73 protein-coding genes, 1 pseudogene and 2 other annotated features (1 of these 76 only partly in view) are annotated in these 55674 nt (G+C 44.7%); of the genes and pseudogenes, 73 read left to right on the forward strand and 1 reads right to left on the reverse strand.

The annotated features are described in order from the left end of the window. The 71 genes and pseudogenes from ACNFN4_RS20045 to ACNFN4_RS20395 form a co-directional block, all read left to right on the forward strand. Window positions 1-183: hypothetical protein (locus ACNFN4_RS20045; protein WP_448200439.1), on the forward strand; the 183-nt coding region annotated here is incomplete at its 5' end. After that, complete coding sequence (gene ctsR, locus ACNFN4_RS20050; protein ID WP_003156396.1) at window positions 184-648, forward strand: transcriptional regulator CtsR; 465 nt, start codon at window positions 184-186, stop codon at window positions 646-648. It begins immediately after the preceding gene. A gap of 13 nt (window positions 649-661) precedes the next feature. Further along, window positions 662-1219, forward strand: a complete 558-nt coding sequence (locus tag ACNFN4_RS20055) for a UvrB/UvrC motif-containing protein (protein WP_017419465.1) — start codon at window positions 662-664, stop codon at window positions 1217-1219. Next, window positions 1219-2310, forward strand: coding sequence for a protein arginine kinase (locus ACNFN4_RS20060; protein WP_003156398.1), 1092 nt, complete (start codon window positions 1219-1221; stop codon window positions 2308-2310). Before ACNFN4_RS20055 ends, ACNFN4_RS20060 begins: the two co-directional genes overlap by 1 nt. Next, the gene (clpC, locus tag ACNFN4_RS20065) at window positions 2307-4739 is read left to right on the forward strand and encodes an ATP-dependent protease ATP-binding subunit ClpC (protein WP_007410388.1); all 2433 of its coding nucleotides are present in this window, start codon (window positions 2307-2309) and stop codon (window positions 4737-4739) included. The genes ACNFN4_RS20060 and clpC overlap by 4 nt, the downstream gene beginning before the upstream one ends. 93 nt (window positions 4740-4832) lie before the next feature. Beyond that, complete coding sequence (gene radA / locus ACNFN4_RS20070; RefSeq protein WP_014416742.1) at window positions 4833-6212, forward strand: DNA repair protein RadA; 1380 nt, start codon at window positions 4833-4835, stop codon at window positions 6210-6212. A gap of 3 nt (window positions 6213-6215) precedes the next feature. Next, window positions 6216-7298: a DNA integrity scanning diadenylate cyclase DisA gene (disA, locus tag ACNFN4_RS20075; protein WP_003156401.1), complete on the forward strand. Its 1083-nt coding sequence runs from the start codon at window positions 6216-6218 to the stop codon at window positions 7296-7298. A gap of 114 nt (window positions 7299-7412) precedes the next feature. Then, window positions 7413-8513, forward strand: a complete 1101-nt coding sequence (locus ACNFN4_RS20080; RefSeq protein WP_003156403.1) for a PIN/TRAM domain-containing protein — start codon at window positions 7413-7415, stop codon at window positions 8511-8513. A gap of 12 nt (window positions 8514-8525) precedes the next feature. Beyond that, on the forward strand, window positions 8526-9224 hold the full coding sequence (ispD, locus tag ACNFN4_RS20085) for a 2-C-methyl-D-erythritol 4-phosphate cytidylyltransferase (protein WP_017419469.1): 699 nt from the start codon (window positions 8526-8528) through the stop codon (window positions 9222-9224). Next, complete coding sequence (ispF, locus tag ACNFN4_RS20090) at window positions 9217-9693, forward strand: 2-C-methyl-D-erythritol 2,4-cyclodiphosphate synthase (RefSeq protein WP_022552481.1); 477 nt, start codon at window positions 9217-9219, stop codon at window positions 9691-9693. The genes ispD and ispF overlap by 8 nt, the downstream gene beginning before the upstream one ends. 91 nt (window positions 9694-9784) lie before the next feature. Beyond that, window positions 9785-11236, forward strand: a complete 1452-nt coding sequence (gltX, locus tag ACNFN4_RS20095) for a glutamate--tRNA ligase (RefSeq protein WP_326233065.1) — start codon at window positions 9785-9787, stop codon at window positions 11234-11236. A 2-nt stretch (window positions 11237-11238) separates the two neighbouring features. Continuing rightward, window positions 11239-11472: a binding site (T-box leader), on the forward strand. 74 nt (window positions 11473-11546) lie between these two features. Next, window positions 11547-12200 carry a serine O-acetyltransferase gene (gene cysE, locus ACNFN4_RS20100; protein WP_014416745.1) on the forward strand — a complete coding sequence of 218 codons (654 nt, stop codon included), beginning with the start codon at window positions 11547-11549 and terminating at the stop codon, window positions 12198-12200. Next, on the forward strand, window positions 12197-13597 hold the full coding sequence (gene cysS / locus ACNFN4_RS20105) for a cysteine--tRNA ligase (protein WP_072176944.1): 1401 nt from the start codon (window positions 12197-12199) through the stop codon (window positions 13595-13597). The genes cysE and cysS overlap by 4 nt, the downstream gene beginning before the upstream one ends. A gap of 4 nt (window positions 13598-13601) precedes the next feature. Continuing rightward, entirely contained in the window at window positions 13602-14033 is a 432-nt protein-coding gene (locus tag ACNFN4_RS20110; RefSeq protein ID WP_003156412.1) for a Mini-ribonuclease 3, read from the forward strand. Further along, window positions 14017-14766 carry a 23S rRNA (guanosine(2251)-2'-O)-methyltransferase RlmB gene (gene rlmB / locus ACNFN4_RS20115; RefSeq protein ID WP_003156413.1) on the forward strand — a complete coding sequence of 250 codons (750 nt, stop codon included), beginning with the start codon at window positions 14017-14019 and terminating at the stop codon, window positions 14764-14766. The genes ACNFN4_RS20110 and rlmB overlap by 17 nt, the downstream gene beginning before the upstream one ends. Before the next feature lie 6 nt (window positions 14767-14772). Next, window positions 14773-15285 carry a ribosome-dependent mRNA decay endonuclease Rae1/YacP gene (gene rae1, locus ACNFN4_RS20120; protein WP_003156414.1) on the forward strand — a complete coding sequence of 171 codons (513 nt, stop codon included), beginning with the start codon at window positions 14773-14775 and terminating at the stop codon, window positions 15283-15285. Between the two features lie 62 nt (window positions 15286-15347). Continuing rightward, a complete protein-coding gene (sigH, locus tag ACNFN4_RS20125) occupies window positions 15348-16004 on the forward strand; it encodes an RNA polymerase sporulation sigma factor SigH (protein WP_003156415.1) in 657 nt (218 codons plus the stop codon). A gap of 85 nt (window positions 16005-16089) precedes the next feature. Further along, entirely contained in the window at window positions 16090-16239 is a 150-nt protein-coding gene (gene rpmG, locus ACNFN4_RS20130) for a 50S ribosomal protein L33 (RefSeq protein WP_003156421.1), read from the forward strand. A gap of 32 nt (window positions 16240-16271) precedes the next feature. Then, the gene (secE, locus tag ACNFN4_RS20135; RefSeq protein ID WP_003156422.1) at window positions 16272-16451 is read left to right on the forward strand and encodes a preprotein translocase subunit SecE; all 180 of its coding nucleotides are present in this window, start codon (window positions 16272-16274) and stop codon (window positions 16449-16451) included. 167 nt (window positions 16452-16618) lie between these two features. Continuing rightward, window positions 16619-17152 (forward strand): transcription termination/antitermination protein NusG, encoded by a 534-nt coding sequence (gene nusG, locus ACNFN4_RS20140; RefSeq protein WP_003156423.1) that lies wholly within the window; start codon window positions 16619-16621, stop codon window positions 17150-17152. 167 nt (window positions 17153-17319) lie between these two features. Beyond that, window positions 17320-17745 carry a 50S ribosomal protein L11 gene (rplK, locus tag ACNFN4_RS20145; protein WP_003156430.1) on the forward strand — a complete coding sequence of 142 codons (426 nt, stop codon included), beginning with the start codon at window positions 17320-17322 and terminating at the stop codon, window positions 17743-17745. 94 nt (window positions 17746-17839) lie between these two features. Continuing rightward, the gene (rplA, locus tag ACNFN4_RS20150; RefSeq protein ID WP_003156431.1) at window positions 17840-18538 is read left to right on the forward strand and encodes a 50S ribosomal protein L1; all 699 of its coding nucleotides are present in this window, start codon (window positions 17840-17842) and stop codon (window positions 18536-18538) included. A gap of 48 nt (window positions 18539-18586) precedes the next feature. Then, window positions 18587-18729 (forward strand) — a sequence feature (ribosomal protein L10 leader region). Window positions 18730-18792: 63 nt separating this feature from the next. Beyond that, window positions 18793-19293, forward strand: a complete 501-nt coding sequence (gene rplJ, locus ACNFN4_RS20155) for a 50S ribosomal protein L10 (RefSeq protein ID WP_014416746.1) — start codon at window positions 18793-18795, stop codon at window positions 19291-19293. A 41-nt stretch (window positions 19294-19334) separates the two neighbouring features. After that, window positions 19335-19706: a 50S ribosomal protein L7/L12 gene (gene rplL / locus ACNFN4_RS20160; protein ID WP_003156436.1), complete on the forward strand. Its 372-nt coding sequence runs from the start codon at window positions 19335-19337 to the stop codon at window positions 19704-19706. A 91-nt stretch (window positions 19707-19797) separates the two neighbouring features. Further along, on the forward strand, window positions 19798-20403 hold the full coding sequence (locus tag ACNFN4_RS20165; protein ID WP_015388780.1) for a class I SAM-dependent methyltransferase: 606 nt from the start codon (window positions 19798-19800) through the stop codon (window positions 20401-20403). A 244-nt stretch (window positions 20404-20647) separates the two neighbouring features. Further along, the gene (rpoB, locus tag ACNFN4_RS20170; RefSeq protein ID WP_003156440.1) at window positions 20648-24229 is read left to right on the forward strand and encodes a DNA-directed RNA polymerase subunit beta; all 3582 of its coding nucleotides are present in this window, start codon (window positions 20648-20650) and stop codon (window positions 24227-24229) included. 62 nt (window positions 24230-24291) lie between these two features. Next, a complete protein-coding gene (rpoC, locus tag ACNFN4_RS20175; protein ID WP_022552485.1) occupies window positions 24292-27891 on the forward strand; it encodes a DNA-directed RNA polymerase subunit beta' in 3600 nt (1199 codons plus the stop codon). A 168-nt stretch (window positions 27892-28059) separates the two neighbouring features. Continuing rightward, window positions 28060-28308 (forward strand): 50S ribosomal protein L7ae-like protein, encoded by a 249-nt coding sequence (locus ACNFN4_RS20180; protein ID WP_003156443.1) that lies wholly within the window; start codon window positions 28060-28062, stop codon window positions 28306-28308. Between the two features lie 115 nt (window positions 28309-28423). Then, window positions 28424-28840, forward strand: a complete 417-nt coding sequence (rpsL, locus tag ACNFN4_RS20185) for a 30S ribosomal protein S12 (protein ID WP_003156445.1) — start codon at window positions 28424-28426, stop codon at window positions 28838-28840. Between the two features lie 39 nt (window positions 28841-28879). Continuing rightward, window positions 28880-29350 carry a 30S ribosomal protein S7 gene (gene rpsG, locus ACNFN4_RS20190; protein WP_003156447.1) on the forward strand — a complete coding sequence of 157 codons (471 nt, stop codon included), beginning with the start codon at window positions 28880-28882 and terminating at the stop codon, window positions 29348-29350. Window positions 29351-29402: 52 nt separating this feature from the next. Then, entirely contained in the window at window positions 29403-31481 is a 2079-nt protein-coding gene (fusA, locus tag ACNFN4_RS20195; RefSeq protein WP_007410399.1) for an elongation factor G, read from the forward strand. A 119-nt stretch (window positions 31482-31600) separates the two neighbouring features. Next, window positions 31601-32791, forward strand: coding sequence for an elongation factor Tu (tuf, locus tag ACNFN4_RS20200; protein ID WP_007410400.1), 1191 nt, complete (start codon window positions 31601-31603; stop codon window positions 32789-32791). A gap of 103 nt (window positions 32792-32894) precedes the next feature. Next, window positions 32895-33860, forward strand: coding sequence for an alpha/beta fold hydrolase (locus ACNFN4_RS20205; RefSeq protein WP_104679159.1), 966 nt, complete (start codon window positions 32895-32897; stop codon window positions 33858-33860). Between the two features lie 248 nt (window positions 33861-34108). Continuing rightward, complete coding sequence (gene rpsJ / locus ACNFN4_RS20210; protein WP_003156464.1) at window positions 34109-34417, forward strand: 30S ribosomal protein S10; 309 nt, start codon at window positions 34109-34111, stop codon at window positions 34415-34417. Window positions 34418-34456: 39 nt separating this feature from the next. Beyond that, window positions 34457-35086 carry a 50S ribosomal protein L3 gene (gene rplC / locus ACNFN4_RS20215; RefSeq protein WP_007410402.1) on the forward strand — a complete coding sequence of 210 codons (630 nt, stop codon included), beginning with the start codon at window positions 34457-34459 and terminating at the stop codon, window positions 35084-35086. 27 nt (window positions 35087-35113) lie between these two features. Then, window positions 35114-35737 (forward strand): 50S ribosomal protein L4, encoded by a 624-nt coding sequence (rplD, locus tag ACNFN4_RS20220; protein WP_007615239.1) that lies wholly within the window; start codon window positions 35114-35116, stop codon window positions 35735-35737. Next, the gene (gene rplW, locus ACNFN4_RS20225) at window positions 35737-36024 is read left to right on the forward strand and encodes a 50S ribosomal protein L23 (RefSeq protein WP_003156467.1); all 288 of its coding nucleotides are present in this window, start codon (window positions 35737-35739) and stop codon (window positions 36022-36024) included. Before rplD ends, rplW begins: the two co-directional genes overlap by 1 nt. Before the next feature lie 31 nt (window positions 36025-36055). Then, window positions 36056-36889, forward strand: a complete 834-nt coding sequence (gene rplB, locus ACNFN4_RS20230; protein ID WP_003156470.1) for a 50S ribosomal protein L2 — start codon at window positions 36056-36058, stop codon at window positions 36887-36889. Between the two features lie 57 nt (window positions 36890-36946). Further along, window positions 36947-37225, forward strand: coding sequence for a 30S ribosomal protein S19 (gene rpsS / locus ACNFN4_RS20235; protein ID WP_003156472.1), 279 nt, complete (start codon window positions 36947-36949; stop codon window positions 37223-37225). Window positions 37226-37241: 16 nt separating this feature from the next. Continuing rightward, window positions 37242-37583, forward strand: a complete 342-nt coding sequence (rplV, locus tag ACNFN4_RS20240) for a 50S ribosomal protein L22 (RefSeq protein WP_003156475.1) — start codon at window positions 37242-37244, stop codon at window positions 37581-37583. Between the two features lie 3 nt (window positions 37584-37586). Further along, the gene (gene rpsC, locus ACNFN4_RS20245) at window positions 37587-38243 is read left to right on the forward strand and encodes a 30S ribosomal protein S3 (RefSeq protein ID WP_003156476.1); all 657 of its coding nucleotides are present in this window, start codon (window positions 37587-37589) and stop codon (window positions 38241-38243) included. Window position 38244: 1 nt separating this feature from the next. Continuing rightward, window positions 38245-38679 (forward strand): 50S ribosomal protein L16, encoded by a 435-nt coding sequence (gene rplP / locus ACNFN4_RS20250; RefSeq protein WP_003156478.1) that lies wholly within the window; start codon window positions 38245-38247, stop codon window positions 38677-38679. Next, a complete protein-coding gene (gene rpmC, locus ACNFN4_RS20255; protein WP_003156482.1) occupies window positions 38669-38869 on the forward strand; it encodes a 50S ribosomal protein L29 in 201 nt (66 codons plus the stop codon). Before rplP ends, rpmC begins: the two co-directional genes overlap by 11 nt. Before the next feature lie 22 nt (window positions 38870-38891). Beyond that, window positions 38892-39155 (forward strand): 30S ribosomal protein S17, encoded by a 264-nt coding sequence (rpsQ, locus tag ACNFN4_RS20260; RefSeq protein ID WP_003156484.1) that lies wholly within the window; start codon window positions 38892-38894, stop codon window positions 39153-39155. A gap of 40 nt (window positions 39156-39195) precedes the next feature. Next, on the forward strand, window positions 39196-39564 hold the full coding sequence (gene rplN, locus ACNFN4_RS20265) for a 50S ribosomal protein L14 (RefSeq protein WP_007410404.1): 369 nt from the start codon (window positions 39196-39198) through the stop codon (window positions 39562-39564). A 36-nt stretch (window positions 39565-39600) separates the two neighbouring features. After that, the gene (gene rplX / locus ACNFN4_RS20270; RefSeq protein ID WP_003156486.1) at window positions 39601-39912 is read left to right on the forward strand and encodes a 50S ribosomal protein L24; all 312 of its coding nucleotides are present in this window, start codon (window positions 39601-39603) and stop codon (window positions 39910-39912) included. 26 nt (window positions 39913-39938) lie between these two features. Then, window positions 39939-40478: a 50S ribosomal protein L5 gene (rplE, locus tag ACNFN4_RS20275; protein ID WP_003156487.1), complete on the forward strand. Its 540-nt coding sequence runs from the start codon at window positions 39939-39941 to the stop codon at window positions 40476-40478. Window positions 40479-40500: 22 nt separating this feature from the next. Next, window positions 40501-40686, forward strand: coding sequence for a 30S ribosomal protein S14 (gene rpsN / locus ACNFN4_RS20280; RefSeq protein ID WP_003156488.1), 186 nt, complete (start codon window positions 40501-40503; stop codon window positions 40684-40686). A 31-nt stretch (window positions 40687-40717) separates the two neighbouring features. Further along, complete coding sequence (gene rpsH, locus ACNFN4_RS20285) at window positions 40718-41116, forward strand: 30S ribosomal protein S8 (protein WP_003156489.1); 399 nt, start codon at window positions 40718-40720, stop codon at window positions 41114-41116. A gap of 30 nt (window positions 41117-41146) precedes the next feature. Next, on the forward strand, window positions 41147-41686 hold the full coding sequence (gene rplF / locus ACNFN4_RS20290) for a 50S ribosomal protein L6 (RefSeq protein WP_003156490.1): 540 nt from the start codon (window positions 41147-41149) through the stop codon (window positions 41684-41686). Between the two features lie 34 nt (window positions 41687-41720). Next, the gene (rplR, locus tag ACNFN4_RS20295; protein ID WP_003156492.1) at window positions 41721-42083 is read left to right on the forward strand and encodes a 50S ribosomal protein L18; all 363 of its coding nucleotides are present in this window, start codon (window positions 41721-41723) and stop codon (window positions 42081-42083) included. A gap of 24 nt (window positions 42084-42107) precedes the next feature. Beyond that, window positions 42108-42608, forward strand: coding sequence for a 30S ribosomal protein S5 (gene rpsE, locus ACNFN4_RS20300; RefSeq protein ID WP_003156493.1), 501 nt, complete (start codon window positions 42108-42110; stop codon window positions 42606-42608). Between the two features lie 13 nt (window positions 42609-42621). Then, on the forward strand, window positions 42622-42801 hold the full coding sequence (gene rpmD, locus ACNFN4_RS20305) for a 50S ribosomal protein L30 (protein WP_003156497.1): 180 nt from the start codon (window positions 42622-42624) through the stop codon (window positions 42799-42801). Window positions 42802-42831: 30 nt separating this feature from the next. After that, on the forward strand, window positions 42832-43272 hold the full coding sequence (rplO, locus tag ACNFN4_RS20310; protein ID WP_007410405.1) for a 50S ribosomal protein L15: 441 nt from the start codon (window positions 42832-42834) through the stop codon (window positions 43270-43272). 1 nt (window position 43273) lies between these two features. Then, window positions 43274-44569: a preprotein translocase subunit SecY gene (secY, locus tag ACNFN4_RS20315; protein ID WP_007615246.1), complete on the forward strand. Its 1296-nt coding sequence runs from the start codon at window positions 43274-43276 to the stop codon at window positions 44567-44569. A 51-nt stretch (window positions 44570-44620) separates the two neighbouring features. Next, the gene (locus ACNFN4_RS20320) at window positions 44621-45274 is read left to right on the forward strand and encodes an adenylate kinase (protein ID WP_007410407.1); all 654 of its coding nucleotides are present in this window, start codon (window positions 44621-44623) and stop codon (window positions 45272-45274) included. Next, window positions 45271-46017 (forward strand): type I methionyl aminopeptidase, encoded by a 747-nt coding sequence (gene map / locus ACNFN4_RS20325; protein WP_007410408.1) that lies wholly within the window; start codon window positions 45271-45273, stop codon window positions 46015-46017. Before ACNFN4_RS20320 ends, map begins: the two co-directional genes overlap by 4 nt. Window positions 46018-46129: 112 nt before the next feature. Further along, window positions 46130-46364 (forward strand): annotated as a pseudogene (locus tag ACNFN4_RS20330) (KOW domain-containing RNA-binding protein); the annotation flags it as partial. Continuing rightward, on the forward strand, window positions 46342-46560 hold the full coding sequence (gene infA, locus ACNFN4_RS20335) for a translation initiation factor IF-1 (RefSeq protein ID WP_003156508.1): 219 nt from the start codon (window positions 46342-46344) through the stop codon (window positions 46558-46560). The pseudogene ACNFN4_RS20330 and the gene infA, both read left to right, overlap by 23 nt. Before the next feature lie 33 nt (window positions 46561-46593). Beyond that, window positions 46594-46707 (forward strand): 50S ribosomal protein L36, encoded by a 114-nt coding sequence (gene rpmJ, locus ACNFN4_RS20340; RefSeq protein WP_003156543.1) that lies wholly within the window; start codon window positions 46594-46596, stop codon window positions 46705-46707. Between the two features lie 22 nt (window positions 46708-46729). Further along, window positions 46730-47095 carry a 30S ribosomal protein S13 gene (gene rpsM / locus ACNFN4_RS20345; protein ID WP_003156545.1) on the forward strand — a complete coding sequence of 122 codons (366 nt, stop codon included), beginning with the start codon at window positions 46730-46732 and terminating at the stop codon, window positions 47093-47095. 20 nt (window positions 47096-47115) lie between these two features. After that, window positions 47116-47511 carry a 30S ribosomal protein S11 gene (rpsK, locus tag ACNFN4_RS20350; protein ID WP_007410409.1) on the forward strand — a complete coding sequence of 132 codons (396 nt, stop codon included), beginning with the start codon at window positions 47116-47118 and terminating at the stop codon, window positions 47509-47511. Between the two features lie 176 nt (window positions 47512-47687). Then, a complete protein-coding gene (locus ACNFN4_RS20355; RefSeq protein WP_003156549.1) occupies window positions 47688-48632 on the forward strand; it encodes a DNA-directed RNA polymerase subunit alpha in 945 nt (314 codons plus the stop codon). Window positions 48633-48709: 77 nt separating this feature from the next. Beyond that, a complete protein-coding gene (gene rplQ / locus ACNFN4_RS20360) occupies window positions 48710-49072 on the forward strand; it encodes a 50S ribosomal protein L17 (protein ID WP_003156550.1) in 363 nt (120 codons plus the stop codon). Window positions 49073-49203: 131 nt separating this feature from the next. After that, entirely contained in the window at window positions 49204-50049 is an 846-nt protein-coding gene (locus ACNFN4_RS20365; RefSeq protein WP_129091885.1) for an energy-coupling factor ABC transporter ATP-binding protein, read from the forward strand. Further along, window positions 50025-50894 carry an energy-coupling factor ABC transporter ATP-binding protein gene (locus tag ACNFN4_RS20370; RefSeq protein ID WP_014416754.1) on the forward strand — a complete coding sequence of 290 codons (870 nt, stop codon included), beginning with the start codon at window positions 50025-50027 and terminating at the stop codon, window positions 50892-50894. Before ACNFN4_RS20365 ends, ACNFN4_RS20370 begins: the two co-directional genes overlap by 25 nt. After that, window positions 50891-51688, forward strand: a complete 798-nt coding sequence (locus tag ACNFN4_RS20375; RefSeq protein WP_072176949.1) for an energy-coupling factor transporter transmembrane component T family protein — start codon at window positions 50891-50893, stop codon at window positions 51686-51688. Before ACNFN4_RS20370 ends, ACNFN4_RS20375 begins: the two co-directional genes overlap by 4 nt. 12 nt (window positions 51689-51700) lie before the next feature. Continuing rightward, window positions 51701-52444, forward strand: coding sequence for a tRNA pseudouridine(38-40) synthase TruA (gene truA / locus ACNFN4_RS20380; RefSeq protein WP_448200440.1), 744 nt, complete (start codon window positions 51701-51703; stop codon window positions 52442-52444). Between the two features lie 159 nt (window positions 52445-52603). Further along, a complete protein-coding gene (gene rplM / locus ACNFN4_RS20385; RefSeq protein WP_003225844.1) occupies window positions 52604-53041 on the forward strand; it encodes a 50S ribosomal protein L13 in 438 nt (145 codons plus the stop codon). Between the two features lie 20 nt (window positions 53042-53061). After that, window positions 53062-53454 (forward strand): 30S ribosomal protein S9, encoded by a 393-nt coding sequence (rpsI, locus tag ACNFN4_RS20390; RefSeq protein WP_003225846.1) that lies wholly within the window; start codon window positions 53062-53064, stop codon window positions 53452-53454. 137 nt (window positions 53455-53591) lie between these two features. Then, window positions 53592-54359: a class I SAM-dependent methyltransferase gene (locus ACNFN4_RS20395; RefSeq protein ID WP_072176951.1), complete on the forward strand. Its 768-nt coding sequence runs from the start codon at window positions 53592-53594 to the stop codon at window positions 54357-54359. Between the two features lie 13 nt (window positions 54360-54372). Here ACNFN4_RS20395 and ACNFN4_RS20400 read toward each other — a convergent pair whose 3' ends face one another. Next, on the reverse strand, window positions 54373-54846 hold the full coding sequence (locus ACNFN4_RS20400) for a DinB family protein (RefSeq protein ID WP_448200441.1): 474 nt from the start codon (window positions 54844-54846) through the stop codon (window positions 54373-54375). A gap of 130 nt (window positions 54847-54976) precedes the next feature. Between ACNFN4_RS20400 and ACNFN4_RS20405 the strand changes: the two genes are divergently transcribed. After that, window positions 54977-55420, forward strand: coding sequence for a DUF2521 family protein (locus ACNFN4_RS20405; protein ID WP_007410416.1), 444 nt, complete (start codon window positions 54977-54979; stop codon window positions 55418-55420). 60 nt (window positions 55421-55480) lie between these two features. Continuing rightward, window positions 55481-55674: the start of an N-acetylmuramoyl-L-alanine amidase CwlD gene (gene cwlD / locus ACNFN4_RS20410; protein WP_128496404.1), read on the forward strand. It continues 520 nt past the right edge of the window; 194 of the gene's 714 nt are visible here — the first part of the coding sequence; its start codon is at window positions 55481-55483; its stop codon lies off the right edge, out of view.

Consider the following 55674-nt stretch of genomic DNA (forward strand, 5'->3'; position numbering starts at 1 on the left):
GTTTTTTTGCATACGTTATATAATATGAGAAACGTAACGATATGCCTTTTTGCAAAAGCAGGTTTTATGCTTGTGCAAAGTGGAAATAATAGAGATAGAGCGATACAGTTGAAAAATTTTGAGAAACACCTTATAGTAAGATTAAAGTCAAATATAGTCAAAGTCAATAAAGGAGGGGGTTGAGTGGGACATAATATTTCTGACATCATTGAACAGTACTTGAAACAAGTATTAGATCAAAATGGCAAAGAAATTTTAGAGATCAAACGCAGTGAAATCGCTGATAAATTTCAATGTGTTCCTTCCCAAATAAATTATGTCATCAACACCAGATTTACAAGTGAAAGAGGATATATTGTTGAAAGTAAACGGGGAGGCGGCGGTTATATTCGTATTATCAAAATTAAAATGAATAACGAAGTCGTCCTCATCAATAATATTATTTCGCAGATTCATACCCACTTGTCCCAGGCAGCCTCTGATGACATTATTCTCAGACTGTTAGAGGACGGAGTTATTTCGGAAAGAGAAGCTAAAATGATGGTGAGTGTAATGGATCGTTCAGTTCTATATATTGATTTGCCCGAACGGGATGAACTAAGAGCCAGAATGATGAAAGCAATGCTCACATCTTTAAAACTAAAGTAAGCGGGTGAAAAGATTGATTTGTCAAGAATGCAATGAGAGACCGGCCACTTTTCACTTTACGAAAGTTGTTAATGGAGAAAAACAAGAAGTTCATATTTGTGAACAATGTGCAAAAGAAAATAGCGATTCATACAGTATAAGTGGAAACCAAGGGTTCTCGATTCATAATTTATTATCAGGGCTGCTGAATATGGAGTCTTCATTTCAAAACACCGGTTCTCAAATGTTCGGCTATTCAGAGCAAGGGACAGCTTGTAAGAAATGCGGTATGACGTTTCAGCAGCTGAGAAAAACAGGGCGTTTCGGCTGTGCGGAATGTTACGATACGTTCTACAGCCAAATTACGCCGATCTTGCGAAAAGTTCACAGTGGGAATACGGTGCATGCCGGGAAAATTCCAAAACGAATAGGCGGAAACCTGCATGTAAGACGGCAAATGGAAATGTTAAAAAAAGAACTTGAATCTTTAATACACCACGAAGAGTTTGAAAGGGCAGCGGAGGTCAGGGATCAGATCCGATCGTTAGAGCAGGAATTAAAAAGTAAAGACAGTGAGGGGGAACAAGGGTAATGTCGCTCAAGCATTTTATTCAGGACGCACTAAGCAATTGGATGAAGCAAAAGGGACCTGAAAGTGACATTGTACTCAGCAGCCGTATACGGTTGGCCCGAAACTTTGAAAATATAAAGTTTCCTGCCAGGTATACGAATGAAGAAGCCTCATCCATCATTCAGCAATTCGAAGATCATTTTTCAGGAAAAGAACTGCCTGATATCGGTCAATTTCATTTAATCAGAATGAGTGAAGCTCAGCCTTTGGAAAAACGGGTGCTGATGGAGAAACATCTGATCAGTCCTAATTTAACGGAATCTCCTTTTGGCGGCTGTCTGCTTTCTGAAAATGAAGAAGTCAGCATTATGTTAAATGAAGAAGATCATATCAGAATTCAATGCCTCTTCCCCGGCTTCCAGCTTCTCAACGCTATAAAAGCGGCAAACCAGGTTGATGACTGGATTGAGGAGAAAGTGGATTACGCCTTTGGAGAGAAGAGAGGATACTTAACAAGCTGTCCTACAAATGTAGGGACGGGACTAAGGGCTTCAGTCATGATGCATTTGCCGGGCCTTGTATTAACTAGGCAAATGAATCGAATTATACCGGCAATTAACCAATTAGGCTTAGTTGTTAGAGGAATTTACGGTGAAGGCAGCGAAGCATTAGGAAATATCTTTCAAATTTCAAATCAAATCACACTCGGAAAATCAGAACAGGACATTGTAGATGATTTAAACAGTGTGGCTGCCCAGCTGATTGAGCAGGAACGTTCAGCCCGAGAAGCGCTTTACCAAACCTCGAAAATTGAATTGGAGGACCGGGTATTCAGATCTTACGGTGTTTTATCCAACTGCCGTATGATTGAATCAAAGGAAACGGCGAAATGCCTTTCTGACGTTCGGCTGGGGATAGACCTGGGGATCATCAAAGGGCTATCAAGCAATATACTTAATGAACTGATGATTTTGACACAGCCGGGTTTTCTCCAGCAATATTCGGGCGGTGCATTACGGCCGAACGAAAGAGACGCGAGAAGAGCGGCTCTTATCAGGGAAAGGCTGCATTTAGAAATGAGTGCAAATAGACAGGAGGATGATTCGATATGATGTTTGGAAGGTTTACAGAGCGAGCTCAAAAGGTATTGGCACTGGCACAGGAAGAAGCACTGCGCTTAGGCCATAACAATATTGGAACTGAACATATCTTATTAGGTCTGGTTCGTGAAGGAGAAGGGATTGCGGCTAAAGCACTCCAAGCACTCGGACTCGGTTCGGATAAAATTCAGAAAGAAGTGGAGAGCTTAATCGGACGGGGACAGGAAATGTCTCAAACGATTCATTATACGCCAAGAGCAAAAAAAGTCATTGAGCTCAGCATGGATGAAGCCAGAAAGCTAGGACATTCTTATGTGGGAACAGAACACATACTTCTCGGACTGATTCGTGAAGGAGAAGGCGTGGCCGCGAGAGTTCTGAATAATCTCGGTGTCAGCTTGAATAAGGCGAGACAGCAGGTGCTGCAGCTTCTGGGAAGCAATGAGACGGGATCTTCTGCATCTGGTACGAACAGCAATGCAAACACGCCGACGCTGGACAGTCTGGCGCGTGATTTAACTGCGATTGCGAAGGAAGACAGTCTTGATCCGGTTATCGGCCGAAGCAAAGAAATTCAGCGTGTTATTGAGGTATTAAGCCGCAGAACGAAAAATAATCCCGTTCTTATCGGAGAACCGGGTGTCGGTAAAACTGCGATTGCTGAAGGCCTCGCACAGCAGATCATCAATAATGAAGTGCCGGAAATTTTACGTGATAAACGTGTAATGACATTAGACATGGGTACGGTTGTAGCCGGTACGAAATACCGCGGAGAATTTGAAGACCGCTTGAAAAAAGTAATGGATGAAATACGTCAGGCCGGCAATATTATTTTATTCATTGACGAACTGCATACACTGATCGGAGCGGGGGGAGCAGAAGGTGCGATTGACGCATCGAATATCTTAAAACCTTCACTGGCCCGCGGAGAGCTTCAATGCATCGGTGCGACAACGCTTGATGAATACCGTAAATATATCGAAAAAGACGCGGCTCTGGAGCGCCGTTTCCAGCCGATTCAGGTGGATCAGCCGTCAGCCGATGAAAGCATTCAAATTTTAAAGGGGCTCCGTGACCGCTATGAAGCGCATCACCGCGTATCCATTACCGATGAAGCGATTGAAGCGGCGGTAAAATTGTCCGACCGTTATATTTCTGACCGCTTCCTTCCGGATAAAGCGATCGATTTAATTGATGAAGCCGGTTCAAAAGTGCGTCTCCGTTCTTTCACAACGCCTCCGAACTTAAAAGAGCTTGAGCAGAAACTCGATGAAGTTCGCAAGGAAAAAGACGCTGCCGTTCAGAGCCAGGAGTTTGAAAAAGCGGCTTCCCTTCGTGATACGGAGCAGCGTCTGAGAGAACAGGTGGAAGACACGAAAAAAACGTGGAAAGAAAAACAAGGCCAGGAGAACTCCGAAGTTTCTGTAGAGGATATCGCGATGGTTGTATCCAGCTGGACCGGGGTGCCTGTATCTAAAATTGCCCAAACGGAGACAGATAAGCTTCTCAATATGGAAAGCATTCTGCACTCCCGCGTCATCGGCCAGGATGAAGCTGTTGTAGCCGTTGCAAAGGCTGTCAGACGTGCAAGAGCCGGACTGAAGGACCCGAAACGTCCGATTGGTTCATTCATCTTCTTAGGCCCTACAGGCGTTGGGAAGACAGAGCTGGCAAGAGCGCTGGCGGAATCCATTTTCGGTGATGAGGAAGCGATGATCAGAGTGGATATGTCCGAATACATGGAGAAACACTCGACTTCACGTCTTGTCGGTTCTCCTCCGGGATATGTCGGCTATGATGAAGGCGGTCAGCTGACAGAAAAAGTGAGAAGAAAACCTTACTCTGTCGTACTGCTTGATGAAATTGAAAAAGCGCACCCTGATGTGTTTAACATTCTCCTGCAAGTGCTTGAAGACGGACGCTTGACTGATTCAAAAGGACGCACTGTGGATTTCCGCAACACGATCCTGATTATGACGTCAAACGTCGGAGCGAGCGAGCTGAAACGCAACAAATATGTGGGATTCAATGTGCAGGATGAATCACAAAACCATAAAGACATGAAAGACAAAGTCATGGGAGAGCTGAAGCGTGCCTTCAGGCCTGAGTTTATCAACCGGATTGACGAAATTATCGTCTTCCACTCCCTTGAGAAAAAACATCTTACAGACATCGTGTCGCTTATGTCTGATCAGTTAACAAAACGTCTGAAAGAACAAGATCTCTCTATCGAGCTGACGGATGCTGCAAAAGCAAAAGTAGCAGAAGAGGGCGTCGATTTGGAATACGGCGCACGTCCGTTAAGAAGAGCGATTCAAAAGCATGTGGAGGACCGGTTATCAGAAGAACTCCTCAGAGGCAATATTGATAAAGGCCAGCACATTGTTCTTGATGTTGAGGACGGCGAATTTGTCGTAAAAACAACTGCTAAAACGAACTAATATAGTGACAAACATGAGGCATACGTAAGCGAGTGTATGCCTCACTTTGTTATATAGAGAAATATTCGATAAGGAAGAGGTCTTACAACATATATGGCTAAATCAAAAACAAAATTCATCTGCCACTCATGCGGTTATGAATCCGCAAAATGGATGGGAAAGTGCCCGGGCTGCGGGGCTTGGAATACAATGGTGGAAGAAACCATAAAAAAAGCGCCGGCGAATCGGCGGGCGGCTTTCTCCCACTCCGTTCAAACCGTCCAGAAACCATCACCCATTACATCAATTGAAACATCGGAAGAACCCCGCGTTCACACAAAGCTCGAAGAATTCAACAGAGTGCTTGGCGGCGGCGTTGTGAAGGGCTCGTTAGTATTAATCGGCGGCGATCCCGGGATCGGAAAATCAACGCTCCTTCTCCAAGTATCCGCACAATTAGCAGATACGGCCGGCAGCGTGCTTTACATTTCAGGGGAAGAATCCGTGAAGCAAACGAAGCTGCGCGCCGACAGACTTGGAATCAACAGCCAAATGTTACATGTTTTATCTGAAACCGATATGGAGTATATTTCGTCTGCTATACAAGAGATGAAACCCGCATTTGTTGTCGTAGACTCCATTCAGACCGTGTACCAAAGTGATATCACCTCAGCTCCCGGCAGTGTATCACAAGTAAGAGAGTGTACGGCCGAATTGATGAAAATCGCGAAAACAAACGGCATACCTATTTTTATCGTCGGACACGTCACAAAAGAAGGATCGATCGCAGGGCCGAGATTGCTTGAGCACATGGTCGATACCGTTCTATACTTTGAAGGAGAGCGGCACCATACATTCCGTATTTTGCGGGCCGTAAAAAACCGTTTCGGCTCCACAAATGAAATGGGCATCTTTGAAATGCGGGAAGAGGGGCTTACGGAGGTGCTGAACCCTTCTGAAATATTCTTGGAAGAGCGTTCTGCCGGGGCATCGGGTTCGAGTATCGTTGCGTCAATGGAAGGAACGAGACCGATCCTGGTTGAAATTCAGGCGCTCATATCACCGACCAGTTTTGGAAACCCGCGCCGCATGGCTACAGGCATTGACCACAACAGAGTGTCGTTAATTATGGCTGTGCTTGAGAAGCGGGTGGGTCTTTTGCTTCAAAATCAAGATGCGTATTTAAAGGTCGCCGGCGGGGTCAAACTGGATGAACCGGCGATTGATTTGGCAGTAGCCGTCAGCATTGCCTCAAGCTTCAGAGATACACCGCCGAATCCCGCAGATTGCTTTATCGGTGAAGTGGGTCTGACAGGAGAAGTCCGCAGGGTGTCAAGAATCGAACAGCGCGTAAAAGAAGCGGCGAAACTCGGCTTCAAGCGCATGATCATACCTGAGGCGAATGCAGATGGGTGGACAATACCAAAAGGGATTGAGGTTGTCGGAGTAGCAAATGTTGCAGAAGCGCTTCGTACTTCATTAGGAGGATCATAATAGATGGAAAAAGAGAAAAAAGGGGCGAAACAAGAGCTTGACCTGTCTGCAATTCTGCAGTTCGTTGCACCGGGCACCCCGCTCAGAGCCGGGATAGAGAATGTACTTCGGGCAAATACAGGCGGCCTGATTGTTGTCGGATACAATGATAAGGTAAAGCAAGTCGTGGATGGCGGTTTTCATATTAATACATCATTTGCGCCCGCTCACTTATACGAGCTGGCCAAAATGGACGGTGCCATTATTTTAAGTGATTCCGGCCAGAAAATTCTTTATGCGAATACGCAGCTTATGCCGGAGGCGACCATTTCTTCTTCAGAAACGGGAATGAGGCACCGTACGGCGGAACGGGTGGCGAAGCAGACCGGCTGTCTCGTCATTGCCATTTCTGAGCGCAGAAATGTCATTACGTTATATCAGGACAGCATGAAGTACACACTAAAGGACATAGGATTTATTTTAACAAAGGCAAATCAGGCCATTCAAACGCTTGAGAAGTATAAAACCATTTTAGACAAAACGATTACGGCTTTAAACGCATTAGAGTTTGAGGAGCTTGTGACATTCAGTGACGTGCTGTCCGTCATGCATCGGTATGAAATGGTGCTCCGAATAAAAAATGAAATCAATATGTATATTAAAGAACTCGGAACGGAAGGCCACTTAATCCGTCTGCAGGTGATTGAACTGATTACGGACATGGAAGAAGAGGCGGCACTTTTCATCAAAGACTATGTCAAAGAAAAAATCAAAGATCCGTTCGTGCTGTTAAAAGAACTTCAGGATATGTCCAGCTATGATCTGCTTGATGATTCCATTCTGTTTAAGCTGCTTGGATATCCGGCCTCTACGAATCTTGATGATTATGTGCTCCCGAGAGGATACAGGCTGCTGAACAAAATCCCGCGTCTGCCGATGCCGATTGTTGAAAATGTGGTTGAGGCGTTCGGATTTTTGCCAAGCATAACGGAAGCCACTGTTGAAGAGCTTGATGATGTCGAAGGTATCGGAGAAGTACGCGCCCAAAAAATCAAAAAAGGCTTAAAACGCCTTCAGGAAAAACACTATATAGATAGACAGCTTTAAGAATCGCTTAAACCTGTCGGAATCCGGGTATATTATTGTTAGTTTTTGTTTATTCTGAATTTGTAGGCTCTGACAGTCTGCTGAAAAAATTGCTACTTAAAAGGAGGTGGAGGTATGTTAAAACGAATAGTTCAGGCGTTCTTCATTATTGTGGGCGGCGTTGTCGGTATCTTTTTAATACCTGAATTGTTTGTGCTGTCAAATATACAGGACATACCTTTAATAACAAACGCATATACGTCTGCTGCAATTGGTGCTATTATCTTTTTTCTCATCAGTATATGGACGACAGAATATGTGATTAATTGGGTAAAATGGATTGAAGATTCTTTGCTGAGAGCTCCGGTGCCGGATCTGTTATTCGGGAGTCTCGGATTGGTTTTTGGACTTATCATCGCATATCTCATTGTAAACGTGATTCCGCTGGACAATATTCCGTACCGTATATTCAGCACCATCATTCCGGTCTTTCTGGCTTTCTTTCTCGGTTATCTGGGCTTCCAAGTCGGATTTAAGAAAAAGGATGAACTGATCAGTCTTTTCTCCATTTCTGCAAGAATGCAGAAGAAAAAGGGAAGTGCTGATGAGGAGCAGGAGGAACAGGATAAAAGGCTGAAAATCTTGGATACAAGTGTTATTATTGATGGGAGAATTGCAGATATTTGTCAGACGGGCTTTTTAGAAGGCGTCATTGTCATTCCTCAATTTGTGCTGGAGGAATTACAGCATATCGCTGATTCTTCAGATGTTTTAAAACGTAACAGAGGACGCCGCGGACTGGATATCTTGAATCGCATTCAAAAGGAACTGGATATTACGGTTGAAATTTATGAAGGCGACTTCGAGGACATTCAGGAGGTTGACAGCAAGCTTGTCAAACTTGCGAAGCTGACATCCGGCGTCGTTGTGACGAATGATTTTAATTTAAATAAAGTATGTGAGCTTCAGAAGGTTGCGGTACTGAATATTAATGACCTTGCAAACGCGGTGAAGCCGGTTGTGCTTCCGGGCGAAGAGATGAATGTGCAGGTGATTAAGGATGGGAAAGAGCATAATCAAGGTGTGGCTTACTTGGATGACGGGACGATGATTGTTGTGGAAGAAGGCCGCAATTATATAGGGAAACATATTGATGTGCTCGTAACCAGCGTACTGCAGACAGCGGCGGGACGAATGATTTTTGCCAAGCCCAAGCTGCTTGAGAAAGCTCTTTAAGAGGGAGTTCATATGGAGTATGTTGTCGTTATTCCGGCTGCCGGACAAGGAAAACGGATGAAGGCCGGGAAAAATAAGCTGTTCATCAGCTTAAAAGGTGCGCCTGTTATTATACACACACTGCGGGTTTTTGAAAGCCACGCACCCTGTCAGAAAATAATCCTGGTGATAAACGAGAGTGAACGGGAAGATTTTCGCCAGCTGCTGGCCCAATTTCCGATTCAGACGGAAATTGAGCTTGTTACCGGAGGTGCGGAGCGTCAGCACAGTGTATACGAAGGACTGAAAGTGATTGATAAGGAATCGGTCGTCCTTGTTCATGACGGAGCGCGCCCGTTTGTCACACATCAGCATATCGATAAGCTCGTTGAAACAGCAGAGGAGGCGGGAGCGGCTGTCCTGGCTGTTCCTGTGAAAGACACGATAAAACGGGCGGAAGGCTCCCGGGTTGCGGAGACCTTTGATCGTTCAAGCTTGTGGGCCGTTCAAACGCCGCAGGCTTTTCGTCTTTCTTTATTGAAGACGGCGCATATGGAAGCGGAAAACAAAGGCTTCTTAGGGACGGATGACGCCAGCCTCGTCGAGCGTCTTGATGGATATCAGGTGAGTATCGTTGAAGGCAGCTATACCAATATTAAGCTGACAACGCCGGATGACCTGATATCCGCGGAAGCAATCATGAAAGCGGAAAGTGGGAATCATAATGTTTAGAATCGGACAAGGATTTGATGTGCATCAATTAACGGAAGGCCGTCCTCTCATCATCGGCGGAATTGAAATTCCTTATGAAAAGGGGCTGCTCGGACATTCAGATGCTGATGTATTGCTGCATACAGTCGCAGACGCGTGTCTCGGAGCGGCAGGTGAAGGAGATATCGGCAAGCATTTCCCGGATACTGATCCGGAATTCAAAGATGCGGATTCTTTTAAGCTGCTTCAGCATGTTTGGAACATTGTTAAAGAAAAAGGATACGTACTCGGAAATATAGACTGCACGATTATTGCGCAAAAGCCGAAAATGGCGCCGCATATTAATGCTATGAGAAAACGGATAGCGGAAGGCCTTGAGGCGGACGTTTCTCAAGTAAACGTAAAAGCGACGACGACAGAAAAGCTCGGGTTTACCGGAAGAGCCGAAGGAATTGCCGCTCAGGCAACCGTTCTGATCCAAAAAGCCTGATCATTGTTTTGATGCCCGGTCTATTTGGTGGTAGAATAGATACATATATTCGGCTAGAGGCTACAGACGAGATGAAAGGAAGTATTTGAACATGGGAAATGAAGTACGCGTTCGTTATGCACCGAGTCCGACCGGACATTTGCATATCGGTAACGCCAGAACGGCGCTTTTTAACTATTTATTTGCCCGCAGCCAAGGCGGAAAGTTTATTATCCGGATTGAGGATACGGACAAAAAGCGAAATATTGAAGGCGGAGAGCAAAGCCAGCTCAACTATTTGAAATGGCTCGGCATGGACTGGGATGAAAGTGTGGATGTCGGCGGAGAATACGGCCCGTACCGCCAGTCTGAGCGTAACGACATTTACAAAGAGTACTATGAAGAGCTTCTTGAAAAAGGGCTAGCTTATAAATGTTTCTGTACGGAAGAAGAACTTGAGAAAGAACGTGAAGAGCAAATCGCCCGCGGGGAAATGCCGCGCTATTCCGGCAAACACAGAAACCTGACTCAGGAAGAGCAGGAGCAGTTTTTAGCCGAAGGCAGACAGCCGAGCATCCGTTTCCGCGTGCCGGAAGGGAAAATCATCGCATTTAACGATATCGTAAAAGGTGAGATTTCTTTTGAATCAGACGGCATCGGCGACTTTGTCATCGTCAAAAAAGACGGAACACCGACGTATAACTTTGCCGTCGCGATTGACGATTACTTAATGAAAATGACGCACGTGCTCCGCGGTGAGGATCACATTTCAAATACACCGAAACAGATCATGATTTTCCAGGCATTCGGCTGGGATGTTCCTGTCTTCGGACATATGACGCTTATCGTGAACGAAAGCCGCAAAAAATTAAGTAAACGTGATGAATCAATTATCCAGTTTATTGAGCAGTATGATGAGCTGGGTTACCTGCCTGAAGCGCTGTTTAACTTTATCGGACTTCTCGGCTGGTCTCCCGTCGGTGAAGAAGAGCTTTTCACAAGAGAAGAATTCATTGACATTTTTGATGTAAATCGTTTGTCTAAGTCACCGGCTCTGTTTGATATGCATAAACTGAAATGGGTCAACAACCAATACGTCAAAGCGCTGGATCTTGATCAAGTTGTTGAGCTGACCCTGCCGCACCTGCAAAAAGCAGGAAAAGTCGGCACTGAGCTTTCTGCCGAAGAGCAGGAATGGGTTCGTAAATTAATCTCTCTTTACCATGAGCAATTGAGCTACGGCGCTGAAATTGTCGAGCTGACTGATTTGTTCTTTAAAGATGAGATCGAGTATAATCAAGAGGCAAAAGCCGTTCTGGAAGAAGAACAGGTGCCTGAAGTGCTCAGCGTATTTGCTGCGAAGCTTGAAGAGCTTGAAGAATTTACGCCTGAGCTGATCAAAGCCTCAATCAAGGCTGTTCAGAAAGAAACAGGCCATAAAGGCAAAAAGCTGTTCATGCCGATTCGTGTAGCGGTTACCGGTCAGACACACGGTCCGGAGCTTCCGCAGGCCATTGAGCTGATCGGCAGAGAAACAGCCGTAAGACGCCTGAAAAGCATTTAAATATACGATTGTTGACAGGGAAGAGTATAAAACAATGACCATTACAGAAAGAATCTTCATCGGCTGAGAGAGATTCATGCGTCATGTTTTAGAAGTGCGCCCTTAAGACCTTTGAAGAACATTTCTGCGGAAATCAGTATTTAAAGGCGGCCGCCGCCGTTACCGGCTTTTAAGTTGGGAAAACAGTGACTTGTTTTTCAAACAGAGTGGAACCGCGCGGTAAAAGCGTCTCTGTCATGTTTACATGCAGAGGCGCTTTTTTTATAGGCGGAAAAACAGACTGGAGCGGGGAGAGAATGGGGGGAAGCATGTGTTTTTTAAAATGCTAAAAGAAGACATAGATACAGTGTTCGATCAAGATCCGGCAGCAAGAAGCTATTTCGAAGTTGTTTTAACTTATTCTGGTTTACATGCTATATGGGCGCATCGGATTGCACATGCTTTATATAAACGGAGATTTTTCTTCCTGGCGCGCCTGATATCACAGATTGCCCGTTTCTTTACCGGAATTGAAATCCATCCCGGCGCGACCATCGGGAGAAGGTTTTTCATTGACCACGGTATGGGGGTCGTCATAGGGGAAACATGTGAAATCGGCAATAACGTGACGGTATTCCAAGGTGTCACTCTCGGGGGAACGGGAAAAGAAAAGGGGAAGCGGCATCCGACCATAAAAGATGATGCTTTAATTGCAACCGGAGCGAAGGTGCTCGGCTCTATTACGGTCGGGCAGGGTTCTAAAGTAGGGGCCGGCTCCGTTGTGCTTCGTGATGTTCCCGACTTTTCGACCGTTGTCGGCATACCGGGGAAAGTCGTCATTCGGAACGGAAGAAAAATCAAACGCGATCTCAATCACCAAGACTTGCCCGATCCGGTTGCTGACCGGTTTAGAGCATTGGAGCAGCAGATTTTTGAACTGCAGGCTGAACTGGAAGATAAAAAAGAAAGGATCAACCAAAAATGACCATTACACTTTATAATACATTGACACGGAAAAAGGAAACATTCGTTCCTCTTGAGGAAGGCAAAGTAAAAATGTACGTGTGCGGACCGACTGTATACAACTATATTCATATCGGAAACGCACGTCCGGCGATTGTGTATGATACCGTACGCAACTATTTAGAGTATAAAGGATACGAGGTTCAATACGTATCGAATTTCACCGATGTTGACGACAAACTGATTAAGGCGGCCAACGAGCTCGGCGAGGACGTCCCGACCGTTTCTGAGCGGTTCATTAAAGCGTATTTTGAAGACGTGGGGGCCCTCGGATGCCGGAAAGCGGATCTTCACCCCCGGGTCATGGAAAACATGGACGCCATTATTGAATTTGTCAGCGAGCTGATTAAAAAAGGCTACGCTTATGAATCAGAAGGCGACGTCTATTTCAAAACAAGGGCCTTCGAAGGCTACGGCAAGCTATCTCAGCAATCAATTGATGAACTCAGATCAGGCGCGCGTATCCGTGTCGGCGAGAAGAAAGAGGATGCGCTGGACTTTGCTCTTTGGAAAGCTGCTAAGGACGGAGAAATTTCATGGGATAGCCCTTGGGGAAAAGGCCGCCCGGGCTGGCATATTGAATGCTCCGCAATGGTGAAAAAGTATTTGGGTGACGAAATCGATATTCATGCCGGCGGTCAGGACCTGACATTCCCGCACCATGAAAACGAAATCGCCCAATCTGAAGCATTAACAGGCAAGACATTCGCAAAATACTGGCTTCACAACGGATATATCAATATCGATAATGAGAAAATGTCAAAATCGCTCGGCAACTTTGTTTTGGTGCACGATATCATTAAGCAATATGACCCGCAGCTTTTGAGATTTTTCATGCTGTCCGTTCATTACCGCCACCCGATCAACTATTCGGAAGAGCTGCTTGAGAAAACAAAAAACGCGTTTAACCGCCTGAAGACGGCCTACAGTAATTTAAACCATCGTTTGATTAGCAGCACGAATCTGACTGACAATGATGAGGAATGGCTCGCTAAAATCGAAGAGCACCGCACTGCGTTTGAAGAAGCAATGGATGATGATTTTAATACGGCGAATGCGATTTCCGTTTGGTTTGATCTGGCGAAGCTCGCCAATTACTACATGCAGGAAGACAATACGGCGGATCACGTCATTAAAGCCTTTATCAGCATGTTTGACAGAATCGGATCTGTTCTCGGACTTACGCTCGGCGAAGAAGAGCTTGTCGACGAAGAGATTGAAGAGTTGATTGAGAAGAGAAATGAAGCCCGCCGCAATCGCGATTTTGCTTTGTCAGACCAGATTCGCGATCAGCTGAAAAGCATGAATATCATTCTTGAAGATACGGCCCAGGGAACTCGCTGGAAGCGGGGAGAGTAAGCGGATGCTTCAATTTGAACAAATCAAAGATTCAAAGCAGTTAAACGGTCTTGCGCTTGCTTATATGGGTGATGCCATTTTTGAAATATACGTCCGGCATCACCTGCTTAAGCAGGGCTTTACGAAACCGAATGACCTTCATAAGAAGGCGAGCCGGATTGTATCGGCAAAATCACAGGCAGACATATTGTTCCGCCTTCAGGACGAATCCTTTTTCACGGAGGAAGAGGAAGCCGTGCTGAGAAGAGGCAGAAACGCGAAATCAGGGACGACGCCTAAAAACACAGATGTACAGACGTACCGCCATAGTACAGCTTTTGAGGCTTTACTCGGATACCTTTTTCTTGAGAAAAGAGAAGAAAGACTGAATCAGCTGATTGCTGAGGCTATACAAGTCGGGACGTCAGGGAGGAAAACAAATGAGTCAGCAACATGATTACGTCATAGGAAAAAACGCTGTGATTGAGACGTTAAAGTCAGATCGCAAGCTGTATAAGTTATGGATGGCGGAAAACACAGTAAAAGGACAGGCGCAGCAAGTTATGGAGCTTGCTAAAAAGCGCGGTGTCACCATTCAATTTGTACCGAGGAAAAAACTCGATCAGATGGTGGAGGGGCAGCATCAGGGTGTTGTCGCCCAGGTGGCGGCATATGAATATGCACAATTAGACGAATTATATAAAAGAGCGGAAGAGAGAAACGAACAGCCTTTCTTTCTCATACTGGACGAGCTGGAAGACCCTCATAATCTCGGTTCCATCATGAGAACGGCTGACGCTGTCGGTGCACACGGCATCGTGATTCCGAAACGCAGAGCGGTCGGACTGACTTCGACGGTCGCAAAAGCTTCGACCGGTGCGATTGAACACATTCCCGTCGTGAAGGTGACCAATCTTGCCCGGACACTTGATGAAATGAAGGAGCGGGGGATTTGGGTCGTCGGAACGGATGCATCCGCCCGGGAAGACTACCGCTCTATGGACGGCAAGATGCCTTTGGCGCTCGTTATCGGAAGCGAAGGCAGAGGAATGGGCCGCCTTGTGAAAGAGAAATGTGATTTTCTCATTAAGCTTCCGATGGCCGGAAAAGTCACGTCTCTGAATGCGTCGGTAGCGGCCGGCCTTCTCATGTATGAAGTCTACCGGAAGCGCAATCCTTTAGGGGAATGAAGACAGATGGACATCCTGTTAGTAGACGGATACAACATGATTGGAGCTTGGCCGCAGCTAAAGGATTTAAAAGCGAACAGTTTTGAAGAAGCGAGAGATGTACTGATCCAGAAGATGGCGGAATATCAGTCCTACACGGGAATCAGAGTCATTGTGGTGTTTGACGCACACCTGGTAAAAGGCATAGAGAAAAAACAAACGAATCACAGAGTCGAAGTGATTTTCACACGGGAGAATGAGACGGCGGATGAGCGGATCGAGAAGCTTGCCCAGGCGCTGAACAATATTGCGACACAGATTCATGTCGCAACTTCCGATTATACGGAGCAGTGGGCGATTTTCGGACAAGGGGCTCTCCGCAAATCCGCCCGGGAGCTCCTGAGGGAAGTGGATACGATAGAACGCCGGATTCAAAGGCGGGTTTCAAAGATCACTTCTGAAAAACCACCGGGTAAAATCGAGCTGTCCGAAGAGGTTTTGAAAACGTTTGAAAAGTGGCGCCGAGGCGGTCTGGATTAGGTTGACGCTTTTTCGCCCATTAATGTATAATATTTCTATCTACGTGCGCCGGGGGGATCGCAGTGAATCTACAGAACAGCAAGGGAAAGTTCAACAAAGTGCAATTTTGCCAGTTGGAGGACGAGCAGGTCATTGAAAAGGTTCATGTTGGGGACAGTGATGCGTTAGATTACTTGATTACGAAGTACCGTAATTTTGTACGGGCGAAAGCAAGGTCTTATTTTTTAATAGGGGCCGACAGAGAAGATATTGTACAGGAAGGGATGATAGGCTTATATAAGTCTATCCGAGACTTTAGAGAGGACAAGCTCACTTCATTTAAAGCTTTTGCAGAATTATGCATTACCCGCCAGATTATTACCGCAATAAAGACAGCTACCCGTCAGAAACACATTCCTTTAAATTCCTATGTTTCTTTAGACAAACCTATTTTTGATGAAGAATCTGACAGAACACTGCTTGATGTCATTTCAGGCGCTAAAACGTTAAATCCTGAAGAGATGATTATTAATCAGGAAGAATTTGATGATATCGAAATGAAAATGGGAGAACTGCTGAGCGATCTGGAGAGAAAGGTGCTTGTTCTGTACTTGGACGGAAGAAGTTACCAAGAGATTTCAGATGACTTAAACCGACACGTAAAATCGATCGATAATGCCCTGCAGCGCGTGAAGCGCAAGCTTGAAAAGTATTTAGAAATAAGAGAGATCAGCCTGTAGCAGGTTTCTGTGTCATATTGACAGAATTTTTCTGACTGTGCTATTTTATTAAGATAAATGAATGTTTAGGAAAAGGTGTAACGACATGAGAAAAAAGATTACGCTGGCATGCAAAACATGCGGAAATCGTAATTATACGACAATGAAAAGCTCTGCATCAGCGGCTGAGCGGTTAGAAGTTAAGAAGTACTGCAGCACTTGCAATTCACATACAGCTCATTTAGAAACAAAATAGTGTTCGCTTTTTAAATTGTGGAGGTCTTTTACATGCGCATGATGAGTTTCTTTAAAGATGTTGGGAAAGAAATGAAAAAGGTTAGCTGGCCTAAAGGCAAAGAGTTAACGCGCTATACGATCACGGTGATTTCAACGGTTATCTTTTTTGTTATCTTTTTTGCCCTCCTTGATACAGGAATTTCTCAATTAATTCGTTTAATAGTTGAATAATGATCAGCAATACGTGCTATAATAGATCATAATATCGTTTGCCAAAACCCGTTCAGCGGGTTTTTTATTGTGTTGTTGAAAAAAGGATTCATAGGCCCTGAGCCTATTTTTTGTTTTACACTTCATTTTTAAATGCGGGGAGGGAAGGACTGCAGAGTCCTGATAGAATGGAAAAGAATTGGTATGTTGTTCATACGTATTCCGGTTATGAAAACAAAGTAAAAGCGAACCTTGAAAAACGTGTGGAATCAATGGGAATGCAGGATAAAATTTTCCGCGTTGTCGTCCCTGAAGAAGAAGAGACTGATATTAAGAACGGCAAGAAAAAAGTAGTCAAAAAGAAAGTGTTCCCGGGTTATGTGCTTGTTGAAATCGTCATGACTGATGATTCCTGGTATGTGGTCCGCAACACGCCGGGCGTTACCGGATTCGTCGGATCAGCCGGTTCAGGCTCAAAGCCGACTCCGCTTCTTCCTGGCGAAGCGGAAACCATCTTAAAGCGGATGGGCATGGATGAGCGGAAAACCGACATTGATTTTGAATTGAATGAGACAGTCAAAGTCATAGACGGACCTTTCGCCAACTTTACAGGATCAATTGAAGAGATTGATTATGATAAGAGCAAAGTGAAAGTATTCGTTAACATGTTCGGCCGTGAAACGCCGGTTGAACTGGAATTTACCCAGATCGACAAATTGTAATGTGAAAAAACTTGAAATTGCTATATATTAATGATAATATAGCAAAGGTACGTCTTGGACTAATCCAAGGCAGCTAGCTTGATATTTCGTCATTCATATAAAGAATGAAACCTTGAGTGGGAGGGTTTACCCTATTACCACATCACGGACTTAAGGAGGTGTGTCTCGTGGCTAAAAAAGTAGTAAAAGTTGTAAAATTGCAAATTCCTGCTGGAAAAGCTAACCCAGCGCCGCCAGTTGGACCTGCACTAGGTCAAGCCGGTGTAAATATCATGGGATTCTGTAAGGAGTTTAACGCTCGTACAGCTGACCAAGCTGGTTTAATCATTCCTGTTGAAATTTCGGTTTACGAAGACCGTTCATTTACATTTATTACAAAAACTCCGCCTGCTGCAGTATTGCTTAAAAAAGCAGCTGGAATTGAGTCTGGTTCTGGTGAACCAAACCGTAATAAAGTGGCAACCGTTAAGCGCGATAAGGTTCGCGAAATCGCTGAAACGAAAATGCCTGACTTAAACGCAGCAGACGTTGAAGCGGCAATGCGCATGGTTGAAGGTACTGCCCGCAGTATGGGTATCGTTATCGAGGATTAATTTGTTTCTTGTCGGGTTGCGAGTTTTCACAAGTTCGCAACCCTTATTCGTGGGAGGTTATTCCGCTATAACCACATAAGGAGGAAATTTTAAAATGGCTAAAAAAGGTAAAAAGTACGTTGAAGCTGCGAAGCTTGTAGACCGTGCGAAAGCTTACGACGTCGCTGAAGCAGTGGCGCTTACTAAAAAAACAAACACAGCTAAATTCGACGCTACAGTTGAAGTTGCTTTTCGTTTAGGGGTTGACCCTCGTAAAAACGATCAGCAAATCCGCGGTGCAGTTGTACTTCCTAACGGAACTGGTAAAACTCAGCGCGTGCTTGTATTCGCTAAAGGCGAAAAAGCAAAAGAAGCTGAAGCTGCCGGTGCAGACTACGTTGGCGATTCTGATTACATCGCGAAAATCCAGCAAGGCTGGTTCGAATTCGATGTAATCGTTGCGACTCCTGACATGATGGGTGAAGTCGGTAAAATCGGCCGTGTGCTTGGACCAAAAGGTCTTATGCCAAACCCTAAAACAGGAACTGTTACATTCGAAGTAGAAAAAGCAATCGGCGAAATCAAAGCTGGTAAAGTAGAATACCGCGTTGACAAAGCTGGTAACATCCATGTTCCGATCGGAAAAGTTTCTTTCGAGGATGAAAAACTTGTTGAGAACTTCACAACAATGTATGATACAATCCTGAAAGCAAAACCGGCTGCGGCTAAAGGTGTTTACGTGAAAAACGTTGCCGTTACTTCTACTATGGGCCCTGGTGTCAAAGTAGACGCTTCTACTTTCAACGTAAAATAATATTTGACTTTAGATCAGCATTCTGATATGATTCAAAATGTTGTAAAATATAATATGTCATTTATACCGTAGACAGCAGGGGCCGTTGAGGCTTAATATCCTGCCGAGGTGTATATATATCACAGCTATTACGTTACGTATGCTTGTATATACAGCCTCCATGTCCACATGGAGGCTTTTTATATGAAATCGTCGTCACAGTCGTGATCACCTAGCGGTATAAGTGTTACACAAAATCTACAGGAGGTGTAACCATGAGCAGCGCAATTGATACAAAAAAAGTTGTTGTTGAAGAGATTGCTTCTAAACTGAAAGAAAGCAAATCAACGATCATCGTTGACTACCGCGGACTTAACGTTTCTGAAGTAACTGAACTCCGTAAACAGCTTCGCGAAGCTAACGTAGAGTTCAAAGTGTACAAAAACACAATGACTCGCCGTGCGGTTGAACAAGCTGAACTTGATGGTTTGAATGATGTCTTAACTGGACCGAATGCGATCGCATTCAGTACTGAAGATGTTGTCGCTCCGGCAAAAGTTCTTAACGAGTTCGCGAAGAATCACGAAGCTCTGGAAATCAAAGCGGGCGTTATCGAAGGAAAAGTATCTTCTGTTGAAGAAGTGAAAGCTCTTGCTGAACTTCCTTCACGCGATGGCTTACTTTCTATGTTGCTTAGCGTACTTCAAGCTCCAGTTCGCAACCTTGCACTTGCAGCTAAAGCAGTTGCAGAACAAAAGGAAGAACAAGGCGCTTAATCTGATTTTACCCTAAAATAAAACAAATGGAGGAATTTCAAATGGCTTTAAATATCGAAGAAATCATTGCTTCCGTTAAAGAAGCAACTGTACTTGAATTGAACGACCTAGTAAAAGCAATCGAAGAAGAATTTGGCGTAACTGCTGCTGCTCCTGTAGCTGTAGCTGGCGGAGCTGCTGCTGGCGGCGCTGCTGAAGAGCAAAGCGAATTCGACCTTATCCTTGCTGGTGCAGGTTCTCAGAAAATCAAAGTTATCAAAGTTGTTCGTGAAATCACTGGTCTTGGCTTGAAAGAAGCTAAAGAACTTGTTGACAACACTCCAAAACCACTTAAAGAAGGTATTGCGAAAGAAGAAGCTGAAGAGCTTAAAGCTAAACTTGAAGAAGTTGGCGCTTCTGTAGAAGTTAAGTAATCTTCACTTGCCTGTAGGGGAAGCTCGCTTTTATGAGGCGGGCTTTTTCTTTGCTTTTCTTTAAGTGCCATTATAAAAGGAGGTTCTAATGATGAGTGAACACTATTATTCAGAAAAACCTTCAGTTAAAAGCGATAAACAGACATGGTCATTTACACTGCGGAACAGATCTTATACATTCACAAGTGACAGCGGCGTTTTCTCGAAAAAGGAAGTTGATTTCGGTTCGCGTGTCTTAATTGAAGCGTTTGAAGAACCGGAGATCGATGGTGACTTCCTGGATGCAGGCTGCGGTTACGGCCCGATCGGTCTGTCACTCGCCGGTGCATTTACAGACCGCACCGTGCACATGATTGACGTGAATGAAAGAGCCGTAGAGCTGTCAAATGAAAATGCAGAAAAAAACGGAATAAAAAACGTTCGAATTTATCAGAGTGATTTATTTTCAAATATTGATTCTGCTCAAACATTTGCTTCTATTATTACAAACCCCCCAATCCGCGCCGGAAAAAAAGTTGTCCATGCCATTTTTGAAAAAAGCGCTGAGCATTTAAGGGCTTCAGGTGAATTGTGGATCGTTATACAGAAAAAACAGGGCGGGCCTTCTGCCATTGAAAAACTGAAGGAGCTTTTTGACGAAGTTTCTGTGGTTCAAAAAAAGAAAGGCTATTATATCATAAAAGCAAAAAAAGTTTGACTTGAATTTTCAGCTATGTTAATATTGTAAAATGCCAATGTATATATTTTGCATGATATGCTGAAATAATCATAGTGCATGTATAAATTATACAAACATGGAAATGCTAATAAAATCGGTATTTGTTTTTGGATGTGGTTTTCTTAATTAGAAACCCTTTTTTCTTTTGTCTTGTAAAAGTATTTCTTTATCGTAAGAGATGCTTATTACACATATAATACGCATGATTTGAGGGGTGAATCAGTTGACAGGTCAACTAGTTCAGTATGGACGACACCGCCAGCGCAGAAGCTATGCTCGCATTAGCGAAGTGTTAGAATTACCAAATCTCATTGAAATTCAAACCTCTTCTTATCAGTGGTTTCTTGATGAGGGTCTTAGAGAGATGTTTCAAGACATATCACCAATTGAGGATTTCACTGGTAACCTCTCTCTTGAGTTCATTGACTACAGTTTAGGAGATCCTAAGTATCCCGTTGAAGAGTCAAAAGAACGTGATGTGACTTACTCAGCTCCGCTGAGAGTGAAGGTTCGTTTAATTAACAAAGAAACTGGAGAGGTAAAAGACCAGGATGTCTTCATGGGTGATTTCCCTATTATGACAGATACCGGTACTTTTATCATCAACGGTGCAGAACGTGTTATCGTATCTCAGCTTGTTCGGTCTCCAAGTGTATATTTCAGTGGTAAAGTAGACAAAAACGGTAAAAAAGGTTTTACCGCGACTGTCATTCCAAACCGTGGCGCATGGTTAGAATACGAAACTGATGCGAAAGATGTTGTGTATGTCCGCATTGATCGCACACGTAAGTTGCCGGTTACGGTTCTTTTGCGTGCTCTCGGCTTCGGTTCCGACCAAGAGATTCTCGATCTCATTGGTGAGAACGAATATCTCCGCAATACACTGGATAAGGACAACACTGAAAACAGTGACAAAGCGCTTCTTGAAATCTATGAGCGCCTTCGTCCCGGAGAGCCGCCTACAGTAGAAAACGCAAAAAGCTTGCTGGATTCCCGTTTCTTCGATCCGAAGCGATACGACCTTGCGAATGTAGGACGCTATAAAATTAATAAAAAGCTTCATATCAAGAACCGCCTGTTTAACCAGCGACTTGCAGAAACACTGGTGGATCCGGAAACCGGTGAAATTCTCGCTGAAAAAGGGCAGATTCTTGACAGAAGAACACTTGATAAAGTACTGCCATACTTAGAAAATGGAATCGGCTTCAGAAAACTTTATCCTAACGGTGGCGTCGTCGAGGATGAAGTGATGCTTCAATCCATTAAAATCTATGCTCCTACCGATGCAGAAGGAGAGCAGACGATCAATGTGATCGGCAATGCTTACATCGAAGAGGCGATTAAAAACATTACGCCTGCTGATATTATTTCTTCTATCAGCTACTTCTTCAACCTCCTGCACGGAGTGGGCGACACTGATGATATCGACCATCTCGGAAACCGCCGTCTGCGTTCTGTAGGTGAGCTCCTGCAAAACCAATTCCGTATCGGTTTAAGCCGGATGGAACGTGTCGTACGTGAAAGAATGTCTATTCAAGACACAAATACAATCACGCCGCAGCAGCTGATTAACATCAGACCTGTTATTGCGTCTATTAAAGAGTTCTTCGGAAGCTCACAGCTTTCTCAATTCATGGATCAGACGAACCCGCTTGCTGAATTGACGCACAAACGCCGTCTGTCAGCTCTCGGACCGGGCGGTTTGACACGTGAGCGCGCAGGTATGGAAGTACGTGACGTTCACTACTCTCACTATGGCCGTATGTGTCCGATTGAAACGCCTGAGGGCCCGAACATCGGTTTGATCAACTCATTGTCATCATTTGCGAAAGTAAACCGCTTTGGTTTCATTGAGACGCCATACCGCCGCGTTGATCCTGAAACAGGAAAAGTAACGCCTAGAATCGACTACCTGACTGCTGATGAAGAGGATAACTATGTCGTAGCCCAAGCGAATGCTAAGCTGAGCGATGACGGTTCTTTCTTGGATGACAGCATCGTAGCGCGTTTCAGAGGGGAAAACACCGTTGTAGCCCGCAACCGCGTGGATTACATGGACGTATCTCCTAAACAGGTTGTTTCTGCTGCGACAGCATGTATTCCGTTCTTGGAAAACGATGACTCGAACCGCGCCCTCATGGGAGCGAACATGCAGCGTCAGGCTGTGCCTTTGATGCAGCCGGAAGCTCCGATCGTCGGAACGGGTATGGAATACGTATCCGGTAAAGACTCCGGTGCAGCCGTTATTTGTAAACACCCTGGTATCGTTGAACGGGTGGAAGCGAAAAACGTATGGGTGCGCCGCTATGAAGAAATTGACGGCCAAAAAGTAAAAGGCAACCTGGATAAGTACAGCTTGCTGAAATTTGTCCGCTCCAACCAAGGTACGTGCTACAACCAGCGTCCGATCGTCAGTGTCGGCGATGAAGTAGTCAAAGGAGAAATCCTTGCTGACGGACCTTCAATGGAGCTTGGTGAACTTGCTCTCGGCCGCAACGTAATGGTCGGCTTCATGACATGGGATGGTTACAACTATGAGGATGCCATCATCATGAGTGAACGCCTTGTGAAAGATGATGTATACACATCTATTCACATTGAAGAATATGAATCAGAAGCACGTGATACAAAGCTTGGGCCGGAAGAGATCACCCGCGATATTCCAAACGTAGGGGAAGACGCGCTCCGCAATCTTGATGACCGCGGAATTATCCGTATCGGTGCGGAAGTCAACGACGGAGACCTTCTCGTAGGTAAAGTAACGCCTAAAGGTGTAACTGAGCTTACGGCTGAAGAACGCCTTCTGCATGCGATCTTTGGAGAAAAAGCGCGTGAAGTCCGTGATACTTCTCTCCGTGTGCCTCACGGCGGCGGCGGAATTATCCACGACGTAAAAGTCTTCAACCGTGAAGACGGCGACGAACTTCCTCCGGGAGTGAACCAGCTTGTACGCGTATATATCGTTCAGAAACGTAAGATTTCTGAAGGTGATAAAATGGCCGGACGTCACGGAAACAAAGGGGTTATCTCGAAGATTCTTCCTGAAGAAGATATGCCTTACCTTCCTGACGGCACGCCGATCGATATCATGCTTAACCCGCTGGGTGTACCATCACGTATGAATATCGGTCAGGTATTAGAACTTCACATGGGTATGGCTGCCCGCTACCTCGGCATTCACATCGCGTCACCTGTATTTGACGGCGCGCGTGAAGAAGATGTGTGGGAAACACTTGAAGAAGCAGGCATGTCAAGAGACGCTAAAACAGTTCTTTATGACGGCCGTACGGGAGAACCGTTTGACAACCGTGTATCAGTCGGAATCATGTACATGATCAAACTGGCGCACATGGTTGATGATAAACTTCATGCCCGTTCTACAGGTCCTTACTCACTTGTTACGCAGCAGCCTCTCGGCGGTAAAGCCCAATTCGGCGGACAGCGTTTCGGTGAGATGGAGGTTTGGGCGCTTGAAGCTTACGGCGCAGCTTACACGCTTCAAGAAATCCTGACTGTGAAGTCCGATGACGTGGTTGGACGTGTGAAAACATATGAAGCCATCGTCAAAGGCGACAATGTTCCAGAGCCTGGTGTTCCGGAATCATTCAAAGTATTGATCAAAGAGCTTCAAAGCTTAGGTATGGACGTGAAAATCCTTTCAGGCGATGAAGAAGAAATAGAAATGAGAGATCTAGAAGACGAGGAAGATGCGAAACAGGCTGACGGCCTTGCATTATCAGGTGATGAAGCGCCGGAAGAAACAGCATCTCCAGACGTTGAACGTGACGCAGTAACGAAAGAATAGTCTCTGATTGATAAAGGCAAGTGACATCGGTTAATCCGAAGATAAAAAGGGAGGTAGGCCCCTTGCTAGATGTGAACAATTTTGAGTATATGAACATCGGTCTTGCTTCACCGGATAAAATCCGTTCATGGTCTTTTGGTGAAGTGAAAAAGCCTGAAACGATAAACTATCGTACATTGAAACCTGAAAAGGACGGCCTGTTCTGCGAACGCATTTTCGGACCGACTAAGGACTGGGAATGTCATTGCGGCAAGTACAAGCGGGTTCGTTATAAAGGCGTAGTTTGTGACCGTTGCGGAGTTGAAGTAACGCGGGCTAAAGTCCGTCGTGAGAGAATGGGGCATATTGAACTGGCTGCCCCGGTTTCTCACATTTGGTATTTCAAAGGTATTCCGAGCCGTATGGGTCTTGTATTGGATATGTCACCGCGTGCGCTGGAAGAAGTTATTTACTTTGCTTCTTACGTCGTAACTGACCCGGCCAATACACCGCTCGAAAAGAAACAGCTTTTATCTGAAAAGGAATACCGTGCGTATCTGGATAAGTACGGAAACAAATTCCAAGCCTCTATGGGTGCGGAAGCCATTAATAAACTTCTGCAGGACATCGACCTTGTCAAAGAAGTTGATATGTTAAAAGAAGAGCTGAAGACTTCTCAAGGACAGCGCCGTACACGTGCGATCAAACGCCTTGAAGTGCTTGAAGCCTTCCGTAATTCAGGAAACAAGCCGTCTTGGATGATCCTCGACGTGCTTCCGGTTATTCCGCCTGAATTAAGACCGATGGTTCAGCTTGACGGCGGACGTTTCGCAACGTCTGACCTGAACGACCTTTACCGTCGTGTCATCAACCGTAATAACCGTTTAAAACGTCTGTTAGACCTCGGCGCGCCAAGCATCATCGTTCAGAACGAAAAACGTATGCTTCAGGAAGCAGTCGATGCTCTGATTGACAACGGACGCCGCGGCCGTCCGGTTACCGGACCGGGTAACCGTCCGCTTAAATCTCTTTCTCACATGCTGAAAGGGAAACAAGGGCGATTCCGTCAGAACCTTCTCGGTAAACGTGTAGACTACTCAGGACGTTCCGTTATCGTCGTAGGTCCGCATCTGAAAATGTATCAGTGCGGTTTGCCGAAGGAAATGGCGCTTGAGCTCTTCAAGCCTTTCGTCATGAAAGAGCTTGTTGAAAAAGGCCTTGCTCACAATATCAAGAGCGCAAAACGCAAAATCGAACGCGTGCAGCCTGAAGTATGGGATGTACTTGAATCTGTCATTAAGGAGCATCCGGTCTTACTGAACCGTGCCCCTACTCTTCACAGATTAGGTATCCAGGCTTTCGAACCGACGCTTGTTGAAGGACGCGCCATCCGTCTTCACCCGTTAGTATGTACAGCTTATAACGCTGACTTTGACGGTGACCAAATGGCGGTTCACGTACCTTTATCAGCTGAGGCTCAAGCTGAAGCACGTATTCTGATGCTTGCAGCCCAAAACATCTTGAACCCTAAAGATGGTAAACCGGTTGTTACGCCGTCTCAGGATATGGTATTAGGAAACTACTACCTGACGCTTGAGCGCGCCGGAGCAGTCGGCGAGGGTATGGTCTTCAAGAATACAGACGAAGCGCTTCTTGCTTATCAAAACGGTTATGTTCACCTTCATACGAGAGTAGCTGTTGCAGCGAACTCCCTTAAGAATGTGACATTTACTGAAGAACAGCGTTCAAAATTGTTAATTACAACTGTCGGTAAGCTCGTCTTCAATGAAATTCTTCCGGAATCATTCCCTTACATGAATGAACCAACGAAGAGCAACATTGAAGAGAAGACACCTGACCGTTTCTTCTTAGATAAAGGTGCTGACGTAAAAGCTGTGATTGCTGAGCAGCCGATCAACGCACCGTTTAAAAAAGGTATTCTCGGTAAAATCATCGCGGAAATCTTTAAACGATTCCATATCACGGAAACGTCTAAAATGCTTGACCGCATGAAAAACCTCGGTTTCAGATATTCAACGAAAGCCGGCATCACAGTAGGGGTTTCTGATATCGTCGTTCTCGATGACAAACAGGAAATCCTTGAAGAAGCACAAAGCAAAGTTGATAATGTCCTGAAACAGTTCAGACGCGGTTTAATCACCGAAGAAGAACGTTATGAAAGAGTCATTTCAATTTGGAGTTCAGCGAAAGATGTTATCCAAGGCAAACTGATGAAATCATTAGACGAAGTCAACCCGATCTACATGATGAGTGACTCAGGAGCCCGTGGTAACGCATCTAACTTTACACAGCTTGCGGGTATGCGCGGTCTGATGGCCAACCCGGCTGGACGAATCATTGAATTGCCGATTAAATCAAGTTTCCGTGAAGGTCTGACAGTATTGGAGTACTTTATCTCCACTCACGGTGCGCGTAAAGGTCTTGCCGATACCGCCCTGAAAACAGCTGACTCAGGTTACCTTACACGCCGTCTTGTTGATGTTGCGCAGGATGTTATCATTCGTGAAACAGATTGCGGAACAGACCGCGGTATTCTTGCAAAACCGCTCAAAGAAGGCACGGAAATCATCGAGCGTCTGGAAGAGCGTCTGATCGGACGTTTCGCCAGAAAACAGATCAAACATCCTGAAACGGGTGCTGTGCTCATTAACGAAAATGAATTGATCGATGAAGATAAAGCGCTGGAAATCGTTGAATCCGGAATCGAAGAAGTGTGGATCCGTTCCGCGTTCACATGTAACACTCCTCATGGTGTATGTAAACGATGCTACGGACGTAACCTTGCAACCGGAACTGATGTTGAAGTCGGTGAAGCAGTAGGTATTATCGCCGCTCAATCTATCGGTGAGCCTGGAACACAGTTAACGATGCGTACGTTCCACACAGGCGGGGTTGCCGGAGACGATATCACACAAGGTCTTCCGCGTATCCAGGAGCTTTTCGAAGCGCGTAATCCGAAAGGTCAAGCGACGATTTCTGAAATTGACGGTACAATTGCCGAAATCAATGAAGTACGCGACAAACAGCAGGAGATTGTTGTTCAGGGCGCTGTTGAGACCCGTTCATACACGGCACCTTACAACTCACGCCTGAAAGTGGCTGAGGGTGATCAGATTACCCGCGGTCAAGTGCTGACAGAAGGTTCAATCGATCCGAAAGAACTTCTTAAAGTCACTGACCTGACAACGGTTCAGGAATATCTTCTGCATGAGGTTCAGAAGGTTTACCGTATGCAGGGTGTTGAAATCGGCGATAAACACGTAGAAGTAATGGTTCGCCAGATGCTTCGCAAAGTCCGTGTGATCGATGCCGGAGATACTGATGTTCTCCCTGGCACATTGCTTGATATTCACCAATTCACAGAAGCGAACAAAAAAGTGCTGCTTGAAGGCAATCGACCTGCTACAGGACGTCCTGTCCTTCTCGGTATCACGAAAGCTTCACTCGAGACGGATTCATTCTTGTCTGCCGCATCATTCCAAGAAACAACACGCGTTCTTACTGATGCTGCGATTAAAGGCAAGCGCGATGAACTTCTCGGCCTGAAAGAGAATGTTATCATCGGTAAACTGGTTCCGGCCGGTACCGGTATGATGAATTACAGAAAAGTAAAACCTGTTTCAAACGTTCAGCCTTCGGAAGATATGGTTCCGGCTGAATAACAGAAACTGCTGCAGGAAAGGCTGTTTCGACAGCTTTTCCTCAGTATTACAATTATTCTGGCGGGGGACTGCACTAAAAAATGTCATACGTTGTTGACATCCGTCCCGCAGAGTGATAATATAACCAAGGTGCTCGAAATAAAACCTGTTACTTTGGAGGATATGTTTATGTCTTATGATAAAGTATCACAGGCCAAATCAATTATTATTGGTACGAAGCAAACAGTGAAAGCTCTAAAACGAGGTTCAGTGAAGGAAGTCGTCGTGGCAAAAGACGCGGATTCAGTTCTTACGGCTGGCGTTATCCAGCTTGCAAAGAACCAAAATACCGCTGTCTGTATGGTGGATTCCATGAAAAAGCTCGGCAAAGCCTGCGGAATTGAAGTGGGAGCAGCAGCTGTTGCCATTATGTTATAGCGTACTTTTTGTTTTTATATAAGATATCAATCTTGTGTAAAGACATTGTTTTTTGCCTAATGATGAACCACCTGGGTATGTGGGTTATAAAACGTAATGAAGGGAGGAACACAACATGCCTACAATTAATCAGCTAATTCGCAAGGGACGCGTGAGCAAAGTTGAAAACTCTAAGTCACCTGCACTAAACAAAGGATACAACAGCTTTAAAAAAGAGCACACTAACGTATCTTCTCCACAAAAACGCGGGGTATGTACTCGTGTGGGTACAATGACACCGAAAAAACCGAACTCAGCACTTCGTAAATACGCTCGTGTTCGTTTGACTAACGGAATCGAGGTTACTGCCTACATTCCTGGTATCGGTCACAACCTGCAAGAGCACAGCGTTGTACTGATCCGCGGCGGACGTGTAAAAGACTTACCGGGGGTACGCTACCACATCGTTCGTGGCGCGCTTGATACTGCCGGAGTTGAAAACCGTGCGCAAGGCCGTTCTAAATACGGTACGAAACGTCCTAAAGCAAAGTAATCAAATAAATCATTAAAACTATGAAGGGAGGATATTCAGATGCCACGTAAAGGTCCTGTAGCAAAAAGAGATGTTTTACCTGATCCGCTTTACAACTCTAAGCTGGTATCCCGCCTGATCAACAAAATGATGATCGACGGTAAAAAAGGTAAATCTCAAACAATCCTATACAAGTCATTCGATATCATTAAAGAACGCACTGGCAATGATGCAATGGAGGTTTTCGAACAAGCATTGAAAAACATCATGCCTGTACTTGAAGTAAAAGCACGCCGTGTAGGTGGAGCTAACTACCAAGTGCCTGTAGAAGTTCGTCCTGAACGCCGTACAACTCTTGGTCTTCGCTGGTTGGTTAACTATGCGCGTCTTCGCGGAGAAAAAACAATGGAAGAGCGCCTGGCTAACGAAATTCTTGATGCAGCTAACAACACTGGTGCTGCCGTTAAGAAACGTGAAGACACTCACAAGATGGCAGAAGCGAACAAAGCATTTGCTCACTACCGCTGGTAGGATTCATATAATCAAAATAATAATTCCCTAATAAGGAAGGAGAAATTACCCAATGGCAAGAGAGTTCTCCTTAGAAAAAACTCGTAATATCGGGATCATGGCTCACATCGATGCCGGTAAAACGACTACTACAGAACGGATCTTGTTCTACACAGGCCGTATCCACAAAATTGGCGAAACTCACGAAGGTGCTTCGCAAATGGACTGGATGGAGCAGGAACAAGAACGCGGTATCACAATCACTTCTGCAGCAACGACTGCACAGTGGAAAGGTTACCGTGTAAACATCATCGATACACCGGGACACGTAGACTTCACAGTTGAAGTTGAACGTTCACTCCGTGTACTTGATGGTGCGGTTGCCGTACTTGATGCTCAATCAGGTGTTGAGCCTCAGACAGAAACAGTATGGCGCCAAGCAACAACTTACGGAGTACCGCGTGTTGTATTTGTCAACAAAATGGACAAAATCGGCGCAGACTTCCTTTACTCTGTAGGCACTTTAAGAGACCGTCTTCAAGCTAACGCTCACGCAATTCAATTGCCGATCGGTGCTGAAGACAACTTCGAAGGTATCATCGACTTAGTAGAAAACGTTGCGTATTTCTACGAAGATGACCTTGGAACTCGTTCAGATGCGAAAGAAATCCCTGAAGAGTACAAAGAGCAAGCTGAAGAGCTTCGCAGCAGCCTGATTGAAGCTGTAGCTGAGCTTGATGAAGAGCTTATGGAAAAGTACCTTGAAGGTGAAGAAATCACTATCCCTGAACTGAAAGCTGCTATCCGTAAAGGTACACTGAATGTTGAATTCTACCCTGTACTTGTTGGTTCTGCTTTCAAAAACAAAGGTGTTCAGCTTGTACTTGATGCTGTTCTTGACTACCTTCCTGCGCCAACTGATGTTGCTGCAATCAAAGGTGTACGTCCTGATACAGATGAAGAGATCGTTCGTCATTCTTCTGATGAAGAGCCGTTCTCTGCACTTGCATTTAAAGTTATGACTGACCCTTATGTCGGTAAGCTGACATTCTTCCGCGTATATTCCGGTACACTTGATTCCGGTTCATATGTAAAGAACTCTACAAAAGGCAAGCGTGAGCGCGTAGGACGTATCCTTCAAATGCACGCTAACAGCCGTGAAGAGATCTCTACTGTTTACGCTGGAGACATCGCAGCTGCTGTAGGTCTAAAAGATACTTCTACTGGAGATACTCTATGTGATGAGAAGGATCTTGTAATCCTTGAATCAATGGAATTCCCAGAGCCTGTTATCGACGTAGCGATTGAGCCTAAATCAAAAGCTGACCAAGATAAAATGGGTATCGCTTTAGCGAAACTTGCTGAAGAAGATCCTACATTCCGTACACAAACAAACCCTGAAACGGGTCAAACAATCATCTCTGGTATGGGTGAGCTTCACCTTGATATCATTGTTGATCGTATGAAGCGTGAGTTCAAAGTTGAAGCTAACGTTGGTGCTCCTCAAGTTGCGTACCGTGAGACATTCCGTACCGGTGCAAAAGTTGAAGGTAAATTCGTACGTCAATCAGGCGGACGCGGTCAGTTCGGTCACGTTTGGATCGAATTTGAACCGAACGAAGAAGGCGCTGGCTTTGAATTCGAAAACGCAATCGTCGGTGGTGTTGTTCCTCGTGAATACATCCCAGCCGTACAAGCAGGTCTTGAAGACTCTCTTGAAAATGGTGTCCTAGCCGGATTCCCGCTAATCGACATCAAGGCGAAACTTTTTGATGGATCTTACCATGATGTTGACTCAAATGAAATGGCGTTTAAAGTCGCTGCTTCTATGGCATTGAAAAATGCAGTCAGCAAATGTAACCCAGTTCTTCTTGAACCAATCATGAAAGTTGAAGTTGTTATTCCTGAAGAATACATGGGAGACATCATGGGTGATGTTACTTCTCGTCGCGGACGCGTAGAAGGTATGGAAGCTCGCGGTAACGCTCAAGTTGTGCGTGCGATGGTACCTCTTGCTGAAATGTTCGGTTACGCTACTGCCCTTCGTTCTAACACGCAAGGACGCGGTACGTTCACAATGTTCATGGATCACTACGAAGAAGTGCCGAAGAGCATCGCTGAAGAAATTATCAAAAAAAATAAAGGCGAATAATTGATTTTGCCACTTAACTCAAGTATAACTACTATTGTAAGATGAGGGAGTGAAAGCTTGCTTTCACTTTCTATCACTCTATACATTACTAATTAAAAGCTCTTAAGGAGGATTTTAGAATGGCTAAAGAAAAATTCGACCGTTCCAAATCACATGCCAATATCGGTACAATTGGACACGTTGACCATGGTAAAACAACATTAACTGCTGCTATCTCAACAGTACTTCATAAGAAATCTGGTAAAGGTACAGCTATGGCGTACGATCAAATTGATGGTGCTCCAGAAGAACGTGAGCGCGGTATCACAATCTCTACTGCACACGTTGAGTACGAAACTGACACTCGTCACTATGCACACGTTGACTGCCCAGGACACGCTGACTATGTTAAAAACATGATCACTGGTGCTGCGCAAATGGACGGAGCTATCCTTGTAGTATCTGCTGCTGATGGCCCAATGCCACAAACTCGTGAGCACATCCTTCTTTCTAAAAACGTTGGTGTACCATACATCGTAGTATTCCTTAACAAATGCGACATGGTAGACGACGAAGAGCTTCTTGAGCTTGTTGAAATGGAAGTTCGCGATCTTCTTAGCGAATACGACTTCCCTGGTGATGATGTACCAGTTGTTAAAGGTTCTGCTCTTAAAGCTCTTGAAGGCGATGCTGAGTACGAAGAAAAAATTCTTGAACTTATGGCTGCAGTTGATGAGTACATCCCAACTCCAGAACGTGACACTGACAAACCATTCATGATGCCAGTTGAGGACGTATTCTCAATCACTGGTCGTGGTACAGTTGCTACTGGCCGTGTAGAACGCGGACAAGTTAAAGTCGGTGACGAAGTTGAAATCATCGGTCTTCAAGAAGAAAACAGCAAAACAACTGTTACTGGTGTTGAAATGTTCCGTAAGCTTCTTGACTACGCTGAAGCTGGAGACAACATCGGTGCACTTCTTCGCGGTGTAGCTCGTGAAGACATCCAACGTGGACAAGTACTTGCTAAACCAGGTACAATCACTCCACACAGCAAATTCAAAGCTGAAGTTTACGTTCTTTCTAAAGAAGAGGGTGGACGTCATACTCCATTCTTCTCTAACTACCGTCCTCAGTTCTACTTCCGTACAACTGACGTAACTGGTATCATCAATCTTCCAGAAGGCGTAGAAATGGTTATGCCTGGAGATAACACTGAAATGATCGTTGAACTTATCTCTACAATCGCTATCGAAGAAGGAACTCGTTTCTCTATTCGTGAAGGCGGACGTACAGTTGGTTCAGGCGTTGTTTCTACAATCACTGAGTAATCGACTCGTTCATTAATGCGGGGTCCCTTATGGGGCCTCGTTTTTTTGTTTCCCCGCTGATTCCATGTATAATAGAACGTATACAAATTTTAGGAGCAGAGCGATGATCGATAACTTCAAGAAAACCAATCGTATTTCAATGCTTCAGCAATTGCTGATTAATGGCAGTGAACAAACCACTATGATTAATGGTGATGACAGGAGTAATCCGCTGCTTTTGTTTTTGCACGGCGGTCCCGGCACGCCTCAAATCGGCTATGCGAGAAAATACCAGAATAAGCTGGAAAAGCATTTCACCGTTGTGAACTGGGATCAGAGAGGGGCGGGTCTCTCTTATTCAAAGGAAATTCCGGGTTCATCTATGACTTTGGATCAGCTGACAGCCGATACCATTCATTTGACCGAACGCTTATGCAAGCAATTCAGCAGGCAAAAAATATATATCGCCGGCTATTCGTGGGGTTCAGTTCTGGCGCTTCATGTTCTTCAAGAAAGGCCTGATTTGTATTATGGGTATATCGGTATCAGTCAGGTGGTTAATATTCAAAAGGAAGAAACGGAAGCTTACCGGCTGATGATGGAATGGAGCAGGCAACGCAAACATTTCCTGCTGGAAAAGACGCTGAGCTTTATCGGAGCGCCTCCATGGGAGAAACAGCTGCAGCGAACGTTATTTCTGCTTTGTATCGAGATGAGGGGAGGGGGCTTTACCCATCATCCGATCGGTGCTCTTAAAGCGGGGGGGCGAATGCTGTTTGGTGAACCGTACGGTGTGAGAGGGAGCATCTTAGCCGCGCGGGGACAAATGTTCAGCTTGAAACACCTGTGGGAGGATCTCATTTTCTTTGATGCCGGGGAATCAGTTTCTTCTATTATAATACCGTGCTGTTTTATGTCAGGGAGATACGATTTGACGGTCCCGGGGACGACGTCTTATGAATATTATCAGAATGTTGATGCGCCGTATAAAGAATGGCATTGGTTTGAGAACTCAGCCCATTCGCCTCACTTGGAGGAACCGGATCGCTTTGCCGAAGTTGTCAGCCGGTTCGCATCGTTCCATCTCTGAAAGAAAACAGGCATATCCTTGATTAATCATGGTATCACCTGTATAATAATCAAAGTGTGAAAACCACAAGGTTCTTTAAATAAACCTTGCAACATACGTCTATTTTCTGTATAATAGTGTATGTTGGTCTTTGACTGCGATGAAGTGAGAGGTTGCTGACACACCCGGCCGCTTTGCCATGGCAAGGTGATCAGGTTTTTCTCACGGAGAACTGTCTAACGTGATGTAGGCGAAAAGGAGGGAAAATAATGGCAAAACAAAAAATTCGTATTCGTTTAAAAGCATATGATCATAGAATCCTTGATCAATCTGCAGAGAAGATTGTTGAAACGGCAAAACGTTCTGGTGCCAGCGTATCTGGTCCGATTCCGTTGCCAACTGAAAAATCAGTTTACACAATCCTTCGTGCGGTGCACAAATACAAAGATTCTCGTGAGCAATTTGAAATGCGTACACATAAACGTTTAATCGACATTGTGAACCCAACACCACAAACTGTTGATGCTCTCATGCGATTAGACTTACCATCTGGTGTCGATATCGAAATCAAACTTTAATTCTAAAATATAGAATGATCTTAATAGGAGGTGTGACGAATGACCAAAGGAATCTTAGGAAGAAAAATTGGTATGACGCAAGTATTCGCAGAGAACGGTGATCTTATCCCGGTAACTGTTATTGAAGCAGCTCCAAACGTTGTTCTTCAAAAGAAAACAGCTGAAAATGATGGCTATGAAGCGATCCAGCTTGGTTTTGACGATAAGCGTGAAAAGCTTTCAAACAAACCGGAAAAAGGACACGTTGCAAAAGCGGAAACTGCTCCTAAGCGCTTCGTTAAAGAATTACGCGGCGTGGATATGGATGCGTATGAAATTGGTCAGGAAGTCAAGGTTGAAATTTTCTCTGCAGGAGAAATCGTAGATGTAACAGGAGTATCTAAAGGTAAAGGTTTCCAAGGTGCAATCAAGCGCCACGGACAATCTCGCGGACCTATGTCTCACGGTTCACGCTACCACCGTCGTCCTGGTTCAATGGGACCTGTAGATCCTAACCGTGTATTCAAAGGTAAACTATTACCTGGACGCATGGGCGGAGATCAAATCACTGTCCAAAACCTTGAAATCGTAAAAGTAGATGCTGAGCGCAATCTTCTTTTGATTAAAGGTAACGTACCTGGTGCGAGAAAAACTTTAATCACTGTTAAAAGTGCTGTTAAATCTAAATAAGTCTCTTAGGAAAGGAGGAAATTGATCATGCCAAAAGTAGCATTATACAACCAAAACGGTTCTACTGCTGGTGATATCGAATTAAACGCGTCTGTATTTGGAATTGAGCCAAATGAGAGCGTAGTATTCGACGCTATTCTTATGCAAAGAGCTTCCTTACGTCAAGGATCTCACAAAGTAAAAAATCGTTCTGAAGTACGCGGCGGAGGTCGCAAACCATGGCGTCAAAAAGGTACAGGTCGTGCCCGTCAAGGTTCAATCCGTTCACCGCAATGGCGCGGGGGTGGTGTCGTATTCGGCCCAACACCACGCAGCTATTCTTACAAATTACCTAAAAAAGTTCGCCGCTTGGCAATCAAATCAGTATTGTCTTCTAAAGTGAACGACAACAACATTATTGTTCTTGAAGATCTTACTCTTGATACGGTTAAAACAAAAGAAATGGCAGCTATCCTTAAAGGATTATCTGTTGAGAAAAAAGCTTTAATCGTAACTGCGGATGCAAACGAAGCAGTATCTCTTTCTGCACGCAACATCCCTGGAGTTACAGTTGTTCAAGCTAACGGAATCAACGTGTTAGACGTTGTCAACCACGAGAAGCTTCTGATTACAAAAGCTGCGGTTGAAAAAGTAGAGGAGGTGCTTGCATAATGAAAGATCCTCGCGATGTTCTTAAGCGCCCCGTCATTACTGAACGTTCTGCTGATTTAATGACTGAAAAAAAATATACTTTTGAAGTTGATGTAAGAGCTAATAAAACAGAAGTGAAAGATGCAGTTGAAAGTATCTTTGGAGTGAAAGTTGACAAAGTCAACATCATGAACTACAAAGGGAAATCAAAACGTGTCGGCCGCTACACTGGTATGACTAGCCGTCGCAGAAAAGCGATCGTAAAACTTACTGCAGACAGCAAAGAAATCGAAATTTTTGAAGCTTAATTATCTGTAAAAAGAAGGAGGGAAATTCAAAATGGCGATTAAAAAGTATAAACCGACCTCTAACGGACGTCGTGGCATGACAACTTCAGATTTTGCTGAAATCACGACTGACCAGCCGGAAAAATCCTTGCTTGCGCCCCTTCACAAAAAAGGCGGACGTAACAACCAAGGTAAATTGACTGTACGTCACCAAGGTGGCGGACACAAACGCCAATACCGTGTTATCGACTTCAAACGCGATAAAGATGGTATACCTGGACGCGTTGCTACAGTTGAGTACGATCCAAACCGTTCAGCTAACATTGCACTAATCAACTATGTAGACGGAGAAAAACGTTACATTCTTGCACCAAAAGGAATTCAAGTAGGTACTGAAATCATGTCCGGCCCTGAAGCTGACATCAAAGTAGGTAACGCACTTCCGCTTATCAACATCCCTGTTGGTACAGTTGTGCATAACATTGAATTAAAACCTGGTAAAGGCGGACAGCTTGTACGTTCAGCTGGTACATCTGCTCAGGTTCTTGGTAAAGAAGGCAAATACGTTCTTGTACGTCTTAACTCTGGTGAAGTTCGCATGATCCTTTCTGCTTGCCGCGCTTCTATCGGTCAAGTAGGTAACGAGCAGCACGAACTGATCAACGTTGGTAAAGCAGGACGCTCTCGCTGGAAAGGCATCCGCCCTACAGTCCGCGGTTCTGTAATGAACCCTAACGATCACCCGCACGGTGGTGGTGAAGGTCGCGCGCCAATCGGACGTAAATCACCAATGTCTCCTTGGGGCAAACCGACTCTTGGATTCAAGACACGTAAGAAAAAGAACAAATCTGATAAATTTATCGTACGTCGTCGTAAAAATAAATAACGGGGTTGTCTACGGTTCATTTCGGACCGTAGTGCAATCACGAAGGGAGGTTCCAAAATGGCTCGCAGCTTGAAAAAAGGACCATTTGTCGATGGACACTTGATGACAAAAATCGAGAAATTAAATGAAACGGACAAGAAACAAGTTGTAAAAACTTGGTCTCGCCGTTCAACTATTTTCCCACAATTTATCGGTCACACTATCGCAGTATATGACGGACGTAAACACGTGCCTGTATTCATTTCTGAAGACATGGTAGGCCACAAGTTGGGCGAATTCGCACCGACTCGTACTTACAAAGGCCACGCCAGTGACGATAAAAAAACAAGACGCTAAGAGAGGAGGCTTTTAAATGCAAGCTAAAGCTGTTGCAAGAACAGTCCGTATTGCTCCTCGTAAAGCACGTCTAGTAATGGACCTGATTCGAGGTAAGCAAGTAGGCGAAGCAGTATCTATCCTGAACTTAACTCCGAGAGCTGCTTCTCCGATCATCGAAAAAGTTTTAAAATCTGCTATCGCAAATGCTGAGCATAACTACGAGATGGACGCTAACAATCTGGTTATTTCTCAGGCATTTGTTGACGAAGGCCCAACGTTAAAAAGATTCCGCCCGCGTGCTATGGGACGTGCGAGCCAAATCAACAAACGTACGAGCCACATTACAATCGTTGTATCAGAAAAGAAGGAGGGATAAGTAGTGGGTCAAAAGGTAAATCCAGTCGGTCTTCGTATCGGAGTCATTCGTGATTGGGAATCTAAGTGGTACGCTGGTAAAGATTACGCTGACTTCCTGCACGAAGATTTAAAAATTCGTGAATTCATTAGCAAACGCCTTTCTGACGCTTCTGTTTCTAAAGTAGAAATCGAGCGCGCAGCAAACCGCGTTAACATTACGATCCACACTGCTAAGCCTGGTATGGTAATCGGTAAAGGCGGATCTGAAGTTGAAGCACTTCGTAAAGCCCTTAACAGCCTTACTGGCAAGCGTGTACACATTAACATTCTTGAAATCAAAAGAGCAGATCTTGATGCTCAGCTTGTAGCTGACAACATCGCTCGTCAACTAGAAAACCGTATTTCTTTCCGCCGTGCGCAAAAACAACAAATCCAACGCACTATGCGTGCTGGAGCACAAGGTGTGAAAACAATGGTTTCCGGCCGTCTTGGCGGAGCTGATATCGCTCGTTCTGAATACTACAGTGAAGGAACTGTTCCATTGCACACTTTACGTGCTGACATCGACTATGCAACATCTGAAGCTGACACAACTTACGGTAAGCTTGGTGTAAAAGTCTGGATCTATCGTGGAGAGGTTCTTCCTACTAAGAAGAAAACTGAGGAAGGAGGAAAATAATATGTTATTACCAAAACGCGTTAAATATCGCAGAGAGCATCGCGGAAAAATGCGCGGTCGCGCTAAAGGCGGTACTGAAGTACATTTTGGTGAGTACGGTATCCAGGCTCTTGAAGCTTCTTGGATCACGAACCGCCAAATCGAAGCTGCACGTATTGCGATGACTCGTTACATGAAACGTGGCGGTAAAGTTTGGATTAAAATTTTCCCTTCAAAACCTTACACTGCTAAACCGCTTGAGGTACGGATGGGTTCCGGTAAAGGGGCTCCTGAAGGCTGGGTAGCTGTTGTAAAACCGGGCAAAGTTTTATTTGAAATTTCTGGTGTGTCTGAAGAGGTAGCTCGTGAAGCTCTTCGTCTTGCATCTCACAAATTGCCAATTAAAACGAAGTTCGTAAAACGTGAAGAAATTGGTGGTGAATCAAATGAAAGCTAATGAAATTCGTGACCTTACCACTGCTGAAATTGAACAAAAAGTAAAGTCTCTTAAAGAAGAACTTTTCAATCTTCGCTTTCAATTAGCGACAGGACAACTTGAAAATACTGCTCGCATTCGTGAAGTGCGCAAAGCTATCGCGCGCATGAAAACTGTGATTCGTGAAAGAGAAATTGCTGCCAACAAATAATCACTGAGGGGAGGTCGTGAGCATGAGCGAACGTAACCAACGCAAAGTTTACCAAGGCCGTGTTGTTTCTGACAAAATGGATAAAACCATCACTGTTGTTGTTGAAACATACAAAAAGGATCCTATTTACGGTAAACGCGTAAAATACTCAAAGAAATTCAAAGCACATGATGAAAATAACCAAGCTAAAATCGGAGACATCGTAAAGATCATGGAAACTCGTCCATTATCTGCAACTAAGCGTTTTCGTCTAGTAGAAGTTGTCGAAGAAGCTGTTATTATCTAATAAAGTTCGGAATTCTTTTTCCGAAGGGAGGTAACAAATAATGATTCAACAAGAGACTCGTTTAAAAGTTGCTGACAACTCCGGTGCGCGTGAGGTACTTACTATTAAAGTTCTTGGCGGTTCTGGACGTAAAACGGCTAACATTGGTGATGTAATTGTTTGCACGGTTAAACAAGCAACACCAGGAGGCGTTGTCAAAAAAGGTGAAGTCGTAAGAGCTGTTATCGTTCGCACAAAAAGCGGAGCACGCAGAACTGACGGATCATACATCAGCTTCGATGAGAATGCATGTGTTATCATCCGTGACGACAAGAGCCCGCGTGGAACTCGTATCTTCGGACCGGTTGCCCGTGAATTACGTGAAAACAACTTCATGAAAATTGTTTCTCTGGCTCCAGAAGTTATCTAATGAAATAAATGCCTTACTCAAGGAGGTGCGATCAGGATGCATGTGAAAAAAGGCGATAAAGTAATGGTTATCTCTGGTAAAGATAAAGGCAAACAAGGTACGATCCTTGCTGCTTTCCCTAAAAAGGACCGCGTTCTAGTTGAGGGCGTAAACATGGTGAAGAAGCACTCTAAACCAACTCAAGCAAACCCTCAAGGCGGTATTTCTAATCAAGAGGCGCCAATTCATGTATCAAACGTTATGCCGCTCGATCCTAAAACAGGTGAAGTGACTCGCGTAGGATACAAAGTGGAAGATGGCAAAAAAGTTCGTGTTGCAAAAAAATCTGGGCAAGTCTTAGATAAATAGTATTTAAAGGAAGGGAGGTCTATCTCATGAACCGCCTTAAAGAAAAGTACAATAAAGAAATTTCACCTGCTTTAATGACGAAGTTCAACTACGACTCTGTTATGCAGGTGCCAAAAATCGAAAAAATCGTAATCAACATGGGTGTCGGTGATGCTGTTCAAAACGCGAAAGCAATCGACAGTGCTGTTGAAGAATTAACGTTTATCGCAGGTCAAAAACCTGTCGTTACTCGTGCGAAGAAATCAATTGCTGGATTCCGTCTTCGTGAGGGAATGCCTATCGGTGCGAAAGTAACTCTTCGCGGAGAGCGCATGTATGATTTCCTTGATAAACTTATTTCTGTATCTTTACCGCGTGTACGTGACTTCCGCGGGATTTCTAAGAAATCTTTCGACGGTCGCGGAAACTACACTCTTGGTATTAAAGAACAGTTAATCTTCCCTGAAATTGACTACGATAAAGTAACAAAGGTTCGCGGAATGGACATCGTTATCGTAACGACTGCTAACTCTGACGAAGAGGCTCGTGAGCTATTAACTCAAGTAGGTATGCCGTTCCAGAAATAATCAATGAAAGGGAGGCGAAATCGTGGCTAAAAAGTCAATGATTGCGAAACAACAACGTACACCAAAGTTTAAAGTGCAAGAGTACACTCGCTGTGAACGCTGCGGACGTCCGCACTCAGTCATTCGTAAATTTAAACTTTGCCGTATTTGTTTCCGTGAGCTTGCATATAAAGGACAAATTCCTGGCGTGAAAAAAGCCAGCTGGTAATCCCCAAGAATGGGAAGGAGGTAATTATATAATGGTTATGACAGATCCAATTGCAGATATGCTGACTCGTATTCGCAATGCAAACATGGTACGTCATGAGAAGCTTGAAATTCCTGCTTCTAAATTGAAAAGAGAAATTGCTGACATTTTAAAGCGTGAAGGTTTCATTCGTGACGTTGAGTTCGTAGAAGACAGCAAACAAGGTATCATCCGCGTTTTCTTGAAATACGGACAAAACAACGAGCGCGTTATCACTGGTCTTAAAAGAATCAGCAAACCAGGTTTGCGTGTATACGCTAAATCAAATGAAGTACCTCGCGTACTTAACGGTCTTGGAATCGCGATTATTTCTACATCACAAGGTGTTTTAACGGACAAAGAAGCCCGTGCAAAACAAGCTGGTGGAGAAGTTCTAGCATACGTTTGGTAAGAAGTTTAACAAGAATGGAGGTGTTTTAGTATGTCTCGTGTAGGTAAAAAACTGCTTGAGATCCCTTCTGGAGTTACAGTAACGCTGAACGAAGGCAACACTGTAGCTGTAAAAGGACCAAAAGGAGAATTAACTCGTACTTTCCATCCTGATATGGAAATCAAAATTGAGGACAACGTGCTTACAGTTACTCGTCCTTCTGATCACAAAGAGCACCGTGCGCTGCATGGTACGACTCGCAGTCTGCTTGGAAACATGGTTGAAGGCGTATCTAAAGGATTTGAAAGAGGTTTGGAATTAGTCGGTGTCGGTTATCGTGCGGCTAAATCCGGAAACAAACTTGTTTTAAACGTTGGATACTCTCACCCTGTTGAGATCGTTCCTGAAGAGGGCATCGAAATCGAAGTTCCTTCTCAAACTAAAGTAGTTGTAAAAGGTACAGACAAAGAGCGTGTAGGAGCTATCGCTGCTAACATCCGCGCTGTACGTTCTCCAGAGCCTTACAAAGGTAAAGGAATCCGCTACGAAGGTGAAGTTGTTCGCCGTAAAGAAGGTAAATCTGCTAAGTAAGACCGCTTAAAGTGAAGAAAGGAGTGACCTAAGGATGATTACGAAAACTAGCAAAAATGCTGCTCGTCAAAAAAGACATGCCCGTGTTCGTGCTAAACTTTCAGGCACAGCTGAAAGACCTCGTCTGAATGTGTTCCGTTCAAACAAACACATTTATGCTCAAATCATCGATGATGTAAATGGCGTTACACTTGCTAGTGCCTCTACTCTCGATAAAGATTTGAACGTGGAAAGCACTGGTGACAGCGCTGCTGCTGCTAAAGTCGGTGAACTCGTTGCGAAACGCGCTTCTGAGAAAGGTGTTTCTGACGTAGTATTTGACCGCGGCGGATACTTATACCATGGACGTGTAAAAGCTCTGGCCGATGCAGCTCGTGAAGCCGGACTGAAATTTTAATAAAAAAAGGAGGGACACATGATTATGCGTCGTATTGACCCAAGCAAATTAGAGTTAGAAGAACGCTTAGTTACGGTTAACCGCGTAGCGAAAGTTGTTAAAGGTGGTCGTCGTTTCCGTTTCGCAGCTCTAGTCGTTGTCGGTGACAAAAACGGTCACGTAGGTTTCGGTACTGGTAAAGCACAAGAAGTACCTGAAGCCATCCGCAAAGCTGTTGAAGATGCGAAAAAGAATTTGATTGAAGTACCAATGGTTGGAACTACGATTCCACACGAAATCATCGGACGTTTCGGTGCAGGCAATATCTTGTTGAAACCTGCTTCTGAAGGTACTGGAGTTATCGCTGGAGGCCCTGTACGTGCGGTACTTGAGCTTGCTGGCGTTGCTGATATCCTTTCTAAGTCTTTAGGTTCTAACACACCGATCAACATGATCCGTGCAACACTTCAAGGTTTAAGTGAGCTTAAACGTGCCGAAGAGGTTGCGAAGCTTCGTGGAAAATCTGTAGAAGAACTGTTAGGATAAGGAGGGAACATTAATGGCTAAATTAGAAATTACCCTCAAACGCAGTGTAATCGGTCGCCCGGAAGATCAGCGCGTTACTGTAAGAACACTTGGTTTAAAGAAAACAAACCAAACTGTCGTTCATGAAGATAACGCTGCGATCCGCGGTATGATTAATAAAGTATCTCATCTAGTTTCTGTTAAAGAACAATAAAAATAAATTATAGGCTAAGGAGGTGTCCTAATGAAACTTCATGAATTAAAGCCTTCAGAAGGTTCACGTAAAGTACGCAATCGCGTAGGTCGTGGTATTGGTTCTGGTAACGGTAAAACAGCTGGTAAAGGTCACAAAGGTCAAAACGCTCGTTCTGGCGGCGGTGTACGCCCTGGATTCGAGGGGGGACAAATGCCTTTATTCCAACGTCTTCCTAAACGCGGTTTTACAAACATCAACCGTAAGGATTACGCTATTGTGAACGTAGACAAATTGAACGGTTTTGCGGAAGGAACGGAAGTCACTCCTGAACTTCTTCTTGAGACTGGTGTTATTAGCAAACTTAATGCAGGAGTAAAGATTCTTGGCAACGGTAAATTAGAGAAAAAATTAACTGTAAAAGCCAATAAATTCTCTGCTTCTGCGAAAGAAGCTGTTGAAGCTGCTGGCGGTACAGCTGAGGTGATCTAACTTGTTTAAGACAATCTCCAACTTTATGCGTGTGAGTGATATTCGGAATAAAATCATTTTTACATTACTCATGCTAATCGTCTTTCGCATAGGTGCGTTTATCCCTGTGCCATATGTAAATGCTCAGGCGTTGCAGACACAAAGTTCGATGGGGGTTTTTGATCTCCTTAATACATTTGGCGGCGGTGCGCTTTATCAGTTCTCCATTTTTGCGATGGGAATTACGCCTTACATCACTGCTTCAATCATCATCCAGCTGCTTCAGATGGATGTTGTGCCGAAGTTTACCGAGTGGTCTAAGCAAGGTGAAGTCGGCCGCCGTAAATTAGCTCAGTTCACGAGATATTTTACGATTGTGCTTGGTTTTATCCAGGCATTAGGTATGTCTTACGGGTTTAACAACCTGGCAAACGGTATGCTGATTGAAAAATCCGGCATATCGACATATCTGATTATTGCTTTAGTACTCACTGGAGGAACTGCTTTTTTAATGTGGCTGGGAGAACAAATTACTTCCAATGGAGTAGGTAACGGAATTTCGATCATCATCTTCGCGGGGATTGTGGCTAGTATTCCGAAAACTGTTGGGCAGATTTATGAGACTCAATTTGTCGGCAGCAGCGATCAGCTGTTTATTCATATTGTAAAAATCGCTTTACTGGTGATTGCGATTTTGGCCGTTATTGTTGGTGTTATTTTCATTCAGCAGGCCGTACGCAAAATCGCGATTCAATATGCAAAAGGGCAAGGTCGTTCACCTGTTGGCGGAGGCCAGTCAACTCACCTTCCGCTTAAAGTGAATCCGGCAGGGGTTATTCCGGTAATCTTTGCGGTTGCGTTTCTTATTACGCCGCGTACTATCGCGTCATTTTTCGGAGAAAACAATGTGACAAAGTGGATTCAAGCCAACTTTGACAATACACATCCGGTGGGCATGGCGGTTTATGTCGCATTAATTATCGCCTTTACGTACTTCTATGCTTTTGTGCAGGTAAACCCTGAACAAATGGCTGATAACCTTAAAAAACAGGGTGGCTATATCCCGGGGGTTCGTCCAGGGAAAATGACTCAAGATAGAATTACGAGCATTTTGTATCGACTTACGTTTGTGGGTTCTATATTCTTAGCCGTGATTTCCATTCTTCCTATCTTTTTCATTCAATTCGCTGGATTGCCTCAAAGTGCACAGATTGGCGGAACATCATTGTTAATTGTCGTCGGGGTAGCCTTGGAGACAATGAAGCAGCTGGAGAGCCAGTTAGTGAAACGTAATTACCGAGGATTTATGAAAAATTAGAGGACTGGTTTTAACCATTCCTCTAAATAAGAGAGGACGGGGGAAATCCGAATGAACTTAGTCTTAATGGGACTCCCTGGAGCCGGTAAAGGCACACAGGGAGAACGAATTGTTGAGGATTATGGGATACCTCATATCTCAACGGGAGATATGTTCCGTGCTGCTATGAAAGAAGAAACACCACTCGGACTCGAAGCAAAGTCTTATATTGATAAAGGCGAGCTCGTACCGGACGAAGTCACAATCGGCATTGTCAAAGAAAGACTCGGCAAAGATGATTGTGAAAGAGGTTTTCTTCTGGACGGATTTCCGCGAACAGTCGCTCAGGCTGAAGCTCTTGAAAACATTCTTGAGGAATACGGCAAGCCGATTGATTATGTCATTAACATTAAAGTAGACAAAGACTCTTTAATGGAACGTTTGACTGGACGCAGAATTTGCAGTGTTTGCGGCACAACCTATCATTTGGTTTTCAATCCGCCGAAAACGCCGGGTGTTTGTGATAAAGACGGAGGAGACCTTTATCAACGGGCAGATGATAATGAGGAAACCGTCTCAAAACGGCTTGAGGTCAACATGAAGCAGACTCAGCCTTTACTCGATTTTTATTCTGAGAAAGGGTATCTTGTCAACGTCAATGGCCAGCAGGACATTAACGACGTGTACAAAGATGTGAAAGAGCTTCTTGGAGGATTGAGCAAATGATTATCTGTAAGACCCCTCGTGAGCTTGGCATCATGCGGGAAGCAGGGCGAATCGTGGCTTTGACTCATGAAGAGATGAAAAAGCACATTAAACCAGGAATCTCGACAAAAGAATTGGATCAAATTGCCGAACGTTTTATTGAGAAGCAGGGTGCAATCCCATCTTTTAAGGGGTATAATGGGTTTCGCGGGAGCATTTGTGTATCAGTTAATGAAGAACTCGTTCACGGAATTCCCGGTAAAAGGGTTTTGCGTGACGGTGACATTATCAGCATTGATATCGGTGCTAAATTAAATGGTTATCATGGTGACTCTGCTTGGACATATCCGGTAGGAAACATCAGTGATGATGATAAACGACTGCTGGAAGTGACAGAGGAGTCTTTATATAAAGGCTTGAAGGAAGCAAAACCAGGTGAACGTTTGTCGAATATTTCCCACGCAATACAAACGTATGTCGAAAATGAGCAGTTTTCAGTTGTTAGGGAGTATGTCGGACATGGTGTTGGTCAAGACTTGCATGAGGATCCGCAAATTCCTCATTACGGTCCGCCAAACAAAGGACCTAGGCTGAAGCCTGGTATGGTTCTCGCTATAGAACCGATGGTTAACGCTGGCAGCCGATATGTGAAAACATTGGCTGATAACTGGACGGTTGTAACGGTAGATGGGAAAAAGTGTGCTCATTTTGAACATACGATTGCGATTACGGAAACGGGTTTTGATATACTGACAAAAGTCTAGATGATGAAATGAATTCCATGACATATGTTTTTCATTCCGCACCTGGGCAGATTGTAGGTTTACAATTGGTCGGAAGAAAAAACGGCTAGCTGCTGTCATCGGAATGAAGATTCATCATCGTGTACTAAAGCAGACGGAGAAAAGCGTACATTTCATTCTCCTTAGAAAAAGAATATCAATCATTCACCCTTTATGATTGCGTATCTCCGGAAGTTCAGAACAGTATAAACGAAACAGGGCGTGTGACAAACGGATAACTGAGATTTTCTCTTTTGAAATTTGTCAGAGAGCAAGTTACTGATTTGAAGAAGGGAGAACACTTGAATGGCGAAAGACGATGTAATTGAAGTGGAAGGTACGATTGTCGAAACACTGCCAAACGCGATGTTCAAAGTTGAACTCGAAAATGGCCATACGGTTTTGGCTCACGTATCTGGTAAAATCCGCATGCACTTCATTCGCATTTTACCTGGAGACAAAGTTACGGTAGAATTATCTCCATATGACTTAACTCGTGGCAGGATTACGTACCGTTACAAATAAAGCACTCCGGAAACTGAAGGAGGTTGGAAACACATGAAAGTGAGACCATCAGTTAAACCAATCTGCGAGAAATGTAAAGTTATTCGCAGAAAAGGAAAAGTAATGGTGATCTGTGAAAATCCAAAGCATAAACAAAAACAAGGATAATTAATAAGGAGGTGCCCAGAGAATGGCTCGTATTGCTGGTGTAGATATCCCACGTGACAAACGTGTTGTTATTTCTTTAACATATGTCTTCGGAATTGGCCGCACAACGGCTCAGCAAGTCTTGAAAGAGGCTGGTGTTTCTGAAGATACTCGTGTGCGTGATCTTACTGAAGAAGAACTTGGTAAAATCCGTGATGTTATTGACAAACTGAAAGTAGAAGGTGACCTTCGCCGTGAAGTTTCTCTTAACATCAAGCGTCTGATCGAAATCGGAAGCTACCGCGGAATCCGCCATCGCAGAGGTTTGCCTGTTCGCGGACAAAACTCTAAAAACAATGCGCGTACTCGTAAAGGTCCGCGTCGTACTGTAGCTAACAAGAAAAAATAAGTAAGGGAGGTACCTAAACAATGGCTGCTGCTCGTAAACAAAACACGCGTAAACGTCGCGTGAAAAAGAATATTGAGTCAGGAATCGCTCATATTCGTTCAACTTTCAACAACACGATCGTTACGATCACTGATACTCATGGTAATGCTCTTTCTTGGTCTAGTGCCGGAGCTCTAGGATTCAGAGGTTCTCGTAAATCTACTCCTTTTGCTGCGCAAATGGCTGCTGAAACAGCTGCTAAAGGTTCAATCGAACACGGACTTAAAACTCTTGAAGTAACTGTTAAAGGACCAGGTTCTGGCCGTGAAGCTGCAATCCGTGCTTTACAAGCTGCCGGACTTGAAGTTACAGCTATCAGAGACGTAACTCCTGTTCCTCATAATGGATGCCGTCCACCAAAACGTCGCCGCGTGTAATTTGTTTGTATAGATTTTGTGTCCCTGTCAATAATGGGTTATGATACAGTTATTTATGAAACGAATGCACCGACTCGTTGCCTGAGCACATACGGGACTAAACAATGGGGAATTTCGGATGGAATCTCATATGATTCTATTCGAGGTTTCGACGTTTTGAAGGAGGGTTTTAAGTAATGATCGAGATTGAAAAACCAAAAATCGAAACGGTTGAAATCAGCGACGATGCCAAATTTGGTAAGTTTGTCGTAGAGCCGCTTGAGCGTGGATATGGTACAACTCTGGGTAACTCCTTACGTCGTATCCTCTTATCCTCACTCCCTGGTGCCGCTGTAACATCGATCCAGATAGATGGTGTACTGCACGAATTCTCGACAATCGAAGGCGTTGTGGAAGATGTTACAACGATAATCTTGCACATTAAAAAGCTTGCATTGAAAATCTACTCTGATGAAGAGAAGACGCTTGAAATTGATGTACAGGGCGAAGGAACTGTCACAGCAGCTGATATTACACACGACAGCGATGTTGAAATCCTTAATCCGGATCTTCATATCGCGACTCTTGGTGAGAATGCGAGTTTCCGAGTTCGCCTTACTGCACAAAGAGGACGTGGGTATACACCTGCTGATTCGAACAAAAGAGACGATCAGCCTATCGGCGTGATTCCGATCGATTCAATCTTTACGCCAGTTTCTCGTTTATCTTATCAGGTAGAAAACACTCGTGTAGGCCAGGTTGCAAACTATGACAAACTTACACTTGATGTTTGGACTGACGGAAGCACTGGACCGAAGGAAGCAATTGCTCTCGGTTCAAAGATTTTAACTGAACACCTTAATATATTCGTCGGTTTAACTGACGAAGCTCAGCATGCTGAAATCATGGTTGAAAAAGAAGAGGACCAAAAAGAAAAAGTTCTTGAAATGACGATTGAGGAACTTGACCTTTCTGTCCGTTCTTACAACTGCTTGAAGCGTGCGGGCATTAACACGGTTCAAGAACTTGCGAACAAGACGGAAGAAGATATGATGAAAGTTCGCAACCTGGGACGCAAATCGCTTGAAGAAGTGAAAGCGAAACTAGAAGAACTTGGACTCGGCCTTCGCAAAGACGATTGATCTAGTTTCCATGTGAACTAGGATTTTCGTGTGTTTTTTATTTAGAAACAGCATTCCATTAAAGGAGGGGACATCACATGTCATACAGAAAACTAGGACGTACGAGTTCACAGCGTAAAGCTATGCTTCGTGATCTTACAACAGATTTGATCATCAACGAAAGAATTGAAACAACTGAAACACGTGCGAAAGAACTTCGCTCTGTTGTTGAAAAGATGATCACTCTTGGTAAGCGCGGTGACTTGCATGCTCGTCGTCAAGCTGCTGCATACATTCGCAACGAGGTTGCTAATGAAGAAAATAACCAAGATGCACTTCAAAAATTATTCTCTGACATTGCAACTCGTTACGAGGAGCGCCAAGGCGGATACACACGTATTATGAAGCTTGGTCCTCGCCGTGGTGACGGTGCACCAATGGCAATCATCGAATTGGTTTAATCACATATTTTTGTGTATCTAAAGAAGGGCGGGACAGTTTCTAACTGGATCTATGCCCTTTTTTTAGATATCAGAACTTTTTATCATGAGACAGAAAAGCAGAGCTATAGCTGAGAGGAGGTCAGGCGCCCGTGGATCAAAAACAGCTTATATCCGTAAAAGACATTCTATTCCGATACCGCAAAGATGCAGAAAGACCGGCGCTGGACGGTGTGAGTCTGGAGGTATACGAAGGAGAATGGCTTGCTATCGTAGGCCACAACGGTTCAGGGAAGTCGACTTTGGCCAGAGCGTTGAACGGGCTGATTTTGCCTGAGGCCGGAGAAATTGAAGTCGGCGGCATCAAGCTGACTGAGGATACCGTGTGGGATGTGCGAAAAAAAATAGGGATGGTCTTTCAGAATCCCGATAACCAATTTGTCGGAACGACTGTTCGCGATGATGTGGCTTTTGGTTTAGAAAACAATGGTGTTCCGCGCGAAGAAATGATTGAGAGAGTAGATTGGGCTGTCACACAAGTCAATATGCAGGATTTTCTTGATCAAGAGCCGCACCATCTCTCCGGAGGTCAAAAACAAAGAGTGGCGATCGCGGGAATTATTGCCGCGCGTCCTGATATTATGATTTTGGATGAAGCGACATCCATGCTTGACCCGATTGGGAGAGAAGAAGTCCTTGAGACTGTCAGACGCTTAAAAGATCAGGGCATGGCCACCGTCATTTCGATAACACATGACCTGGAAGAAGCCGCAAGGGCGGACAGGATCATTGTGATGAACGGCGGCAGGAAATATGCAGAGGGCACGCCTGAAGAGATTTTTAAATTAAACGAAGACTTGGTTCGCATCGGTCTTGATTTGCCTTTCTCATTCCAGCTCAGCCTGCTTTTGAAAGAAAGCGGACTGGCTTTAACGAAAAACCATCTGACTCAGGAAGGGCTGGTGAATGAGCTGTGGACATTAAAATCAAAGATGTAGAACACCGCTATCAAATGAAAACACCGTTTGAACGGTTGGCTCTGTATGATATCAATGCCGTGATAAAAGAGGGCAGCTACGTTGCCGTCATCGGGCATACAGGGTCGGGCAAATCGACGCTCCTGCAGCATTTAAACGGTTTGCTGAAACCGACTAAAGGACAGCTTGAACTCGGGAGCACGATTCTGGCAGCCGGTAAAAAGAATAAAGACCTTAAGACTTTGCGAAAAAAAGTCGGAATCGTTTTCCAATTTCCCGAACATCAGCTGTTTGAAGAGACTGTGCTGAAGGACATCGCATTCGGACCGATGAATTTCGGTGTAAAGAAAGAAGACGCTGAACGGAAAGCAAAAGAAATGCTGGGGCTTGTGGGCCTTCCGGAAGACATTTTGGATCGTTCACCATTTGAGCTCAGCGGCGGCCAGATGCGCAGAGTGGCGATTGCCGGCGTTCTCGCGATGGAGCCGGAAGTGCTGGTTTTGGATGAACCGACGGCCGGTCTTGATCCGAGAGGGCGCCAGGACATTATGGACATGTTCTATGCGCTTCATCAGCGGGGAAACCTGACTACCGTTCTCGTCACCCACAGCATGGAGGACGCCGCCCGCTATGCTGACGAAATGATTGTCATGCACAAAGGAACCATTAAAGCGACGGGGAGTCCGCGTGACTTGTTTGTAAAAGGTGAAGAGATGGCCGAAATGGGACTGGATCTTCCTGAATCGGTAAAGTTTCAGAGACGGCTTGAGAAGGCTCTCGGAGTCAAGTATGAGAAACCCATGCTGACCCTGCAGGATGCCGCCAGTGAAATTAAGGCTTTTTTTCAGGAGGAAAAGGACCAATGATGGACAGCATGATTATCGGAAAGTATGTTCCCGGATCATCGCTTATTCACCGATTGGACCCGCGAACAAAACTTGTCAGCATCTTTCTTTTTGTATGTATCGTTTTTTTGGCAAACAACGTACAGACGTACGCTTTGCTCGGTTTGTTTACATTCGGGGTGATCGCCTTAACAAGCGTGCCGTTCAGCTTTTTGCTGAAGGGGCTTAAGCCGATTATCTGGATTGTGGCGTTTACCTTTTTATTACACATTTTCATGACACATGAAGGATCTGTCATTTTTCAGCTTGGCTGGTTTAAAGTGTATGAGGGCGGACTTATACAGGGGATTTTTATCTCCCTCCGTTTCGTTTACCTTATCTTTATGACGACGCTGCTGACGCTGACAACAACGCCGATTGAAATAACGGATGGAATGGAGCAGCTCCTGAATCCTTTTAAAAAGGTGAAGCTGCCCGTACACGAACTAGCATTGATGATGTCGATATCATTGCGATTTATCCCGACATTGATGGAAGAGACAGATAAAATCATGAAGGCGCAAATGGCGAGGGGTGCGGACTTTACAAGCGGCCCGGTGAAAGACAGAATCAAAGCGGTTGTTCCGCTGCTTGTCCCGCTGTTTGTCAGCGCCTTTAAACGCGCGGAAGAGCTCGCGGTCGCCATGGAGGCGAGAGGCTACCAGGGCGGTGAGGGGAGAACGAAATACAGAAAGCTCGTCTGGACCGGAAAGGATACCGGAGCTATTCTGCTCATCATCGTATTAGCCGTGTTATTGTTTTTCTTAAGAAGTTAGAGGTGCTGCTGAATGAGAGTGAAATGTACCATTGCTTATGACGGGCATTTATTTAACGGATATCAGGTTCAGCCTGGAAAGCGGACCGTTCAAAGTGAATTGGAAAAAGCGCTGGCCGTCATCCATAAAACGGACGGCAGGGTGCCTGTCATCTCATCCGGCCGCACGGACAGCGATGTTCATGCTGCCGGGCAGGTCATTCATTTTGATACGCCGCTGTCCATCCCGGCTGAGAAATGGCCGTTTGCGCTCAATGCCCTGCTGCCTGATGATATTGCCGTCAAAACAGCAGAGATTGCGGATGATGGGTTCCATGCACGATTTAGCGCGGTCCAAAAGGAATATCGCTACTTTGTATATACGGAGAAACACCCGGACGTATTTAAACGACATTACGCTTACCATTTTGCATATCCGCTTAATGTGCAGAAAATGAGGGAAGCTTCAAAGCACCTCATCGGGACACATGATTTCACAAGCTTTTGCGCGGCTGATACCGCGGTTCAGGATAAGGTCAGAACGATTTACGAGCTGGATTGGACTGAGACCGGAGACGGCCTGCAGATGCGGATCACCGGAAACGGTTTTCTCTATAATATGGTCAGAATCATTGCCGGAACGTTATTGGATACAGGAGCTGGAAAATTTTCTCCCGATGATGTAAAAGCAATGCTCGAAGCGAAAGATCGCGAAGCCGCGGGGCGCACCGCACCGGGGCACGGGCTGTATTTATGGAGCGTTTGCTATGACAACTAAACCAGGTGTAACATTTTCTTGACAGAGTCTGCATAAAGTTATAAGATATCATATGGTATGTATTTCAACCCCACGATAAGCCCCGGAACTTATTGTGTTGTGAAATAGAACGTAATCGAAGATTATTGAAAATGACAGATCATTTAGGAGGGAAATTCAATGCGTACAACACCTATGGCTAACGCAAGTACTATTGAACGCAAGTGGTTAGTTGTTGATGCAGCAGGCAAGACTTTAGGACGTCTTTCTACAGAAGTTGCATCTATCCTTCGCGGAAAACACAAACCGACTTACACACCGCACGTTGATACTGGAGATCATGTGATCATCATCAACGCTGAAAAAATCGAGTTAACTGGTAAAAAGTTAACTGACAAAATCTACTACCGTCACACTCAACATCCAGGCGGATTAAAATCAAGAACTGCTCTTGAAATGCGTACAAACTACCCTGAGAAAATGCTTGAGCTTGCTATCAAAGGCATGCTTCCAAAAGGTTCTCTAGGTCGTCAAATGTTCAAAAAATTGAACGTATACCGTGGTTCTGAGCATCCACATGAAGCACAAAAACCTGAAGTTTACGAACTTCGCGGTTAATTAAAAAGGAGGTTACCAATTTGGCACAGGTTCAATATTACGGTACTGGCCGTCGTAAAAGTTCTGTAGCGCGTGTGCGCTTAGTTCCAGGAGAAGGTCGTATCGTCGTTAATAATCGTGAAATCAGCGAGCACATTCCATCTCCAGCTCTAATCGAAGATATCAAACAACCATTAACTTTAACTGAAACAGCTGGTACTTATGATGTTTTAGTAAACGTACATGGAGGCGGCTTATCTGGTCAAGCTGGAGCAATCCGTCATGGTATCGCTCGTGCTTTGCTTGAAGCAGATCCAGAATACCGTGCAACACTTAAACGTGCTGGTCTTCTGACTCGTGACGCTCGTATGAAAGAACGTAAAAAATACGGTCTTAAAGGCGCTCGTCGTGCACCTCAGTTCTCAAAACGTTAATCGTTTTGGATGGCAAAAACCACAACTTCTTGGTTGTGGTTTTTTTGTATTTTTTTCTCATATTCAAGAGGTTATCCGATGTTTTTCTAGAATTGTTTGTTATACTCTATTCATTACCAATAAGGAGCGCAGTTATAATGAATAAGTTAGTCATACATAACAGCAAGGCATGGGATAAAAAAGTCGAAACAGGCAATGAATGGACGGTTGCGGTTGATTCTCATACGATTGGTGAAGCGAAAAAAGGCAATTGGAGCATCAGGATGACCCCCGGAAAAGATGTGCCGGCAGATTGGTTTCCGCCCATAGACGGTCTGAAGGTTCTTTGTCTCGCTTCAGGAGGAGGACAGCAAGGCCCGGTCCTGGCTGCTGCAGGAGCGGACGTCACCATCTTTGACAATTCGGAAAAACAGCTTGCGCAAGACAGAATGGTTGCCGAGCGGGACGATCTTACGCTTCGGACTGTCAAAGGCAGCATGAATGATCTGAGCTGTTTTGATGATGAGTCATTTGATTTTATCGTGCACCCGGTATCGAATTGCTTTGTTGATACGGTTCTTCCTGTATGGAAAGAAGCTCATCGCGTATTGAAAAAAGGCGGGTCTTTAGTCGCTGGTTTTGTAAATCCCGTCGTGTTCTTATTTGATATGGATTTAGAGCAGGAAGGCGTCCTAAAAGTAAAGTATTCCATTCCGTTTTCGGATGAAAAAGATCTGAGTAAGAAAAAGGTAAAGGAACTTATTGATAATCATGAAGCGCTTGAATTCGGCCATACGCTGGAGGATCAAATTAAAGGTCAGATTGACGCAGGCTTTATGGTTGCCGGTTTTTACGAGGACAAAGGCGGCCTCGTGCTGGATGAATACATTAATACATACTCCGTAACAAGAAGCATTAAAATATAAAAACGGCATCCCGTCAGAGGTGCTGTTTTTTTGCGGCTTTTTCCTGCGGACGGCTGATCACATTAGCCGAAACCGGTTCTATTCCAATTTCTCTGGCCCAAACCGACAGTTGTCCGATATGGTGAATCTCATGCGCAAGGATGTGGCGGAGAATATCTTCTTTAGGAAAGGTTTGGTCCATCCAGTCCGGCGTAACAAGATCCGGTCCTCTGCGGGAGACCGCATGAATGACATCCTCCCGAAACTGTTCAGACAGCTTTCTGAGATCCTGAATGCTCGTATAGTCAGACTCAGCAGGTAAAACATCATCTTTACCTAAAATGGCACGAGCCCAGCTGATCTCGACATCAATGATATGAAATAAAGTCCGCAAGATGCTCTCCATTCCGCCCGTCCGGGTTTTCGTCAGTTCCTCCCGGCTCAGCTTTTCACATATCATAAACCACTCGTCACGCACCGTCCAATTGTATTGAAACAGCTTTTTCATAACGTCACCTCAGCTCTTTCTTCTTCCAGTTAACATAAAACTCCTTCATTTGGGAGGATTTCCACTATCAACAAAGCATGCTTTTTCCCTTTTCCTTTCAAAATAACAGTAAAAAGGAGCGTGGCTGGCAATGGCAGAAGTATTATCTTTTTCAGACGTGAAACGGCAGAAGGATTTTGAGCTTGAGAAGAGTTTACTAAAGGAGCTGTCACTGACGCAGATCATTCAGTCCGTAAAAGCATGTCTTACCCCTTTGTTTCCCTTTCTTCAAGACGAAAACGGCATTCTGAGTGAAGGATGCATAGATTTTGCAATTGAAGCGTATTTATTAGGCGGCCGGTTCGGCGTCTTTGGCTATTATGGTGAGTCTTTGCAGAGGGCAAACGCCCGTTCGGCTGAAGAAGAGGAAGAACTGACGGTCGATTTTTTTGAATATCTTTGCAATTGGACGCATGAGCAATATTCTTCTGTTGAACAAAAAGAAATCTATGAAGCGTCCTGCCGGTTTATCAACAGCTGGTGGACGGAAGGATTTCTGCAAAGAGAAAAACAATGTAAGCTCCGCATGAGGTAATCATAATTTCTTCCCTTGTCCCATACTTATTAATAACGGGGACAAGCGGGAGGGAAAGGTATGGCAAAAAAGCTGAAATGGCTCGGTTTTTTACTTGGCTTTATCATATTATTGTGTTTATTCCGGTTTCAATTCCATAATGATGATTCCTGGCGGCCGTGGAGTCTGCCGCTGAGCGGAAAAATCATCTATCTCGATCCGGGACACGGCGGGCCGGACGGAGGCGCCACGGGAGGCAGTCACCTTGAAAAGGA

This window comes from Bacillus sp. N1(2025) (assembly GCF_053470005.1).

Bases quoted from the DNA above. Each gene is read 5' to 3' on its own strand.
- ACNFN4_RS20375 (WP_072176949.1), top strand. From the start codon at position 50,891: ATGATGGACAGCATGATTATCGGAAAGTATGTTCCCGGATCATCGCTT.
- rplD (WP_007615239.1), top strand. From the start codon at position 35,114: ATGCCAAAAGTAGCATTATACAACCAAAACGGTTCTACTGCTGGTGAT.
- rplN (WP_007410404.1), top strand. From the start codon at position 39,196: ATGATTCAACAAGAGACTCGTTTAAAAGTTGCTGACAACTCCGGTGCG.
- secE (WP_003156422.1), top strand. From the start codon at position 16,272: ATGCGCATGATGAGTTTCTTTAAAGATGTTGGGAAAGAAATGAAAAAG.
- ACNFN4_RS20165 (WP_015388780.1), top strand. From the start codon at position 19,798: ATGAGTGAACACTATTATTCAGAAAAACCTTCAGTTAAAAGCGATAAA.
- ispD (WP_017419469.1), top strand. From the start codon at position 8,526: ATGGAGTATGTTGTCGTTATTCCGGCTGCCGGACAAGGAAAACGGATG.
- rplR (WP_003156492.1), top strand. From the start codon at position 41,721: ATGATTACGAAAACTAGCAAAAATGCTGCTCGTCAAAAAAGACATGCC.
- ACNFN4_RS20400 (WP_448200441.1), bottom strand. From the start codon at position 54,846: ATGAAAAAGCTGTTTCAATACAATTGGACGGTGCGTGACGAGTGGTTT.
- rplO (WP_007410405.1), top strand. From the start codon at position 42,832: ATGAAACTTCATGAATTAAAGCCTTCAGAAGGTTCACGTAAAGTACGC.
- rplM (WP_003225844.1), top strand. From the start codon at position 52,604: ATGCGTACAACACCTATGGCTAACGCAAGTACTATTGAACGCAAGTGG.
- rplA (WP_003156431.1), top strand. From the start codon at position 17,840: ATGGCTAAAAAAGGTAAAAAGTACGTTGAAGCTGCGAAGCTTGTAGAC.
- rpsQ (WP_003156484.1), top strand. From the start codon at position 38,892: ATGAGCGAACGTAACCAACGCAAAGTTTACCAAGGCCGTGTTGTTTCT.
- gltX (WP_326233065.1), top strand. From the start codon at position 9,785: ATGGGAAATGAAGTACGCGTTCGTTATGCACCGAGTCCGACCGGACAT.
- rplJ (WP_014416746.1), top strand. From the start codon at position 18,793: ATGAGCAGCGCAATTGATACAAAAAAAGTTGTTGTTGAAGAGATTGCT.
- rplW (WP_003156467.1), top strand. From the start codon at position 35,737: ATGAAAGATCCTCGCGATGTTCTTAAGCGCCCCGTCATTACTGAACGT.
- radA (WP_014416742.1), top strand. From the start codon at position 4,833: ATGGCTAAATCAAAAACAAAATTCATCTGCCACTCATGCGGTTATGAA.
- rplF (WP_003156490.1), top strand. From the start codon at position 41,147: ATGTCTCGTGTAGGTAAAAAACTGCTTGAGATCCCTTCTGGAGTTACA.
- ispF (WP_022552481.1), top strand. From the start codon at position 9,217: ATGTTTAGAATCGGACAAGGATTTGATGTGCATCAATTAACGGAAGGC.
- rpsS (WP_003156472.1), top strand. From the start codon at position 36,947: ATGGCTCGCAGCTTGAAAAAAGGACCATTTGTCGATGGACACTTGATG.
- clpC (WP_007410388.1), top strand. From the start codon at position 2,307: ATGATGTTTGGAAGGTTTACAGAGCGAGCTCAAAAGGTATTGGCACTG.
- rplB (WP_003156470.1), top strand. From the start codon at position 36,056: ATGGCGATTAAAAAGTATAAACCGACCTCTAACGGACGTCGTGGCATG.
- nusG (WP_003156423.1), top strand. From the start codon at position 16,619: ATGGAAAAGAATTGGTATGTTGTTCATACGTATTCCGGTTATGAAAAC.
- map (WP_007410408.1), top strand. From the start codon at position 45,271: ATGATTATCTGTAAGACCCCTCGTGAGCTTGGCATCATGCGGGAAGCA.
- fusA (WP_007410399.1), top strand. From the start codon at position 29,403: ATGGCAAGAGAGTTCTCCTTAGAAAAAACTCGTAATATCGGGATCATG.
- rpsJ (WP_003156464.1), top strand. From the start codon at position 34,109: ATGGCAAAACAAAAAATTCGTATTCGTTTAAAAGCATATGATCATAGA.
- ACNFN4_RS20110 (WP_003156412.1), top strand. From the start codon at position 13,602: ATGCTTCAATTTGAACAAATCAAAGATTCAAAGCAGTTAAACGGTCTT.
- ACNFN4_RS20320 (WP_007410407.1), top strand. From the start codon at position 44,621: ATGAACTTAGTCTTAATGGGACTCCCTGGAGCCGGTAAAGGCACACAG.
- tuf (WP_007410400.1), top strand. From the start codon at position 31,601: ATGGCTAAAGAAAAATTCGACCGTTCCAAATCACATGCCAATATCGGT.
- rplX (WP_003156486.1), top strand. From the start codon at position 39,601: ATGCATGTGAAAAAAGGCGATAAAGTAATGGTTATCTCTGGTAAAGAT.
- rpsK (WP_007410409.1), top strand. From the start codon at position 47,116: ATGGCTGCTGCTCGTAAACAAAACACGCGTAAACGTCGCGTGAAAAAG.
- cysS (WP_072176944.1), top strand. From the start codon at position 12,197: ATGACCATTACACTTTATAATACATTGACACGGAAAAAGGAAACATTC.
- rpsH (WP_003156489.1), top strand. From the start codon at position 40,718: ATGGTTATGACAGATCCAATTGCAGATATGCTGACTCGTATTCGCAAT.
- rpsL (WP_003156445.1), top strand. From the start codon at position 28,424: ATGCCTACAATTAATCAGCTAATTCGCAAGGGACGCGTGAGCAAAGTT.
- rpmD (WP_003156497.1), top strand. From the start codon at position 42,622: ATGGCTAAATTAGAAATTACCCTCAAACGCAGTGTAATCGGTCGCCCG.
- ACNFN4_RS20060 (WP_003156398.1), top strand. From the start codon at position 1,219: ATGTCGCTCAAGCATTTTATTCAGGACGCACTAAGCAATTGGATGAAG.
- infA (WP_003156508.1), top strand. From the start codon at position 46,342: ATGGCGAAAGACGATGTAATTGAAGTGGAAGGTACGATTGTCGAAACA.
- rpsG (WP_003156447.1), top strand. From the start codon at position 28,880: ATGCCACGTAAAGGTCCTGTAGCAAAAAGAGATGTTTTACCTGATCCG.
- rpsM (WP_003156545.1), top strand. From the start codon at position 46,730: ATGGCTCGTATTGCTGGTGTAGATATCCCACGTGACAAACGTGTTGTT.
- ACNFN4_RS20180 (WP_003156443.1), top strand. From the start codon at position 28,060: ATGTCTTATGATAAAGTATCACAGGCCAAATCAATTATTATTGGTACG.
- rplP (WP_003156478.1), top strand. From the start codon at position 38,245: ATGTTATTACCAAAACGCGTTAAATATCGCAGAGAGCATCGCGGAAAA.
- ACNFN4_RS20205 (WP_104679159.1), top strand. From the start codon at position 32,895: ATGATCGATAACTTCAAGAAAACCAATCGTATTTCAATGCTTCAGCAA.
- rpmG (WP_003156421.1), top strand. From the start codon at position 16,090: ATGAGAAAAAAGATTACGCTGGCATGCAAAACATGCGGAAATCGTAAT.
- ACNFN4_RS20355 (WP_003156549.1), top strand. From the start codon at position 47,688: ATGATCGAGATTGAAAAACCAAAAATCGAAACGGTTGAAATCAGCGAC.
- rplV (WP_003156475.1), top strand. From the start codon at position 37,242: ATGCAAGCTAAAGCTGTTGCAAGAACAGTCCGTATTGCTCCTCGTAAA.
- rplE (WP_003156487.1), top strand. From the start codon at position 39,939: ATGAACCGCCTTAAAGAAAAGTACAATAAAGAAATTTCACCTGCTTTA.
- rplC (WP_007410402.1), top strand. From the start codon at position 34,457: ATGACCAAAGGAATCTTAGGAAGAAAAATTGGTATGACGCAAGTATTC.
- rae1 (WP_003156414.1), top strand. From the start codon at position 14,773: ATGGACATCCTGTTAGTAGACGGATACAACATGATTGGAGCTTGGCCG.
- ACNFN4_RS20395 (WP_072176951.1), top strand. From the start codon at position 53,592: ATGAATAAGTTAGTCATACATAACAGCAAGGCATGGGATAAAAAAGTC.
- rpmC (WP_003156482.1), top strand. From the start codon at position 38,669: ATGAAAGCTAATGAAATTCGTGACCTTACCACTGCTGAAATTGAACAA.
- rpmJ (WP_003156543.1), top strand. From the start codon at position 46,594: ATGAAAGTGAGACCATCAGTTAAACCAATCTGCGAGAAATGTAAAGTT.
- ACNFN4_RS20080 (WP_003156403.1), top strand. From the start codon at position 7,413: ATGTTAAAACGAATAGTTCAGGCGTTCTTCATTATTGTGGGCGGCGTT.
- rplQ (WP_003156550.1), top strand. From the start codon at position 48,710: ATGTCATACAGAAAACTAGGACGTACGAGTTCACAGCGTAAAGCTATG.
- ACNFN4_RS20405 (WP_007410416.1), top strand. From the start codon at position 54,977: ATGGCAGAAGTATTATCTTTTTCAGACGTGAAACGGCAGAAGGATTTT.
- rpsE (WP_003156493.1), top strand. From the start codon at position 42,108: ATGCGTCGTATTGACCCAAGCAAATTAGAGTTAGAAGAACGCTTAGTT.
- disA (WP_003156401.1), top strand. From the start codon at position 6,216: ATGGAAAAAGAGAAAAAAGGGGCGAAACAAGAGCTTGACCTGTCTGCA.
- rplL (WP_003156436.1), top strand. From the start codon at position 19,335: ATGGCTTTAAATATCGAAGAAATCATTGCTTCCGTTAAAGAAGCAACT.
- rlmB (WP_003156413.1), top strand. From the start codon at position 14,017: ATGAGTCAGCAACATGATTACGTCATAGGAAAAAACGCTGTGATTGAG.
- truA (WP_448200440.1), top strand. From the start codon at position 51,701: ATGAGAGTGAAATGTACCATTGCTTATGACGGGCATTTATTTAACGGA.